Genomic DNA, 57671 nt, shown 5'->3' with positions numbered 1-57671 from the left:
AAGGAGACCGTCCCCGTGCTGGACGAGCGCGGCCACAGCCAGCTGGCCGAAGTGGAACGGGACTGCGAGGTGGACGTGGCGCTGCGCTGGGGCATTGGCTATGAGAGCACGGTCCGCAGTTTCGTCAACATCATCTCCACACCCAAGGGCGGAACCCACCAGTCGGGTTTCGAGCAGGCCCTGGTGAAGACCTTCCGCAAAGCCGTGGAGACCAACGCCCGCAAGCTCAAGGCCGGCAACGACAAAATCGAAAAGGACGACATCTTCGCCGGCCTCACAGCCGTCCTGACCGTCCGCCTCGCGGAGCCCCAGTTCGAGGGCCAGACCAAGGAGATCCTGGGCACCTCCGCGGTACGCGCCATCGTGGCCAGGGTGGTGGAGCGCGAAATCTCGGCAAAGCTCACCTCTTCCAACAAGAACGACAAGGCACAGTCCGCGCTGCTGCTTGAGAAGATCGTCAACGAGATGAAGTCACGCATCTCGGCCCGCGTGCACAAGGAAACGCAGCGGCGCAAGAACGCGCTGGAAACGTCGTCGATGCCCACCAAGCTGGCTGACTGCCGCACGGACGACGTCGACCGTTCCGAACTCTTCATCGTGGAAGGCGACTCGGCGCTGGGAACCGCCAAACTCGCCAGGTCCTCCGACTTCCAGGCGCTGCTGCCCATCCGCGGCAAGATTTTGAACGTCCAGAAAGCCTCGGTGGGGGACATGCTGTCCAACGCGGAGTGCGCTGCACTCATCCAGGTGGTGGGCGCCGGCTCGGGCCGCAGCTTCGACATCAGCGCCGCCCGCTACGGCAAAGTCATCCTCATGACCGACGCCGACGTGGACGGTGCGCACATCCGGACACTCCTGCTGACCCTCTTCTTCCGGTACATGCGGCCGATGATCGACGAAGGCCGGGTTTTTGCCGCGGTGCCTCCGCTGCACCGCGTGGAAGTGATCAACGCGGGCCAGAAGGCCAACGAGATGATCTACACCTACTCCGAGGCCGAGCTGCACGTGCTGCTGGCACGGCTGGTCAAGGAGGGCAAGCGGTACAAGGAGCCCATCCAGCGCTATAAGGGGCTGGGGGAGATGGACGCCGAACAGCTGGCCGAGACCACCATGGACCCGCGGCACCGCACGCTCCGCAAGGTGGGCATCGAAAACGCCAAGCAGGCGGAGGAGATTTTCGACCTGCTCATGGGCTCGGACGTGTCGCCGCGCAAGGACTTCATTATCGCCGGCGCCGCCAGCCTCGACCGGGAGCGCATCGACGCCTGAGGGCAGGACGTACGACGGCGGGAGGTTCAGCCCAGCAGGCCGGGAACCATCAGCAGGGCCGTGGGCAGCGCCAGCAAAAGGATGCAGCAGGCCAGGACCAGGTTGCGGACTGCGCCCGGGAGCTGCGGCTGCGGCGACAGCAGGCGGCTGACGCGGGAAGCCGTGGTGCGGGCCGAGTCGGAGCCGCCCATCCCGGCTTCAAGCCCGGACAGGGCGAGACCGGAAGTGGCCGGTTGGATCTCGGTGCTGCCGGCGGCCGGGGCTGACCCGCTGGCCACAATGGCGATCGCCTTGATGAGGGTGGCTTTGCTCTCGGTCTTGAGCGCGACGTCGTCCGCCAGCATTTCGATCAGCGAGTTGACGGATTCCTGGGCCAGCCGCGTGGTGGGAAGCCACGGCAGCGCCTGCCGCCACGCCGCGAAGGCCCACAGGAGCAGGTGGTGCCGCTGGCTGAGGTGGGCGTTCTCGTGGATCAGGACGGCGCGCAGTTCCGCCGGTTCAAGGGCCGCCATCAGGCCGTCCGATAAGACCGTCACCGAGCGGGCTCCGCCGGGCAGGCAGTAGGCGACGGGGGAGTCGTGGCTGATCACCAGGGTTGCGGCGTCCTGCCCTGACGGCGATGCCAGCAGGGCCAGCAGCTCGCGGTGGCGCCGCCGCTGGCGTTCAATCTTGTAATAGGTCAGCAGCAGGGTGAAGACAAGGTGCGCGGTGAGCAGCGCTGCTGCAGACAACGCGAAGATATGCCAGAACCCCAGGGCCGTGGTGGGGGCGTTGAACAGCACCATGCCAGCCAGCGCGCGGAGGCCGGCGATCAGGTTGTCCCCGATGGGTTCCAGGCCGTACACCAGCATGGCGCCGATCATGGACAGCCCGCCGGCGAGGGCGATGGCCTGCCACAGGAGCATGGCGGTAAACGGCGAGCGCGCGGGCCACTGGGCGCGCGAGAGGAGGATGGGCACTGGCCACGCCAGTATTATCGCCAGGACCGCCAGCAGGTATGAGGCCCAGAACATGGTTTGCTAGAGGTGGCCAAGCAGTTTGCGCAGCGTTTCGGCTTCACCTTCGGAGACCGATCCAATGAAGCGCGCCAGGACGGCTTCACGGTCCGGCGCTGACCCCAGGACTTCATGCATGAGCTCAGCCGTGTGTTCCTCGCGGCTGGACACGGCCTGGTAGCGGTGCGGCCGCATTCCGCGTTCGCGCTCCACGAGCCCCTTCTTTTCCAGCCGGGACAGCACCGTGAGGACGGTGGTGACGGCGAGTTCCTTGCCTTCGTGGCCGGCTGCTCCGCCCTGTCCTGCTGACGTCTGCGCGAGCCGGTCCCGCAAGGTGTTCGCGGTGGCCGCTTCCTGGCCCGCCCAGAGCAGGTCCATCACTGCCCGTTCCAGTTCACCAAGACTAGCCATTGCACTTTTCCTTTGTTTCCCCGCACCGTGCGCCTGGCGGCGTCGGTGACTTCACGCGATTTCAACTACGGAATCAAATTTACCCCGAATCCGCCGTACTTTCTACGTTGGGTAGAACATGGGGCGCGCCGCACCCCCTGCCGGCGTACTGCAAAGGAAAGGTCGGTTTACACCGTCACGGCAGTTGTTCTACACTTTGTAGAAGTTGAAGTTCTACGAAACGTAGAAAACTGCGTTGGCTAACAGTAGGGACTGCCTTGGACGCCTTGGAAATCGCACGCTGGCAATTCGGTATCACCACCGTCTACCACTTCATGATGGTGCCGCTGACCATCGGCCTTGGCCTGGTGGTGGCCCTCATCCAGACCGCCTGGCACCGCACGGGCAAGCCCGAGTACCTCCGCATGACCAAGTTCTGGGGAAAGCTGTTCCTCATCAACTTCATCATGGGCGTGGCCACCGGCATCGTGCAGGAATTCCAGTTCGGCATGGCCTGGAGCGAATACAGCCGCTTCGTCGGTGATGTCTTCGGCGCTCCGCTCGCCCTTGAAGCCCTCCTGGCGTTCTTCGTGGAGTCCACCTTCCTGGGCCTGTGGATCTTCGGCTGGAAGCAGCTCAAGCCCGGCATCCACCTCGCGTGCCTGTGGGTGGCGGTCATCGGCTCGGTCTTCTCTGCCTACTTCATCATCGTGGCCAACAGCTGGATGCAGCACCCCGTGGGCGTGGAGATGGTGGACGGCAGGCCGGTCATGACGGACGCCTGGGCGGTCTTCACGAACAACACCGCGCTGGTTGCCGTGCCGCACACCCTGTTCGGTGCGCTGGCCGTGGCAGGCGGCTTCCTGCTGGGCATCGCCTGGTACCACCTCTGGCGCAGGCGCCGCGACGGCGTGGACACCCTGGGCGCCGACGGCAAGGTGATCCCGGGCGAGTCCGCAACCATTCCCGGCCGTGACAAGGCAGACCACACCGTCTGGATCCGGTCCCTGCGGATCGGCGCGGTGGTGGCCATGATCTCCTTCGCCGGCACCGCCCTCACCGGCGACCTCCAGGGCAAGCTGATGTTCGAGCAGCAGCCCATGAAGATGGCAGCGGCGGAAGCAGCCTGCCATGACGGCACCGGCTTCTCCGTCCTCAGCATCGGCAACCTGGGCTCGCAGAACTGCGATGACATCGTGGCCCTGATTGAAGTCCCCGGCATCCTCTCCTACCTGGCCAAGGGCGATTTCACCACCGAGGTCAAGGGCGTCAACACCCTGCTGCCCGAGTACCAGGAAAAGTACGGGACCAACCTGCCGGACAACCCCATCTACGGCGAACGCGCCGGCCAGGAAATCGACTACCTGCCCGTCATGGAGGTTACCTACTGGGGCTTCCGCATGATGATCGGTTTCGGCGGGCTTGCCGCCCTTGCCGCCCTCGTGGCGCTGTGGCTCACCCGGAGCGGCACCGTTCCCCTGTGGCCGTGGCTCATGCGCCTGGCCGTCCTGGGCATCATGGCCCCGTTCGGTGCCAACGCCGCCGGCTGGATCTTCACCGAGATGGGCCGCCAGCCGTTCGTGGTGGCACCCAACCCGGACCCCAACGGCATCGACCAGGTGTTCATGTTCACCGCAGCCGCCGTCTCCCCGGGGGTCTCGGCCGGGGAACTGCTGGCATCGCTTGTCACCCTGACCGCGGTGTACGCCGTCCTGCTGGTGGTGGAGGTGAAGCTGCTGGTGAAGTACATCCGCGGCGGTGTGGTCTCGGCGATGCCCGAACTCGCCCACGTCCCCGCGGACGAAAACGAGGACGCCACCCCCGGGCCGGGAGGACAGGGCGGCGGAAAGCCCGCCGACGACGTCCTCGCCTTCGCCTACTGATCCGCGCACCGGAAGAGCAAGAGGAAACGAAGAATGGAACTGCTGCCAACCATCTGGTTCATCGCCATTGCGGTGCTGTGGACCGGGTACCTCTTCCTTGAGGGCTTCGACCTGGGCGTCGGAATGCTGATGAAGACCTTTGCCCGCAACAACACCGAACGCCGCGTGCTGCTGAACACCATCGGTCCCGTCTGGGACGGCAACGAAGTGTGGCTCCTCACGGCCGGCGGCGCCACGTTCGCTGCCTTCCCGCTCTGGTACGCCTCGTTGTTCTCCGCGCTCTACCTGCCCCTGCTGGTGGTCCTGGTCGCCCTGATCTTCCGTGCCGTGGCCTTCGAGTACCGCGGCAAGGTGGACACCGACCGCTGGCGCGCCCGCTGGGACTGGGCCATCGCCCTGGGATCATTCTTCGCAGCCTTTGGCATTGGTGCTGCCCTTGCCCTCACCACCACCGGCCTGCCCCTGAATGCCAACGGCGACCGCGAGGGCGGGCCCCTGGCCTGGTTCAGCGGCTACGCAGTGCTGGGCGGGCTCGCCGTCGTGGGGTTCTCGCTGGTCCACGCCCTGGCCTTCCTGGCACTGAAGACCGACGGCGACATCCGGCACCGTGCCCGCCAATGGTTCGTCCGGCTGCTTCCGGTCCTGCTGCTGCCCATCGCCGCCTGGGCGCTCAGCATCCAGTTCATGGAGGGCAAGCCATGGACCTGGGCCGCGGTGGTGCTCGCCGTTGCCGCGGCAGCGGCTGCCTGGGCACAGGCCCGCACCGGCGCCGAAGGCAAAGCGTTCCTGGCGCTCGGCGCCTTCCTGGTGCTCGGCACGGTGTCCATCTTCGGAGCGGTCTACCCCGTGGTGCTGCCGTCCACCCTGGACGGGGCCTTTGACCTCACCATTTCAAACGCTTCCTCCTCGGACTACACTCTGGGCCTTATGAGCATCGTCGCCGCGTTCGGCCTGCCCCTGGTGATCGCCTACCAGGCGTGGACCTACTGGGTGTTCCGCCGCAGGGTGAGCGCCGCCTCCATACCGGAAGCCCACAGCTTCCTGCCCGCAGTCGCCGCCAAGGCGTTCACCACAAAGGGCTGACGTGCGGCCGACGTTCCCCTCCGGTCCGGCAACCCGTTCCGCCCTGTACTGGCTCGGCCTGATGGCGGCGCTCAAGGCGCTGTCGCTGGTCCTCATCGGCCAGGCCGTGGCCTCCGTTTTGGCGGGGCTGGCCGGCGGGGAGCCGGACTTGACCGCAGACATCCTGGCCGGACAGATCGTGCCGGGACTGGCCGGCGTCGTCCTCCGGTCGCTCGCCGTCTGGGGGCAGGCCGTCGCCGCCCGCCGGGCTGCCCTGGGCATCAAGGAGGAGCTGCGCTCGGGGCTCCTGGAACGCGCACTGCGGAACGGCGCCAGGGGAACCGGCCAGGGCGACGGCGGCCTTGCGGTGCTGGCCACCCGGGGCCTGGACGCCCTGGACAGCTACTACACCCAGTTCCTGCCCGCCCTGGTGAACTGCGCCACCATCCCGCTGCTGCTGGGCGCACGGATCCTTTTCGCCGACTGGGTCAGCGCCGTGGTGATCGTCCTGACCGTGCCGCTGGTGCCGCTGTTCATGGTGCTGATCGGCCGGTACACCGAGGACAAGGTGCGCGAGGCACAGGCCTCGCTGGCCCGGCTGTCCGCGCACATGCTGGAACTCGCCAAGGGCCTGCCGGTGCTGGTGGGGCTGGGCCGCGCCACCGCCCAGCGCAAGGCACTGGAAGAGATTTCCGAGGAATACCGCTCCCGCACCATGGGCACCCTCCGCACGGCGTTCATGTCCGCCCTGGCACTGGAACTGATCGCCACCATTTCCGTCGCCGTGGTGGCAGTGTTCATTGGCGTGCGGCTGGTGCATGGCGACATGCCGCTCGAAGCCGGGCTCCTGGCGCTCATCCTCGCCCCGGACTGCTACCTTCCCCTGCGCGAGCTCGGCACCGCCCACCACGCCAGCGACGACGGCCGGGTGGCCCTTGCCGAGGTGACGGCGATGACCGGCGCGCCCGAACCGCAGCCGCTCGCTGCCGTCCCCGCAGGCCGGCCCGGCGCCCCCATCACTGTCACCGGACTCACGGTCACCTACAGCGGAAGGTCCCGGGCCGCCGTCGGCCCCCTCAGCTTTGACGCGCCGCAAAGCAGGATCACCGCCCTTGACGGACCCAGCGGAGCGGGAAAGAGCACCGTCCTGGGCGTCCTGGCCGGCACCATCGGGGACGGTGGCGGAACCACCATCACCGGCTCCGTTAAGGGCCTCGACCGCGGCGCAGTTGCCTGGGTGCCGCAGCACCCGGTGATGGTGGCGGAAACGGTCCTCGACGAGGTGGTGCTCTACCTCTCGGCGAATGCCCGCAACTCCCGCGACCGTGCCCGCACGGAGGCCGCTGCCCGGTCCTGCCTTGTGAAGGCCGCCGCAGGGCACCTGGCCGGCAAACACCCGGCCGAGCTGAGCCCCGGCGAACTGCGGCGGGTGGCCCTCGCCCGGGGGCTCGCCAGGATCGAAGCCGGGGCAAACGTCCTCCTGCTTGATGAACCCACCGCGCACCTGGACGATGTTTCGGCGATGCTGGTGGAAGACGCCATCCGCAGGCTGCGCGGACAGGTCACGGTGATCCTGGTGGCGCACAGCGAACGCACCCGGAACCTCGCCGACCACCTGGTGCCGGTTTCGCCGGCAGACACGGGCGCCGGCCGCGACCCCGGCACGGACCGGCCTGTGCACGCCGCCGCCCTGCCGGTCCCTGCCGCTCCCGCCGCAGCAGCGCAAGCTGGCGGCGCCGTCCCCGGGACCACCACCGCTGTTCCAGACACGGTCGCGGCCGCCGGCGGGGCTTCACAAGCCCGGACTGACCGCCCGGTCCGGCTCCTGGCAGCACTCCTGGCACCCGTGCAGGGCAAGTTCGCCGCCGCCGCCCTCGTGGGCACCCTGGCGGCGGTCTTCGCAGTCGCCCTGTCCGGCCTGTCCGGCTGGCTCATCATCCGCGCCAGCGAACAGCCGCCCATCCTGTACCTGCTGACCGCCATTGTGGGCGTACGCTTCTTTGGCATCGGACGCGCCGTGCTCCGGTATTGGGAACGGCTCCTGCTCCATGACGCCGTCTTCGCCGCCCTTACCCGGCTCCGCGGCCGGCTCTGGGAGTCGCTGAGCCGCCGCGCCCTTGCCCTCCGCCGCCTGCTGCAGGGCGGCAACGTGCTGGGAACGGTGATTGACGACGTCGACACCGTCCGCGACCTCCTGCCCCGCGTGGTCCTGCCGCCCGTCACCGCCGTGGCCGTGTCGGTGCTCGCCGTGGTCACCACGTGGCAGCTGGTGCCGCCCGCGCTGCCCGCCGCCGTCGGCGCCGGCATCGCAAGCCTGGTGCTGGCACCGGCCGTTGCGCTCTGGGGCGACCGGAAATCCGCTACCGCGGAGCAGGTGCTGCGTTCGGGCGTCCTGCGCCAGGTCTCGGCGGCGCTTGACGCGCGCGCCGAACTCCACGCCAACGGTGTGGCGCCCCTGGTCCTTGGCAGGCTGCAGGCCAGGGACCGAAGCGCCACCCGGGCCTCCCAGCGCTCCGCCTGGGCGGACGGGCTGGGCCACGCCATCACCACCGCCTGCTGCGGCGCAGCGGCGCTCGCCGCCGCCTGGCTGGCAGCCCCGGCAGTGCTGGACGGCCGGATTGCCCCCGCCACCGCAGCAGTGGTGGTCCTGCTGCTCCCCGCGCTCGTGGAACCTTACGCAGCCATGACGACGGCGGTGCGCCAGTATCCGGCGCTGCGGACAGTCCTGCAGCGGGTAGGGGAGTCCGGCGCACTGGACGCGGCCGGCACCGCCGGAGACGGCACCAGCGGAAACAGCACCGACGGGCTGCAGCCGGTACCGGCGCGCAGCGGCAACCGGCCCGGCGTCGAACTGGAAAACCTGGCGGCGGCCTGGCCCGGCGGCGTGCCCGTGTTCACCGGCTTGGACGCCGTGGCGGAGCCGGGGCGCTGGCTGGCCGTCACGGGGCCGTCCGGTTCCGGCAAATCGACGCTGCTCTCGGTCCTGCTCGGTTTCCTGCCCGCCGCCGCCGGACAGGCGCGGGTCGCAGGGCAGGCAGCCTGGTGCCCGCAGGAGGCGCACCTTTTCGACTCGACCATCCGTGGCAACCTTTTGCTGGGCAGCCCCGCCGGAAGCGGCGACGGCTCCAGTGACGGAACCCGCGGGGACGCGGACATGGAAGCCGTCGTCGCTGCCGTGGGGCTCACCGGCCTGATGGAGCGGCTGCCCGACGGCCTGGACACCCGGATCGGCCCCGGCGGAGCCTTCCTCAGCGGTGGGGAGCGCCAGCGCCTGGCCGTTGCCCGCACGCTGATGACGGGGGCGGAGGTCATCCTGCTGGACGAGCCCACAGCGCATCTGGACGCAGAATCAGCCCGGGCCATGCTGGCCGACCTGCGGGCCGGGCTGAGCCACCGCACCGTGGTGCTGGTGACGCACAACCCGGCGGACATTGATCCGGAGGATGCCCGGCTGGTCCTGGCCGGCGCGGAATCGAAGGATGAGACGGCAGGGAAAGGCCTGGTGGCCTCCCGGGCGGGGACAACCGTGCGGGACGCTTAGCCGTCCACGTCGTGGAGGTGGTGGACGACGTCGTGCAGGAAGTACTGGGCGAGCGTCAGGACAGTGAACCTGGACCCGTTGCTGCGCAGCCCCGTGCGTTCCCACTGCGCCTCGCGGACGCCGGCGAAGGACTCCGCCGCCTGCTTCCCCTCAGCCGTGAGCTCGGCGCTGACAACCGCGGGGTCGGCGCTGCCGTAGTCCTTGTCGATAGCCGTCTGGTCCTGGTCCCAGTTCTCGAACCGGGCGTCGTCTGAATCCAGCATCAGGTTGAGCCGCTGGTCGAAGAGGCTGAAGACATCGCGCACATGGCAGGCATACTCCAGCGCTGACCAGGTCTGGTCGTCCGGGCGTTCCGCCACATCCGGCCGGCGGAGCACAGCCCGCCACCGGGGAAGCATGTTCTCGATGCTCCCCGGGACGGTGGACGGGGTGACGGTGGAGGCGTCGAACGAGCATTCCGGGCAGGGACGGGACAGGACCCAGGTCCAGTCCTTCTCATCAGGAACGATAGGCATGGAAGCAGTCTAAGCGGGATCCGGCCAGGCCATCGCGGGACCCACCGCCTCCACCGGCTGGGACAGCGGGACGCCAGACCCGTCACGCCGGCCGTGCTCCTGCGGCAGGGACCGTGCAACACCGGCGGCCGAGGATGCCTTGGCCGGGCCATGCCCCGCCCAGGCCAGCAGCAGCGTGTCCTCGCCGCGCAGGAACCGGTGCGCCCGGACTCCTGCGGTGGCGCGTCCCTTGGCGGGGTACTCCGAGAAGGCGGTCACTTTTGCCGTACCGGGGGCGGTGCCGGGAAGGGCGCTGGTGGTGCCGGCTATGGTGACCACGACGGCGGCCTCGTCCTTGGGCTGGACGGCACCGAAGAACAGCACGCGGTCGTCTGCGGCGAGTTTGATGCCGGCCATGCCGCCCGCGGTGCGTCCCTGCGGCCGTACGGCGGCCGCCCCGAACTTGAGCAGCTGCGCCTGGCTGGTGAGGAACACCAGCTCCGCGTCATCCGCTCCTGCCGGCGCAACGCCCACGACGTAATCCTTGTCCTTCAGGGCGATGACTTCCCAGTCTTCGCGGTTCAGCGGATAGTCCGGCTGGACACGCTTCACCACGCCCTGGGCAGTGCCGATGGCCAGCACCTCATCCAGCGGCGCGAACGCCACCAGCGTCTCGCCCTTCAGCAGGGTGATGAATTCCCGGGCCGGGACTCCGCCGGCGAGGTTGGGCAGCCCCGACATCGGCGGGAGGACCGGCATGTCCATGACCTGGAGGCGGAGCATGCGGCCCTGGGAGGTGACCGCGGCGATCTCCCCGCGCGCCGACGTCTTCACCACGGAGGTGAACACGTCGTGCTTGCTGCGGGGGCCGGCCTCGGCCAGCGGCTCCTGGTTGCTGGTGCGGGCCACCTGGCCGGATGCCGTCAGGATCGCCCAGCAGGGGTCATCCGCGATTTCCAGGGCCAGCGGCACGGCTTTGCCCTTCTTGCCCGTCACGGCGGCCATGTCCGCAGCAACGGTGGGGGAGACCGCTTCGGATTCCAGGAGCACTGTCCGGCGCGGGGTGCCGTGCTGCTCCGCGATCTCGCCGAGCTCGTCCGAGACCAGGGTGCGGAGCCGTTCCTCCGAACCCAGGATGGCTTCCAGTTCCGCGATCTCGCGGCGCAGCTCGTCCTGCTCCTTCTCCAGCTCGATGCGGGAGTACTTGGTGAGCTGCCGCAGCCGGAGCTCCAGGATGTAGTTGGCCTGGATCTCCGTGAGGTCGTAGATGGACATCAGGCGGGCACGGGCAGCGGCGGCCTCGTCCGAGGACCGGATGATCTGGATGACCTCGTCGATGTCCACGATGGCGATGAGGAGGCCTTCCACCAGGTGCAGGCGGTCCTTCTTCTTGCCCAGCCGGAAGACGGTGCGGCGGCGCACCACGTCGATCCTGTGGTTCACATAGACGGTCAGGAGCTGCACCAGGCCCAGCGTCTGGGGCTGGCCGTCCACCAGCGTGACGTTGTTGATGCCGAAGGAGTCCTCCATCGGCGAGTAGCGGTACAGCTGCTGGAGCACCGCGTTGGGGTTGAAGCCGTTCTTGAGCTCAATCACCAGGCGCAGGCCGTGCTTGCGGTCCGTCAGGTCAACGATGTCGCTGATGCCGGTCAGTTTCTTGGCGTTGACGGCGTCCTTGATCTTTTCGATCACCTTCTCCGGGCCCACCATGTACGGCAGCTCGGTGACCACCAGGCCGGTGCGGCGGGCGGTCAGCTGCTCCACCTCCACCTTGGCCCGGGTCTTGAAGGAGCCCCGGCCGGTGGCGTACGCGTCACGGATCCCGTCCAGGCCCACGATCCGCCCGCCGCTGGGCAGGTCCGGGCCCGGCACGAAGCGCATGATGTCATCCAGCGTGGCATCGGGGTTGGCGATCAGGTGCCGGGCAGCCGAGATCACCTCCACCAGGTTGTGCGGGGCCATGTTGGTGGCCATGCCGACGGCAATGCCGGTGGCGCCGTTGACCAGGAGGTTGGGGAACGCGGCGGGCAGGACATCCGGCTGGGTCAGCTGGTTGTCGTAGTTGGGGACGAAGTCCACCACGTCTTCGTCGAGGTGGTCGGTGAGCGTGAGGGCCGCGGCGGCCAGCCTGGCCTCCGTGTACCGCGGAGCCGCGGGGCCGTCGTCGAGCGAGCCGAAGTTGCCGTGGCCGTCGATCAGCGGCAGGCGCAGCGAGAAGTCCTGCGCCATGCGCACCATGGCGTCGTAGATGGCGGTGTCGCCGTGCGGGTGCAGCTTGCCCATGACCTCGCCCACCACGCGAGCGCTTTTGACGTGGCCGCGGTCCGGGCGCAGGCCCATGTCGCTCATCATGTACAGGATGCGGCGCTGCACCGGCTTCAGCCCGTCGCGGGCATCCGGAAGCGCCCGTGAGTAGATCACGGAGTAGGCGTACTCCAGGAAGGAGCCCTCCATTTCGGAGGTGACATCGATATCCACGATGTTCTCCGTGTAGGGGGTGTTGTCCACGGGAGGGGCTGAACTTTGGCGGCGGGCCATGGGGCGGGTAAATCCTTCTGGGGGTTACTGTGCAGCGTTCGGGGGTGCTGCGGAAGTTTTTGGCTAGGCTAAGCCTATGGTGGATCAGCCCGGGGACGGCGAATATCCGGAACATTGGGAAGCCGATGTCGTCTTGCGTGACGGCGGGACGGCGCATTTGCGCCCCATCCATCCCTCGGACGCCGACGCGGTCCAGGCCTTCCACATGGGCCAGTCGCAGGATTCAATCTACATGCGGTTCTTCGCCTTCAAGGCCAGGCTGTCCAGCAAGGAGCTCAAGCGCTTCACGGAGGTGGACTACAAGGACCGGGTGGCCTTCGTCATCACCAGCCGGGACGAGATCATCGGGATCGGCCGCTATGACCGGCTGGATGACCCCGCCGAGGCGGAGGTGGCGTTCAACATCGCCGACGCCCACCAGGGGCGGGGCCTCGGGTCCATCCTGCTCGAACACCTGGCCGCTGCGGCGCATGAAAACGGGATCCGCCGGTTCAGCGCCGAGGTGCTGCCGGAGAACCGCAAAATGCTGATGGTGTTTTCCGACGCCGGCTATGACGTGAAGCGCCACTTCGACGACGGCGTCGTCAGCCTTGAGTTCAACATCGACCCCACCGAGAAATCCCGGGCCGTGATGGAATCCCGCGAGCACCGCGCGGAGGCGAGGAGCGTCCGCGACCTGCTGACGCCGTCGTCCGTTGCCGTCATCGGGGCCAGCCGCAAGTGGGGGACGGTCGGCTACCAACTCCTCGAACACATCATCGAAGGCGGGTTCCCCGGTCCGGTCTACGCGATCAATCCCGAGGCGCTGGAACTGGCCGGCATGATGTCCTATGGCAGCCTGTCCGAAGTGCCGGACCCGGTGCAGCTGGCCGTGATCGCCGTTCCCTACGAGGAAGTTCCGCGTGTGGTGGCGGAGTGCGCGGCGGCGGGCGTGAAGGGCCTGGTGGTGGCCTCGGCAGGCTTCGCGGACGACGGCGAACGCGGCCTCCTGCGCCAACGGGACCTGGTGCGGCAGGCCAGGGCGAACGGGATGCGCGTCATCGGCCCTGCCTCGCTGGGCATCGTGAACACGCACCCGGACGTCTCGCTCAACGCTTCAATGGCCCCCACCCTGCCCCTGCGCGGAGGCCTGGGCCTGTTCAGCCAGTCCGCAGCGATCGGCGTCTCGCTGTACGCCGCTTCCAGCCGGCGTCGGCTTGGCCTGTCCACGTTCCTCTCGGCGGGAAACAGGGCGGACGTCTCGGGCAACGACATGATGCAGTACTGGGAGGACGACGCCGACACCGCCGCCGTGGGCCTGTACCTGGAGTCGATCGGCAACCCCCGCAAGTTCTCCCGCCTGGCCCGCCGGCTGGCACGCACCAAGCCGGTGATCGTGGCCAAGTCCGACACGATGGGCCTGCGCCTGCCCCCGGGCCATGCAGTCCGTACCACCCAGGCTCCGGCCGGGGCGCTGGACGCCATGCTGCGCCAGTCCGGCGTGATCCGGGTGGAGACCGTTGAGCAGCTGGTGGACGTGGCGCAGGTTGTCTCCGGCCAGCCGCTTCCGGCCGGGCCCGGCCTGGCGATCTTCAGCAACTCCCAGGCGCTGGGCAAGGTGGTGGCTGACAGCGCCGCCGACCACGGGCTCAGTGTCACAGAGCTGGTGACGGGCGTGGACCTCGACGCCGGCCGCTCGGTCGCCCTGCCGGCCCTGCGCAGCGCAGTCCTCAAGACCCTGGAATCCGACACCGTGCACGCGGCCGTCGCCGCGCTGCTCCCGGCCCGCGGCCTCACCGTGGACAGCATCGCCGAGGTCCTCGCCGAATGCTCCGCGGTGGCCGGAAAGCCGGTGGTGGCGGCGTTCACCGGAATCCTGGATCCCTCGGTCTACGTGGAAGGCATGGTGGGAAGCCTGGAACAGACCGTCCCCTGCTTCTCCAACCCCGGCGCCGCAGTGGCAGCGCTCGCGGCCGTGGTCAGGTATTCGGAGTGGGCATCGCGCGACCAGGGACATTTCGTGGAGCCCGACGGCTGCGACCCGCGGCGCGCTCAGGCCGAGCTCGGGGTCCTGCTCCGGGACGTCAGGGGGGAACAGCTCAAACAGCTTGACCCGGCGGCGGCCGCGTCCCTGCTGGGCCACTACGGCATCACAGTCCTCCCGTCGGTGGGCTTCGACACGCCGGACCAGGCCGTTGAGGCGGCTGAATCCCTGGGCTGGCCGGTGGCGCTGAAGACCACCGATCCCGCCCTCCGGCACCGGCTTGACCTGGGCGGCGTCCGCCTGGATATCCAGGACCCGGAGTCCCTGCGCCAAAACGTCCTGCAGATGCGCCGGGCGCTCGCCGCTTACGGCGACCCGTCCCTGGAAGTGCAGTCCATGGCGCCCGTGGGCCAGGCCTGCACCTTCCGGGCCATCGAGGACCCGCTGCTGGGTCCCGTGATTTCGTTCGGGCTGGCCGGGGACGCCACCAGCCTGCTGGATGACTGGTCCCACAGGGTGCCGCCGTTGTCCGCCGCGGACGTGCACGACTTCATCCGCGCGCCGCGGGCTGCCCGGAAACTGTTCGCCTACCAGGGACTGCCGGCCGTTGATGTGCAGGCACTCGAGGACCTTGCCGGCAGGCTGGCCTGGATGAAGGACAACCACCCGGAGATCGCCCTGGTGGAATTCAACCCGGTGCTGTGCGGAACGGCAGGAGCCACCATCCTGGCCGCGGACGTCCGGATCGGTAACGCCGCCCAGCGGACGGACAGCGCCCGGCGGGCCATGCTGGGCTGAGGCGGTTAGCAAAGTGGCGGGGCCATCTGTGAAAATAGGGTAATGAGCTCACAGCCTCCCGCGTCGGCGCCCGAAACGCCCGGCAATGACAACCAGGCAGTCCGCCACCACAGCTCACACAGCCACAGTTCGCAGGGCCAGAGCCTCGATGGCGCCCTGCAGAAGGCAGGTTTCTACCCCCGCCTCGTGGCCGACGTCGTGGACGATGCCCTGGACGGCCGCGACTGCGTCGCCCACCTGGTGCACCTGGAAACCCACTTTGACCGCGCCGAAGTCCGCCGCCACATCACGGTCCTGGTGCTGACCGCGGACATGCTGGTGATCACGCACGTTGACGACCAGCAGCTGGACGAAGCCGGCGAACAGATCGTCGCGCAGATCTCCACCGAATCCGTGCCTGTCTCCCAGATCCGTTCCGTGGTGCTCAGCTATATGTATGCCCAGCCGCAGGACTACAAGCCCTCCGATCCGGTCCGCGAACTGACGCTGTCCATCGCCTGGTCCGGCGGGCAGCGGCTGGATATGGGTCCGGCCAGCTGCGGTGACCCGCAGTGCGAGGCGGACCACGGCTACACGGGCACCATCGCCCAGGAGGACATCGTCCTGCGCATCAGCGCGGAGGCGGACGGCCTGCAGGCGGTCCAGGACGCCAAGCTGTTTGCCCGCGCGCTCCGGGCGGTGAACACGGGCTCCAGCAGCCCGGTTCCGCACGTGCAGTCACTGCCGCCAAGGCCCCGCGCCGGTGTATTCGGTACGCGCCTGAGCCGCGGCCACCAGCAGCGCTGAGATGCCGGAAGAACGCCACCCCGCCCCCAGCGTCCCCTCCGCCCCGGCCGGCCAGGCTTCCGGCCTCCCACCGGCACCGGCCTACGGCCGGCGGTCTGTCGCCGACGTGCTCACCAGCGCGGCGGCAAGCCTCGGCATCGACGGTTTCGCCAACACGCTGGGACTGCCCGCCGCCTCACGGGTGTGCGTGGTCCTGGCCGATGGCCTTGGCCGGAACCTGCTGAAGCAGAAAACCGCGCACACACCGTTCCTGCGGTCGGTCATCCAGGCCGGGCAGGGTGACATTCCGGTCTGGCTCGACTCGGCGTTCCCTTCCACCACCGCAGCCGCGCTGGCAAGCTTTGGGACGGGCCTGCCGCCCGGGCAGCACGGCATGGTGGGCTACGACGTGCTCGACCCGGAGCAGGACAAGGTGGTCAACCTGCTGGGGAACTGGGATCCGGGTGTGGACCCGGAGCAGTGGCAGCCTTTCCCCACCGTGCTGGAGCGCGCTGCCGGGCAGGTGGACGTCACCACCATCAGCCTGCCCCAGTTCGGCGACTCGCCCATGACCCGGGCCGCGCTCCGCGGCGGCCGGTTCCTGCCTGCCACCACGGCCCACGCCCGGACGGCTGCCGCCGCCGACGCCATGGCCGGTTCCGGCCCGTCACTGATGTATTTCTACCTGAACGACCTGGACAAGGCCGGACACCGCTACGGCTGCCAGTCGGAGCAATGGGAGCACCAGCTTGAGGAGCTCGATGCCACCATGAAGCGGCTTCACGCCTCGCTTCCGGCCGGCACCAGCATCCTGCTCACAGCCGACCACGGAATGCTGGACGTGCCCGAGCAGCACCGGATCGACTTCTCCGCCGACCCCGCCCTGGTAGATGGCGTCCGGCACACTGCCGGCGAGCCCAGGATGGTGCACCTGTACCTGGAGGAGGCCGGCGACCGGGACCGCCTGCTCGCCGCCTGGCGCGCACGGTTCGGCGGACGGGTCTGGGCCTTCACCCGGGAAGAAGCGCTGGCCGCCGGCCTGTTCGGCGACGTCCGTCCCGCCGTCGAAGGCAGGATCGGTGACATCATGATCGCGGCGCGGGACAGCCTTGCCCTGTACGACACCCGGCGCAGCCGTCCAACCGCCATGGAGGTGGTGGGCCAGCACGGCTCGCTGACGAAAGCCGAGCGGGAGGTTCCGCTGCTGTTTTTCCAGGCCGGCGGCAAGGGCCCACGCCGTGGCTGAACTCGTGTTTTTCTCCGGCACCATGGACTGCGGCAAATCGACGCTGGCACTGCAGATGGACCACAACCACCGCGCGCGGGGACGGGGCGGGGTACGGTTCAGCCGGAACGACCGCGCCGGTGAATCCCGGATCTCCAGCCGGCTCGGGCTGGAAAAGGACGCCGTGGAAGTGGGCGACGGTACTGACTTCTGGGAGGAAGTCATGCGGCGGCGCACCCAGGGACAGCGCGTGGACTATCTGATCTGTGACGAAGCCCAGTTCTACTCGCCCGAGCAGGTGGAACAGCTCGCCAAAGTGGTTGACGAGATTGACGTGGACGTTTTCGCCTTCGGCATCACCGCTGATTTCCGCACCCGGCTGTTTCCGGGATCGCAGCGGCTCATCGAATTGGCGGACCGGGTGCAGGTGCTGCAGGTGGAGGCGCTGTGCTGGTGCGGCCGCCGTGCCACGCACAACGCCAGGACGGTCGACGGCGTGATGGTCACCGAGGGCGCGCAGGTGGTGGTGGGCGACGTGGACATGGCACTGGAAACGACCGCTTCCGCCGGTGCCGGCAGTACTCCGGTAGTGGGCTACGAGACGCTGTGCCGCCGCCATTACATGAGGCGCGTCACCGCCCATGGTGCCAATCTCATGGCAGAACAGGACCAGTTGCTGCCCTTCGAGGTGGACGCCTGCCTCTGGCGCGGCGCGGGCGGACCCGGCACGGGACAAGGCGCCCCATAGCTCTTAGCGGCTGCCACAGTAACTGACGGGCCGCTGGTGGCGATGGAACTTCGGTGGCTAGCGGACCGTGCTAGTCGCCCCGGGTGCCGAAGACGATCTCATCCCAGGACGGCACACTGGAACGCTTGGGCCTGGACGGCTGGCGTTCCGGGGCGTCCGTCTCGGGCAACTGGCCTGTCGCAGGAGAGCCCTCGTCGTGGCGTGATGCCCTGCGCCGGACATTTCCACCCAGCAGTTCGTCGAGTCCGGCACCGGAAGACGGGGATGTGCCCGTTGCTGCGCCTGTACCGAGTGCAGGCCCGCCATCTCCCTCAGCGGATGGCGTGGCCACGGATGGACGCGTGGGGGACGCAACGATGGTGATTTCGCGCGTCTCGGTGCTGACGCCGTCGTGCAGCCGCAAGGCCTCTTCGGTTGGATCATGGTGCGGCGGAATGAGGCTGAGCCTGGACAGCATCGAGGGGCGGGTGTCGCGCCGGCGGATGAAGGAATCGCCCTTGGCGGCGGGAGCGTCGTCGTTCTTTTCCTGCGGCTCCGGGTCCTGCTCTTCCGGTTCCGGAATGACTTCCGAGGGCCGCGGATGGGCGGCCGGCACGCCGTGCGTCAGCAGCATTGCGAGGGCGTCGTCGGAATCCTCGTCCACGCCCAGCCGCTGTCCGCGGCGTGACCGGAGCATGTCCAGCAGGCCGTCCGACTCCTTGCCGGGAGACTGGGCGGGCCCGGTGTGGCTGGCGGGGCCAGTGCGTGCGGTGTCCGCATCGGTTTCAAAGTCGAAGGGTCGGTCTGACACGGCCGAGAGGCGCCGGGCGGGGACGGGGCCGTCGAGAGGTTCCAGTTCACTGAGCTGCTGCGCCCAGCGGTTGGCATTGTGCAGGGACCTGCGGGCAGGGCTGAAAGTCCAAAGTGCCGGCGGCTCCTCGCCGATGCCCGCCGTGCCGTCGGTTTTCGGCTCAAAACTGGCCGAAACTGTCCAGGTACCGTCCTGCCGGCGCCAGGAATCCCACTCAACTGTTGAGGGGTCGATGCCATGGGCGGACAGCCGATGGGCCACCATCTCGGCGAGGGTCGCCGGGTTGTCACCGAAGGCTGAGCGGTAGGCGTCGTGGCCGGGGGAGGGCGTGGCAACCTCCACCTTGCGTGCCTGCTGCGCCACGTACTCCCGTTCCGCCAGGACCGGGCCCTCGTAGCGTTCAACCTTTGCGAGCGGCAGGCCGGACAGTTCAGCAACATCGGCTGCCGTGGCACCGGCACGGATCCGTGCCTGGATATCCCGAGGGGACATGGGAATGGCAGGCCGCTCGGCCGACCGCTTTCCCGTTGTCCGGCTCGCCGTCCTCAGCGCTTCGTCGATCGGCAGCTGGAACATCTCGCCGCCGGCACTGCTCAACAGGAGGTGCGTCCCGTCGTCGTGCACGCCTACAAGCCGTAGATCCTGCATACAAATCCTCCACCCTGGCATTACTATCAACCGAAACTCTGCCACCCGCTGCACCTGTTTTGGCTCAAGGGGCAGGGCGCGCCGCGATTTTCCGCAGGATCCGGGTACGTCCGGGGGAGGTAGGGGCAGGTAACGGGGCTGCGAGTCCCGCTGCAAGGGTTGCGAAGGGCCAGGCCCGAAGCCGGGGCCGGGTGCTACCTGCAGGTCAGGGCTGCCGTGAGTTGGTCAGGATTCCTGGTGGAGGTTAGCCAGTACGGGGTCCGGTCCGCCGGGTCGGTGATGTCCACCTTCACGACCGGATCGATCCAGCCCCGGATGCAGAGGTATGCCAGTCCGTTGAGCCGCGTCCCGCGTTCCGCCGTTGCTTCCTCGCCGCGGAACTGCTGGACCGCTCCCACGAACCTGCGCTCGATGGTTGCCCGCCCCACGGTCAGGGCGTCGTCGGTCACCACGATGCTGGGGGTGGACAGAATCAGGAGGACGGCAATGATGGCAAAAAGCACCGCTGCGGCGGTGTAGCCGGCGGCCGCACTGATGGGGGCGAACACCAGGATCCCGGCCCCGGAGACGCCGGCCGCGATGATCCACATCCAGGCATTGGGCCAGAGCTTCTCTTTGTAGATCACCGGCGCTCCCGTGGACGGCTGGTGGGGAACGGGCGCAGGGGAGCTTGATTCGGGCATGCGCCAAGCTTTCCACCTTTGCCTGGCTATTTCATCTTGGCGCCCGGCCGCACAGGACGTCCTGGCAGCGTCCGCAGGAGCGCGTCCTGGAGATGGAGGGCCCGCCCTAGGACGGATACGGGCGCGCGGGTTAGAGTGAGTGACTGTGACTGACCAACCCGCCACACTTGACACTGTTTCCGGCGACGCGCCCGCAGGCCTGGCCGCCGGCGCTCCGGCTCCCACCCTCGAAGTCCAGCTGAAGATGCTGGACCCCGGCCTCGAAGCGCCCTCCTACGCGCATCCGGGCGACGCCGGCGCCGACCTCCGTGCCAGGGAAGACGTTGTCCTGCAGCCGGGGGAGCGCAGGCTTGTCCCTACCGGGGTGGCCATTGCGCTTCCACACGGCTTCGTGGCCCTGATCCACCCCCGGTCCGGCCTGGCCACCAAGCACGGCCTCACCATCGTGAACGCCCCCGGAACAGTGGATGCAGGCTACCGCGGTGAAATTTCCGTCACGCTGCTGAACACTGATGCCAGCCAGGCCATAGAACTCCGGCGCGGCGATAGAATTGCGCAGATGGTCATCCAGCGCGTCGAGCATGCGCAGTTCATCCCCGTCAACGAATTGAGCGACTCCGTGCGCGGCACGGGAGGTTTCGGGTCAACCGGCGGCTTCAACCTGCCCTGAGCCTGATTCATTGCCCCGGCAGCTGACCGGCCGGGGACAGCACAGAACGACGGCGGGGCCGCCTTGGGCCGGACCGGAACTTTCATAATTAAAGGAGACACCCCTCATGGTCTTTGGGCTCGGCAGGAAAGCCAAGAAGGAACAGGCAGCCGAACCGGACGAGCCGCTGACGGCCGCGGACGCCGCAGAGGCCGTTACGGACGGCATCGGACGCCGCACCGGCGGGCCGTTCGATGAATCCGAGATCAGCAGCCGCGACGGCTACGTTGACCTTGGCGCGCTCCTGATCACCCCCAGCGAGGGCCTCCAGCTGCGCCTCGAGGTGGAGGAAGCCACCCAGCGCGTTGTCGCGGTCACCCTGGACCTCAACGGGTCCAGCCTCCAGCTGCAGGCGTTCGCCGCGCCGAAGACGGAGGAGCTGTGGGACGAGATCCGCGGCCAGATCGGGCAATCCGTGGGCGCCCAGGGCGGCCAGGTCGAGGAAATCGAGGGCACGTTCGGAACCGAACTCGTAGCCAAGCTTCCCGCAGGCCTCCCCGACGGCAGCCAGGGCTACCGTGTGGCCCGCTTCATCGGCGTCGACGGTCCCCGCTGGTTCCTCCGCGGTGTCCTCGGCGGTGCAGCGGCCCTGGAACGCCAGGCAGCAGAACCGCTCGAAGCCCTGTTCCGGCAGGTGGTGGTGATCCGCGGCGACAGCCCCATGCCGCCCCGTGACCTGCTCCAGCTGCGGCTGCCCAAGGACGCCACCACCACGCCGCCGCCGGCTGCCCCCAACCTGCAGGAACCAGAGCGTGGGCCGGAAACCACAGCAATTGGCTGATCCTGTGCCAGGGGGAACATCACGCGGCGACGCCGGGATCACCCCCCTCAGCCAGCTGCCGCCCAAGGGCCGCGTGCTCTGCCAGGGACGCATCGAATCCATCACCTACGTCCCGGCCGACCGGACGGCCGCCTTCAGCGCCATCGTTTCCGACGCCGAACCCGAACGGGCGGGAGTTGCGCAGGGCCGGCGTGCCAGGCTCCGCGTGGTGTGGCTCGGACGCAGGCGCGTGCCGGGCATTGAAGCGGGAACCGAACTCCGGCTTGAAGGCATGCTGTCCCGCAGTGAGGGCATGCCCACCATGTTCAACCCCCGCTACGAAATACTGTCCCACCAGGAGAACGAATGACCGCGCCCCAGCCCGACCCGTCCCAGTCCGAGGGCAGCGGCCAGGAAAGGGATCCGCGGACGCCCCAGGAGCCCTCGCCCGTTGCCGGCCTCGCCGCCGACTACGCTGCCAAGGCCGGCCTGCACCGTACCCACGACGGCCGGGTCGATGTCCTGCGCAGCGCCGGTGGAGTCCAGGGCATCGCCGAAAGCATCATGCCGGGCCTGGTCTTCCTGGTGACCTTCACCATCACCCAGGAACTTACGCTGTCCCTCATTGCCGCGCTGGCCGCGGCAGCGGTGTTTACGGTCGTACGGCTGATCCAGCGGCGGCCCCTCACCCAGGCACTTGCCGGTGTTGTCGGCGTCGGAATTTCCGCCTGGCTGGCCAACACCACCGGGAAGGCCGAGGACTTCTACCTCCTCGGCTTCTTCACCAACGCGGGCTACATCCTGGCGATGGCGGTCTCGGTCTTCATCAAGTGGCCCGTGGCCGGCCTGCTCTTTGGCTTCATCCGCAACGAAGGCCTTGACTGGCGCAAGGAACCGGACCGGCTCAGGGCCTACCAGCTGGGGACGTGGATCATCGTGGCTGTCCTGGCACTGCGGCTCATCGTCCAGGTTCCGCTGTACCTGATGGGCCAGGACGGCCTTGCCGCACTTGCCACCACCCGGCTCCTGATGGGCGCTCCGCTGTACATCCTGGGCGTCTGGATCGCCTGGCTGGTCACCCGGCCGGCGCCGGCCGACGACCTTGCAGGCGAGGGGCCGGCAGCGAAAGCCTGACGCCCCTTAGCCGTCGAAGCCGTCGTCCTCGGGCGCCTGCTGCTCGGCGGGCGCGGCAACTGCCGGCTCTTCGGCACCTGGACGCGCCGCACCGGCCGTTTCCGCGGCATCGGCGGAAAGCAGGGCGCGCAGATCGTCCTCCGCCGCGATGGTGGTGACGAAAAACAGCTCGTCGCCCCCGTCGATGACGTCATCACGGCTGGGAGTGATGGGGGCGTGGTCCCGCAGGATTGCCACCAGGGTGGAATCCTCCGGCCAGCGGATCTCTCCCACGGTCTGGCCAATCACGTGCGAATCATGGGGGACGGTAAATTCGACCAGCGCGGAAACGCCGGTCTGGAGGGTCAGGAGCCGGACCAGGTCGCCGATTTCCACGGCTTCCTCCACCAGCGCGGTCATCAGCTGCGGGGTGTTCACGGCGACGTCCACGCCCCAGGAATCGTTGAACATCCAGTCGTTCTTGGGGTTGTTCACGCGGCCCACCGTGCGGCCGACGCCAAACTCGGTCTTCGCCAGCAAGGACACCACCAGGTTGACCTTGTCGTCGCCGGTGGCGGACACCACCACATCCGCTTCCTCCACCTTCGCGCCCTGGAGCGTACTCAATTCGCAGGCATCGCCAACCAGCCAGTGCGCGCCCCGAAGGCCGCTGCGCCCGATTACTTCCGGCTTGAGGTCGATCAGCAGGATCTCATGCTTGTGCGCCAGCAGTTCCCTGGCGATGGACGACCCGACGCTGCCTGCGCCGACGATAACGACTTTCACTGCATCTCCTTGGCGGGGGCTTTGGCCAGGATCTGGGCGACCTGCGAGCTGCGGTCAACCTGCAGCATGGCGTGCACGGTGTCGCCGTCCTGGTAGGCGGTTCCGGCGTCAGGCAGCAGTCCTTCACCGAAGCGGGTGAGGTAGGCCACGCGGACATCGGCCGCCTTCTCGATGCTGGTGATCCGGTGGCCGATCCAGCCGGCGTCGAGGTCAAGTTCGGCCAGGACCAGGCGTCCCGATGGTTCACGGAAGTCACCTGCGAGGTGCTGCTCGGGAAGGATGCGGCGCAGCACCTGGTCTGCGCTCCAGCGCACCGCCGCGACGGTGGGAATGCCAAGTCGCTGGTAGATTTCGGCGCGGCCGGGATCGTAGATCCGGGCGACGACGTGGGGGACGTGGAAGGTTTCGCGGGCCACCCGGGTGGCCAGGATGTTGGAGTTGTCACCGCTGGACACCGCGGCGAAGGCATAGGCCTCATCCACGCCTGCCTGCTTGAGGGTGTCGCGGTCAAAGCCGACGCCGGTGACCTTGCGGCCGGTGAAACCCTGGCGGAGCCGGCGGAAGGCGCGGTCGTCCTGGTCGATGATGGCTACGGAATGCCCGGCATCCTCCAGCGTGTGCGCCAGCGTCGCCCCCACCCGGCCACATCCCATGATCACGAAATGCGCCACCGTATCTCCTCTGTAATTCCGTCCAGGTTGTGCAGCTAGAACTCTACCGGCAGCCCGGCAGGTTCCTGCCGCCCCGATGCCGTCATGACATCACCCGGGAATCCGACTAGCTTTGTGGAGTGCTGACAATATTGAACGCCGTCAAACGCGTGCTGGTAGGCAGGCCGTTCCGGAATGACCGCATGGCCCATACCCTGCTTCCGAAGAAGATTGCACTTCCGGTGTACGCGTCCGACGCCCTTTCATCCGTAGCCTACGCGCCGGATGAAATCCTGCTTACCCTGGCGTTGGCCGGCGTCACTGCCGTGGCGTTTTCACCCTGGGTGGGACTGGCCGTCATCGTTGTGCTCCTGACGGTGGTGGCCTCCTACCGGCAGAACGTCCACGCCTACCCCTCGGGTGGCGGAGACTACGAGATCGCCGGGGAGAACCTCGGCAAGTACGCGGGACTGACGGTGGCGTCGGCCCTGCTGGTGGACTACGTCCTGACCGTTGCCGTGTCCATCTCCTCAGCCGCCGCGTACGTCACCACAGCCATCCCGTCGCTGCACGGGCAGCAGGCAGTCATCGCGACCATCGGCGTCGTCGTCCTTGCCCTCGTGAACCTGCGCGGCGTCAAGGAAGCCGGGAGCGTCTTCGCCGTCCCGACGTACATCTTCATGGCCTCGATCCTCGGCATGACGGCGGTGGGAATCTTCCAGGCGGCCACCGGCCGACTGGGGGAGGCCCCGTCGGCCGCCTTCACCATCGTGCCCGCCCCCGGCTTTGACGAGGGGCTGGTGGGACTGGCCGGCGCCTTCCTCCTGCTGCGGGCCTTCTCCTCGGGTGCCGCCGCACTCACCGGCGTCGAAGCGATCAGCAACGGCGTGCCCAACTTCCGCCCGCCCAAGAGCAAAAACGCCGCCACCACCCTGTTGCTCCTGGGCGTGATCGGCGCCGCGATGCTGGCCGGCATCATCTACCTGGCCAACGCCACCAAGGTCCACATCGTCCTGGACCCCGCCACCGAGTTCCTGCTGAACGGCAGCCCGCTGCCCGAGGGCTACATCCAGAACCCCGCCATCAGCCAGATCGCCCAGACCATCTTCGGGGCCGGGTCCATTCCGTTCTACATCGTGGTGGCTGCCACCGGCGTCATCCTCGTGTTTGCGGCCAACACCGCCTTCAACGGCTTCCCGGTCCTGGGTTCCATCCTGGCCCAGGACGGCTACCTTCCCCGGCAGCTGCGGACCCGCGGCGACCGGCTCGCCTTCAGCAATGGCGTCCTTGCCCTCGCAGCCGGTGCGCTGGTGCTGATCATCGCGTTCAACGCGGACGTGACCAAACTCATCCAGCTCTACATCGTGGGCGTCTTCATCTCCTTCACCGCCAGCCAGCTGGGCATGATCCGGCACTGGGGCCGGGAGCTGAAACTGGCCAAGGACAAAGCGGTGCGGCGCCGCATGCTCAAGTCCCGCACCATCAACAGCATCGGCTTCGGCATGACGGCGCTGGTCCTGGTGATCGTCCTGATCACCAAATTCGAGCAGGGCGCGTGGATCGCGTTGCTCGCCATGTTCGTGCTTTTCCTGATCATGTGGAGCATCCGGGCGCACTACGACAACGTGGCCAAGGAGCTCGCAGTGGACGAGGACTCATCGCCGCGCGCTCTGCCCACCAGGGTCCACGCGGTCCTGCTGGTATCCCACGTCCGCAAGCCCGTTCTGCGGGCCCTGGCCTACGCCCGCGCGTCCCGGCCTTCGCGGCTGGACGCCATCACCGTGGACATCGACACGGAGGAGACAGCCCAGACGGTAGCCGACTGGGACAAGCTTGAAATCCCCGTGCCGCTGACAGTGCTGGCAAGCCCCTACCGGGAAACGGTCAACCCCATCATGGAGTACATCAAGCAGATGCGGCTTGATTCACCGCGCGACCTCATCGTGGTGTACATCCCCGAATATGTCGTGGGCAAGTGGTGGGAGCAGCTGGTGCACAATCAGACCGCGCTGCGCATCAAGACACGGCTGCATTTCGAACCAGGGGTCATGGTGGCCAGTGTCCCGTGGCAGCTCAAATCATCCGAAGAAGCAAAGAACCTCCAGGACGTCCAATGATTGCCAGAACATCCACCACACCAGCCCTGACGCCGGATGCCGGCGGGCACGCCGGCGAAGAAGCGGTCCTCGACCTTGGGCCGATTGCCCACGGCGGCCACACCGTTGCCCGGCATGAGGGACGCGTCATCTTTGTCCGGCACGGCATCCCCGGCGAAAAGGTCCGGGTGCGGCTGACGGACGCGGAGGACAAGGCCAAGTTCTGGCGCGCCGACGTCGTCGAAGTGCTGGACGCCTCACCGGACCGCGTGGAGCACTTCTGGCGCCCGGCCGATGCCCGCCGCGCGTGGGGGCACGGCCATCCGCCCGTGGGCGGTGCGGAATTCGGGCACATTGCCCTGGCGCGGCAGCGGAGCCTGAAGGCCGAGGTGCTGGCCGAGCAGCTCAGCCGGCTGGCCGGCGTCGAGCACCTGCCGCCGGGGCTGGATGCCAACGCGGTGGAGTCCGTGGGGGAAGCGTCCGACGGCGGCAGCGGGCTGGGGTGGCGGACGCGCGCCAGCTTTTCGGTCACCCCGGGCGGCAAACTGGGCATGCACGCCCACCGGTCCGGGCACATCGTTCCCGTGCGGGAGATGCCGCTGGCCACCGATGCGATCAACAACCTGCGGCTGTGGGACATCGACCTGCAGGGCATCGAACGGGTGGAGGTGGCTGCCCCGGGCAACGGTTCCCGGCCGCTGGTGCTGCTCGCCCCGGCCCCCGGGACAAAAGCCAAGCGGCTCAACGCCATCGCGGCCGCTCTGCCGGAGGACGTCTCGGTTGCCTCCTTCGACCCGGCCACGGAAGACGTCCGGCAGGTCCGGGGCCGCATGTGGGTGCAGGAATCGGCGGCGGGGCACGACTACCGGGTCACCGGTGCCGGGTTCTGGCAGATCCACCGCGACGCGCCCGGGGCACTTGTGGGGGCTGTCACAGAATTCCTGCACAGCGGCGGATTCCTGCATGCCGGCGCCGTGGTGGCAGACCTCTATGCCGGTGCCGGCCTTTTCACGGCCGTGCTGGCCGACGCAGTGGGGGAGACGGGCTCCGTGCTGTCCGTGGAAGGTGCTCCCGGAACCAGCCGGGACGCGCGCAAGAACCTGCACGCAGCGCCGCAGGTGGAGATCGTCCAAGGCCGCGTGGAGCGGATCCTCCGCCAAAAACCGCGGAATTTCGACGCCCTGATCCTGGACCCGCCCAGGGCCGGCGCCGGCAAGGCGGTGGTGGGCCAGCTCGTGGCGTCGCAGCCGCGCGCCATTGCCTACGTGTCCTGCGATCCGGCGTCGTTCGCCCGTGATGTAGGTTACTTCCGGCAGTCCGGCTGGGACCTGGCGGGGCTCAGGGCCTTCGACCTCTACCCCCATACCCACCACATGGAGACCGTTGCCCTACTGACTCCCGGCGGATGATGCCACTACTATGGGGCGTAGTAGTCCCACGTCGCGCTCCGTAATCACGGCCGGCCGTGTGCAATTTTCGGGCCCGGAACTAATTAGGGCGTCCTAACTAGCAGGCGGTCAACCGCGCGACAAAGATGAAACTGTTGCGAGAGGAGTCCTGCGATGAGCACTGTGGACAGCTTCGGTTCAAAAGGCAAACTTAATGTAGCCGGAACCGAATACGAAATTTTCCGGTTGAACTCCGTTGAAGGTGCAGAAAACCTTCCGTTCAGCCTCAAGGTATTGCTTGAAAACCTGTTGAGGACCGAGGACGGCGCGAACATCACTGCCGATCACGTTCGCGCCTTGGCCGGCTGGGATCCCAACGCCCAGCCCGATACAGAAATCCAGTTCACGCCGGCACGCGTGATCATGCAGGACTTCACCGGCGTCCCCTGCGTGGTGGACCTGGCGACGATGCGTGAAGCCGTCAAGGAACTGGGCGGCGACCCCAAGCGGGTCAACCCGCTGGCACCTGCCGAGATGGTCATTGACCACTCGGTCCAGATCGATGCATTCGGCAACTCCGGCGCGCTGGAGCGCAACATGGAGATCGAATACCAGCGCAACGGTGAGCGTTACCAGTTCCTGCGCTGGGGCCAGACCGCATTCGATGACTTCAAGGTGGTTCCCCCGGGAACCGGCATCGTGCACCAGGTCAACATCGAATACCTGGCACGCACCGTCATGACCCGCGAGGTTGACGGCACCCTCCGCGCCTACCCGGACACCTGCGTCGGCACCGATTCGCACACCACCATGGTCAACGGCCTGGGCGTGCTCGGCTGGGGCGTCGGCGGCATCGAAGCCGAGGCAGCCATGCTCGGCCAGCCCGTCTCCATGCTCATCCCGCGCGTCGTCGGCTTCAAGCTGAGCGGCAGCATCCCCGCAGGCGCCACCGCCACCGACGTTGTGCTGACCATCACCGAGATGCTCCGCAAGCACGGTGTAGTGGGCAAGTTCGTCGAGTTCTACGGCGAAGGCGTGGCCGCAGTGCCGCTCGCCAACCGCGCCACCATCGGCAACATGAGCCCGGAATTCGGTTCCACCGCCGCCATGTTCCCCATCGACGACGTCACGCTGGACTACCTGCGCCTCACCGGCCGCTCGGACCAGAACGTGGCACTCGTGGAGTCCTACGCCAAGGAACAGGGCCTCTGGCACGATCCGTCCCGCGACATCAAGTTCTCGGAGTACCTGGAACTGGACCTGTCCACGGTTGTGCCGTCCATTGCAGGCCCCAAGCGCCCGCAGGACCGCATCGAGCTGACCGAGGCCAAGGACGAGTTCCGCCACGACCTCAAGAACTATGTCTCCCACGACGCCGACGCCGGAACCCTGGACGAGTCGCTCGAGGAGACCTTCCCGGCCTCGGACTCACCCTCCTTCACCGCCGGAGCCACGCACATCTCCGACACCGACCGCGAACCGCCGAAGTACTCGGCAGCGCACGGCGGCGCCGGACGCATCTCCAGCCCGGTTCCGGTCAAGATGGCCGATGGACGCGAGTTTGAGCTGGACCACGGAGCGGTCACCATCGCCTCCATCACGTCCTGCACCAACACGTCCAACCCGTCAGTCATGCTCGCCGCCGCCGTGCTGGCCCGCAATGCCGTCGAAAAGGGCCTCACCGCCAAGCCATGGGTCAAGACCTCCGTTGCCCCCGGCTCGAAGGTCGTCACGGACTACTACGAAAAGTCCGGCCTGACCCCCTACCTGGAGAAGCTGGGCTTCTACATCGTGGGCTACGGCTGTGCCACCTGCATCGGCAACTCCGGCCCGCTGGAAGCCGAAGTCTCCGAGGCAATCCAGGCCAACGACCTCGCCGTCGCTGCTGTCCTCTCGGGCAACCGCAACTTCGAAGGCCGCATCAACCCGGACGTCAAGATGAACTACCTGGCCTCCCCGCCGCTGGTCATCGCGTACGCCCTGGCCGGTTCCATGGACTTCGACTTCGAAACCGATGCCCTGGGCAAGGACGAGGCCGGCAACGACGTCTTCCTGAAGGACATCTGGCCGAACCCGGTTGAGGTCCAGCAGGTCATCGACTCCTCGATCGACAAAGAGATGTTCGCCAAGGGCTACGAAGGCGTCTTCGACGGCGACGAGCGCTGGAAGGCGCTCGACACCCCCGCCGGTGACACCTTCGCCTGGGACCCGAACTCCACCTACGTCCGGAAGCCCCCGTACTTCGAGGGCATGCAGGCGCAGCCGGAGCCGGTCAAGGACATCACCGGTGCCCGCGTACTCCTCAAGCTGGGCGATTCGGTCACCACCGACCACATCTCCCCGGCCGGTTCGTTCAAGTCCGACACCCCTGCCGGCCAGTACCTGCTGGCCAACGGCGTGGAGCGCAAGGACTTCAACTCCTACGGCTCCCGCCGTGGCAACCACGAGGTCATGATCCGCGGAACGTTCGCGAACATCCGCATCAAGAACCAGATCCTGGACGGCGTCGAAGGTGGCTTCACCCGCGACTTCACCCAGGAAGGCGGCCCGCAGGCTTACGTGTACGACGCCGCGCAGAACTACCAGGCAGCCGGCACCCCGCTGGTGGTCCTGGCCGGCAAGGAGTACGGTTCCGGCTCGTCCCGTGACTGGGCCGCGAAGGGCACGGCCCTGCTGGGCGTCAAGGCCGTCATCGCGGAGAGCTACGAGCGCATCCACCGCTCCAACCTCATCGGCATGGGCGTCCTGCCGCTGCAGTTCCCGGCCGGCGAGTCCGCCGCGACGCTCGGCCTGGCAGGCACGGAGACGTTCTCCGTTGAGGGCGTCACTGCCCTGAACGAGGGCACCACGCCCAAGACCCTCAAGGTCACCGCAACCGCCGAAGACGGATCCACAAAGTCCTTCGACGCGGTCCTGCGCATCGATACCCCGGGTGAAGCGGATTACTACCGCAACGGCGGCATCCTGCAGTACGTGCTGCGCCAGATCTCCGCGAACTAGCGGTAACTGCCCAGCAGGCACCACCATCCCGAAGCCCCGGCCGGTCACCGACCAGCCGGGGCTTCGGCTTTGCATTTGTACCAAGGCGTTAGAGTTAAACGGCACGTCTACCACCCGAAGGAGGGGTCATTGGGAATCTTGGACACCATCCGGAATCCGCAGGACCTGAACGAGTTAACCGAAGAACAGCTCAAGCAGCTGGCTTCGGAGATCAGGGATTTCCTGATCACGAACGTCTCCCAGACGGGCGGACACCTCGGCCCTAACCTTGGCGTGGTGGAACTGACGCTCGCCGTGCACCGCATCTTCGAATCGCCGCGTGACAGCATCGTCTTCGACACGGGCCACCAGTCGTACGTCCACAAGTTGCTGACCGGCCGCCAGGATTTCAGCACCCTCCGCCAGGAAGGCGGCCTCTCGGGTTACCCGTCCCGTTCGGAGTCAGAGCACGACATCGTGGAAAGCTCGCACGCTTCCTCCTCGCTGTCATGGGCCGACGGCATCTCGCGTGCCCGGCAGCTGACCGGCCAGGGCGACCGGCACGTCGTCGCCGTCGTCGGTGATGGCGCCCTGACCGGCGGCATGGCCTGGGAAGCCATCAACAACATTGCGGCCGACAGGCGGCGCCGCGTCGTCATCGTGGTCAACGACAACGGCAGGTCCTACGCGCCCACCGTTGGCGGTTTCGCGGACTACCTCGCCTCGCTGCGCCCCACCATCGACTCGTTCCGCGCGGCCCCGGCGTACGAGGTGGCGCTGGACTGGTGGAAGAAGAAGCTCCAGAACGGCGGCCCGGCGGGCCAGTTCACCTACAAGAGCCTGCATGCCATGAAGAAGGGCATCAAGGACTGGTGGGCTCCCCAGGGCATGTTCGAGGACCTGGGCATGAAGTACATCGGACCGGTTGACGGGCACAACCTCCAGGCCATGGAGCATGCCCTCGCCACGGCCAAGCACTACAACGGGCCCGTCATTGTGCACGCCATGACCGAGAAGGGTCACGGCTACGCCCCCGCCCGTGCCCACGAGGCCGACCAGTTCCACGCCGTGGGCATCATCGATCCGGAAACGGGCGAGCCCACCGGCACCGCGGGTGCCCAGTCCTGGACCTCCGTCTTCGCCAACGAAATCGCGGCCATCGCGGACGAGCGTGACGACGTCGTAGGCATCACCGGCGCCATGCTGATTCCCGTGGGGCTGCACAAGTTCGCTGCCAGGCACCCGGAGCGGGTCATCGACGTCGGCATCGCCGAACAGCATGCCCTCACCGCTGCTGCGGGGATGGCCTTCGGGGGCCTGCACCCGGTGGTGGCGGTCTACGCCACCTTCCTTAACCGCGCCTTCGACCAGCTGCTCATGGACGTTGCCCTGCACAAGGCAGGCGTCACCATCGTCCTGGACCGTGCCGGGGTTACCGGACCCGACGGCGCCAGCCACCACGGCATGTGGGACATGTCCATGGTCCAAATCGTTCCGGGGCTCCACCTGGCCGCGCCCCGCGACGCCACCCGGCTCCGCGAGGAACTTCGGGAGGCCGTTGCCATCAGCGACGCGCCCAGCGTGGTCCGCTTCTCCAAGGGGTCCGTCGGCGCCGAAATTGAAGCGCTGGAACGCCTCAGCGACGGCGTGGACGTCCTGGCCCGCCGTCCCTCCGGGTCCACCGAAAACGATGTCCTGATCATCAGCGTCGGTGCCATGTCAGAGCTTGCCCTGGACGTCGCCAACCGGCTCGGCGCGCAGGGCATCAGCACCACCGTCGTGGACCCGCGCTGGGTGCTTCCGGTCCGCCGTTCCATCATTGCGCTGGCCTCGCACCACCGGCTGGTGATCTGCATCGAGGACGGCGTCCGGGCCGGCGGCGTGGGCTCGCGGATCCGGCAGGAAATGCGCGCGGCAGGCGTGGATACTGCCCTGAACGAGGTGGGCCTGCCGGTTGAGTTCCTGGACCACGGCACCCGCAAGCAGGTCCTGGAACGCGTTGGGCTGACCGCCCAGCAGATAGCGCACGACGTCGTCGCGCAGGTTCTGGGAACAAAGGTTCCGTTCGCGCGTCCCCTGCCTGGGCAGCAGCACCCCACCACCGGCAGCCTTCCCATCCTGTGAGGGGGGAAGTTGAGCTGAAGTATCCGGGGGTCCTGCGGGAGCCGGCGGCGGAGGACCACCCCGCGGGGACCCGTGTTCCGGAAGGCCTGGAGCCCGGACAGCTGGTGGTGGCGCGCAACCGCAAGTGGAACGGCAAAGCCCACTGGGTGGTGCCGGGCCGCTACCTGGGCGAGGACCGGCACGGCTGGTGGATTTTCCAGGGCACCAACGAATTCTGTTCCCGGCCCGGTGCCGCCTTTTACACCAAGTCCGACGCCGTGCTCCTGGTACCCCGCGACGGCGACTGGGTTGCCACCTTCTACGATGACGCCCACCCCGGCGGGGTGCGGATCTACATCGACCTGGCCGTCGCGCACGAGTGGAACACCATCCGCCCGAAAGTCACAGAGTTCCACGTCATCGACATGGACCTGGACGTGGTCCGGACGGCCAGCCGCGGTGTCTTTATTGACGACGAGGACGAATTCGCTGAACACCGGGTGGCGATGGACTACCCCACAGCGCTGGCAGAGTCCCTCCAGGCCTCCGCAGAAAAGCTTTACCAGGCCGTCAAGGCACAGCAGGCACCTTTCGACGGTACCGACGTCGAATGGTTCACAAAGGGACGTGGATGAGCGGAATAGTCAGGGTCTACAAGCGCGACGACGAGGGAACCCTCCACTTCAGGGAGGCCTGGTTCGACGAGGACTACGCCCAGTTCGTGATGAACTTCGGCGTTGTGGGACACCAGAGCACAACGGAAGAGACGGACGTCGCCGACCCTGATGCCGCCGAGGGCCTCCTGGACGCCTTCGCCGTGCAGTGCGCCGAGGACGGCTACGCGGAGATCCCGGAGGGGGAACAGTTCTGGGTGGTGGCCCAGTTCGCCCTGAAGACCAGGGAAGGCACCGACCGGGACCGCTACCTGGAGGAAAAGGCGAAGGACGCCCTCATCAGCCACCTCGCATGGCGGGGGCTCGGTACCGTGGAGCGCTCCGAATTCACCGACTACAAGCTGAACATCTTCTGCCTTTGCCCGGACGTGAACAAGGCCGTCAACGCCATCAAGATCTGCGCCCGCGGCGAGGACCTGGACTTCACCAAGCTCAGCATCGGAGCCGCGCCCTTCAATGAGCCGGCCAACTTCAAACTCAAGCACTCCGCCAAGCCCGCCACCGGCTTCAGCCTCTAGGAGCCGTCCGTGACCACGTACCGCCGCGTTGGAAAATCCGGCCTGACCGTCTCCACGGTGGGCCTGGGCTGCAACAACCTTGGCCGCGCCAACACCGCCACCGAATCCCAGGAGGCCACCGACGCCGTGGTCTCCGCGGCCCTCGATGCCGGGATCACCCTGTTCGACGTCGCCGACACGTACGGCCGCGAACCCGGGCTGAGCGAAACCATGCTGGGAAAGGCCCTGGGCAACAGGCGCGCGGACGTGGTCCTGGCGACCAAATTCGGGATGGACATGAAGGGTGCCAGCGGCCTCGACTTCGGCGCCCGCGGATCACGGCGCTACATCATCCAGGCGGTGGAAGCCTCGCTGCGCCGGCTGGGCACGGACTGGATCGACCTGTACCAGTTCCACACGCCGGACCCGCTGACGCCCATCGAGGAGACCCTCGCCGCGCTCGACGCGCTCGTCAGCAGCGGAAAAGTCCGCTACATCGGCCACTCCAACCGGGCCGGGTGGCAGATCGCCCAGGCTGAGTACGTGGCGCGGCAGCTGGGTGGAGCCCGCTTCATCTCCACCCAAAACCATTACAACCTCCTGGACCGGCGCGCGGAACTCGAGGTGACTCCCGCAGCAGAGGAATTCGGGCTGGGGGTCCTCCCGTACTTCCCGCTGGCCAACGGGCTGCTGACGGGCAAGTACGCGCCCGGCCACGCACCGGAGGGGTCCCGGCTCAGCCATACCCGCACGAACATGGTGCACGACGCCGACTGGGAACAGCTGGGCGCGTTCAGCCGGTTCGCGAAGCAGCGCGGCCTGACCGAAATCGAGGTCGCATTTTCCTGGCTGGCGGCCCAAAAGTCCGTGGCCAGCGTTATTGCCGGTGCCACCAGGCCTGAGCAGGTCCGGCAAAACGCCGCAGCGGCAGACTGGGTGCCGTCGGATGCGGACCTCGCCGAGCTGGACAGCATCTTCCCCGCGGCGCCCAAGATCGCGCTCTTCTAGGCCGCCGTGACCGCCTACCTCCTCGACGTCGACACCGGCATCGACGATGCCCTGGCGCTGGCCTACCTCGCCGCACTTCCGGACACGGAGTTCGTGTCGGTCACGGCAACACCGGGAAACGTCGATGCCGACCAGGTGGCCCGCAACACCCTGGCCCTGCTGGAACTGTGCGGCCGGCCCGGCGTGGAAGTGGCCATCGGCGCCCGCCGTCCGCTGTCCATACCGCTGCTGACAACACCTGAAACGCACGGGCCCCAGGGGATAGGCCACGCCGTCCTGCCGGAACCTTCAGGTCAGGTATCGGAGCGGAACGCGGTGGACCTCTGGATCGAACATGCCCGGTCCCGGCCGGGGGAGCTCACGGCATTGATCACGGCGCCGCTGACCAACTTCGCCCTGGCCCTGCGCAAGGAGCCGGCACTGCCTGACCTGCTGGCCAAAGTCGTGATCATGGGCGGCTGCTTCTATTACCAGGGCAACACCACTCCCACCGCGGAATGGAACACCCACGTGGACCCCCATGCGGCCAAGGAGGTGTACGCCGCCTACCGGGGCCGGCCCTTCGACAAGCTGCCCATCGTTTGTTCGCTGGACACGACGGAGCGGATGGAGATGCACCCGGAGCACGTTCGGCAACTGGCGGAAGCGGCGGGGGCCATGGTCCCCGAGCTCGTGCTCCCGGACCAGCCCGAGGGGCAGCGCAGTGCCTCGGACAATGCGCTGGTTAGGCACCTGTCCGATGCCCTGCGCTTCTATTTCGAGTTCCACCGTCTGTACGACCAGGGCTACCTGGCCCACGTCCACGACTTCTTCGCCGCCGGGGTGGCGGCCGGCACCCTGGAATACAGCGCCCGGCCGGCAACGGTGGACGTCGAAACGGTGTCCCCGCTGCTGGTCGGAACCACCGTGGCCGATTTCCGCGGGCTGTGGGGCGTCCCGCCCAACGCCAGGGTGGTGTCCGGCAACAACCCGGCGCAGGCCTTCAGCGAACTGGTGTCCGCGGTGGGGAGCCTCGCGGCCCGGGTGGGTTGAGGACCCTACAGCGGGGCATCCTCCGGCAGGTCCACATCCAGCGCCAGCAGGGCGTTCTCCACCACTTCCATCAGCGCAGGGTGGATCCAGAAAGGACCCCGCGCCAGCTGGTGCACCGGCACTGACGTGGCCATCGCCTGAACCAGCGGCTGGATGAGCAGCGACGCTTCGTGGCCCAGGATGTGCGCTCCGAGGAGGCGGCCCGTACCGCGCTCCGCGATGAGCTTGACCACGCCTTCTTCGTCCTCCATTGCCCAGCCGTACGCCGTGGACGCGTACTCCTGGATCGCGGTGACGATCTCCGTCCCCGGTGCAGCCTGCGCCCTGGCCTCATCCTCTGTCAGGCCGACTGAGGCCACCTGGGGATTGGAGAAAACAGCAGCCGGCACTGCGGCGTAGTCCATGGGCCGGAGCCGGCCCGGGTGCTCCAGGTTGTGGGCCACCACCCGGGCTTCCCGGTTGGCCACATGCTTGAGCTGGTAGGAATTCGCGACGTCGCCCAGCGCGTACACGCCCGCCAGCGGCTGCCCGCCCGAAAGAATCCGGAGGTTTTCATCGACGGCCAGCGTGCCGTCGTCGTCCAGGTCGAACCCTGCGGCCTCCACGTCCAGCCGGTCCGTGTTGGGCACCCGGCCGGTGGCCATCAGGACAATGTCCGCCGCCACGCTCAGGCTGTGGCCGGCGTCGTCCAAAAACACTGCGGAGGCCCGGCCGTCGCCGCTGTCCTCCACCGACTGCAGGTGGTAGCCAAGCTCCAGCTTCCAGCGCCTTGCCGCCGCCGCGGCGAAGCGACGCGAAATTTCGGGGTCGTTGCCGCGCAACAGGCGCCCGGACCGGTTCACCTGGGTGACGTCCGCGCCAAAACCATGGAAAACGGCAGCGAACTCCGCGGCGATGTATCCGCCGCCAACCACCACCACCTTCTCCGGCGCACCCTCGAGCCGCATGACGGTATCCGACGTGTGGACCTGGGGAAGGTTGGCTCCCGGCACGTCCGGAAGAACCGCCCGCGAGCCCGCCGCCACCACTACCTGATCCGCCGTGATGTCCACACCGGAGGCGGTGCGGAGCGCGCGGGGTCCCGTAAAGCGGACGTACTCCTCGTACAGGTCCACGTGGTCCAGCTCGTCCGCCCGGTACCGACGGCCGGCTGCGGATATCGGATCTATCCGGCCAAAAATCCTGTCCCGGATGCCGTTCCAGTGCACCTTGTCCAGGGTCAGGTCAACGCCCAGGCGGCCGGCCTCGGCGGGCACTGCCGCCAGCGCCGACGGGTACACGAACATCTTCGTTGGGATGCAGCCCACGTTCAGGCACGTGCCGCCGAACACCCCGCCGTCGATCAACGCCACGCGCTTGCCGTCCCAGAACGGGGTGATCAGCGAATTGCCGGAGCCGGAGCCGATGATGGCAAGGTCGTAGTGGGGCATAAGGGGGAGTCTAGGGCACCGTCCGCCCGGCAGCAGCCATGCCGCACAACGTCCCGGTAGAATGGTCCGCGGCCCGCCGGTTGCAGTATGTCGCTGCAGAATCCGGCGGCTGCCACCGAGGTGACATAGGTGGCGTTCCGTTCCGCCCGGGATCTCCGGGCTCCCATGCCAGCACCCAGAAGGAACCCCATGTCATCGCCCTCCCTGACGTTGCCGTCCCCGGCGCCCGCTGCTGCCCGCAGGCGCCGGCTGCTGCAAATCCTTGGCGCCCTGGCCATTGCCGGGACCTACATCTACCTGGTGCTGAACCAGCCCGCGGACATCACCGGCGGACCCGGCAGCGCCTCGGCCCTGATCGCCCTTTCAGGTTTCCTGGTGGGGGCAATCCTGCTCATCGTGGCGGTCCTGCCCACGCTCCCTGCCTCCACCCTCGTGCTGATCCCGGTGGCTCTTGTCCTGAACATCGTGCTCGGCCAGTTCGTGGGCAGCACCCTGGTCCCGTTCTACCTTGACGCGATCGGCACGGTGCTGATCGCCGTGCTGGCAGGACCCGCAGCGGGTGCGGCCACCGGGGCACTCAGCAGCATCGTCTGGTCCTTCTTCAATCCCACCGTGCTGCCGTTCGCCGCCGGGGCCGCCCTGATCGGCTGCCTCGCCGGCCTGGCCGCGCGCTACGGCCTGTTCCGCCGTTTCTATCTCGCCCCTGTAGCCGGGTTCGCCACGGGCATCATTGGCGGTGTGGTGTCCGCCCCGGTGGCAGCCTTCGTCTTCGGCGGCACGTCCGGTGTGGCCACCGGTGCGATCGTCAGCGCCTTCCGCTCCATGGGCGACACCCTCCTGGCAGCCATCACCAAGCAGGCGCTCATTTCCGACCCCATGGACAAGGCCATCGTCTTCACCGTGGTGGCCGTCCTGGTCTACGCGCTGCCGCGGCGGACCCGGCTGCAGTTCCCGTTTGTCCGCAGGCACCGCGTCCTGGCCCGAACCACGAACGAACCGGCAGCAGCGCAGGGCGCCACACAGACTTCCTGAACAGACCTCCTGAACAGGAACCACCAGCCCATGCGCCTCCACCCGCTGACCTCCCTGGCCTTTGCCGGCAGCACGGCGGTTATCACGACGGCGGCAGCGAGTTGGCCCGTTTCCCTCGCCGTGGGTGCGGGTGCACTGGCCCTGTCAGCTGCCGGTGGCACCGCCCGGCGGCTGGTGCCTGCGGCCGCGGCCGTGCTGGTGCCGCTGGGCCTGTCCCTGCTGATCGTGCACGGGCTGTCCTTTCCCGAGGGCCGGACTGTCCTGGCCCAGTTGGGCCCGGCCCGGGTAACCGCCGAAGGCCTGGCCTTTGCCGGGGAACGGGCGGCCCAACTCTCAGCCGCCGTCCTGGCCCTGCTGGTGTTTTCCTTCAGCGTCAACGTTCCGGACCTGGTGGCCGCGTTGCCGTCGCGCGGCGTCCACGGCAGGTTCGGCTTTGTGCTGGCTTCCACCCTGACCCTGCTGCCCGCCATTACTGCGCAGGCGGGACGGATCCGGCAGGCCCAGGAGTCCCGTGGGCTGGTCATCCGGCGCGGTCTGCTGCATAAAGTGGCGGCGTTCCGGCTGCAGGCCATCCCGCTGGTCCTCTCCCTGGTGGAGGACGCCGGAACCCGCGCCGCGGCCCTGGAAGCCCGCGGTTTCAGCAGACCAGGGCCGCGCACCAGCTACCGGGAGGTCCCCGACTCCGTTATCCAGCGCCTCCTGCGCATGCTCCTGGTCGGGGCGGCTGCGGTTGCCGTTGCCTGGCGGTTATGGCCGGCCGGGGCCGGAGGCTAGGCATGCCGTATTCCGCAGAGCCGGCTATGGCGGCCGGCATCCGGGAGTTCACCTTCCACGACGGCGGCGGGCCGGTCCTTCAGCGGGTGGACGTCGCCGTCGTCCCCGGGACCCTAACGGCCGTCCTGGGCACCTCCGGCAGCGGCAAAACAACCTTGGGAAGGCTCCTTGCCGGTTGGCTGCCCCCGGGACCCGGCGGGAACCTCACCGGGTTCCTGGAGCTCACCGGCACCCGGCTTCAGTTCAACGGCGACGCCGGGGACCCCCGGATTGACCCCGCGCAGTGGGGCCGGCAGGTGGGCTTTGTTCCCCAGGATGCTGGTGCCGTCCTGTCCACGGTCCGGGCCACCGTGGCGGAGGAACTCGCGTTCGGCCTCGAAAGCTCCGCGATGGACCGTACCGCCATGGTGGCAGCCGTTGAGCAGACGGCGGGCCTGCTGGGACTTCGCAACCTGCTGGGTCGCCATCCGGCCCGGCTCTCGGGCGGCCAGCTTCAACGCCTTGCCATCGGCTGCGCCATCATTACCCGCCCGCCGGTGCTCATCATGGATGAGCCCTTCGCCTCCCTTGACGCTGCGGGCGCCCTCGAACTGGGTGACCTGGTGCGGGGCCTCGTGAAGGCCGGCACCGCCGTCGTCATCCTTAGCCAAATGGTGGACGGGCTGGTCCGCGAAGCCGATCACTGGATCGTCCTGGCGGACGGCACGGTCAAGGCAAGCGGAACGCCCGCCGCGCTGGAGGCAGGGCCACCGGCGGTGTTGGCGGGTATCCGGCGCATCCACGACGGGCCCTGGGCGGGCGGCGCCGCGCCGGTTCCCCGCCAGGCCGGACATTCCGTCCCGGCTCTGGAGCTCCGCGGGGTTTCTTTCGGGTACCGGCAGGACGGCCGTCCCGCCAGGCAGGGCTTCGCGTGGCAACGCCGTCGGGGCTCCCGTACCCCTGACATCCGTTCCACGGTGCTGCAGGGGATCGACCTTGCCGTCCCTCCCGGCGAGATCGTGGCCGTCACCGGGCCCAATGGTGCGGGAAAATCAACGCTTCTCCGGCACTTCAACGGCCTGCTGAGGCCCACCACCGGAACCGTCCTGGTGCAGGGGGAGGACATTGCCGGAAGACCGGTCGGTTCCACGGCAGCCGCGGTGGGCCTGCTGTTCCAGCACCCGCGCGAGCAGCTGTTCGAACGCACCGTCCTGCGGGAGGTCCGGTTCGGCCTGGACCGGTTGTTTGGGCAGGATGAGGCAGGGGAACGGGCCGCGGCGGCACTGGCGGCCGTCGGTCTCTCAGCGGCAGCCCGCGAACACCCCGCGGAACTGCCCGCGTCCCGCCAGCGGCTGCTGGCCCTGGCAACAGTTCTGGCCCGCAAACCCGCCGTCCTCGCGCTGGATGAGCCGACCGTCGCCCTCGACGGCGATGGGCTTGCCGTCCTGGACGCGGCAGTCCGGTCCGCGGCGGCGGAGGGCGCCGCCGTCGTGCTGGTCACCCATGACCTGGGCTACGCACGATCGGCGGCGCACCGCACCATTGCGCTCGACGCCGGCCGGCTTGTAGAAGCCTGAACCGGTCCGGTTATCCCGCGGCCGGGCGGGACGCCCTGCCCGGCGGCAGGAAGGGCTTGCCGTTGACGCGTTCCGAGGCCCCCACCCGGTCCAGGTACGGGGTGATGCCGCCGAGGAACATGGGCCAGCCCGCGCCGAGGATCATGCAGAGGTCGATGTCTTCGGGGCCTGCCACCACGCCTTCGTCCAGCATCAGTCCGATCTCCTGGGCCAGGGCGTCCTGGGTACGGCGCAGGACGTCTTCGCCGGTGGAGGGGCTGGTGCCGAAGGACATCAGCGACAGCGTGGACTGCGGGATTTCCTGCGTGCCGTCCGGGGCGGTTTCCCAGAGGGCCTTCACTCCGTTGTCGATGAGTTTTTGCAGGTTGGCGGACACCGGGAACCGGTCGCCGAACGCGGCGTTGAGTGATTCCTGGACGTGCTGGGCCACCGGCAGCCCCACCATGGCCAGCAGCGTGAAGGGGGTCATCGGCAGGCCCATGGGCCGCAGGGCATTGTCCGCCACGTCTGCCGGAGTGCCTTCGTCGAAGGCGGCGGTGACTTCGCCCATCAGGCGCAGCAGGATGCGGTTGACCACGAACGCGGGGGCGTCCTTGACCAGTACCCCGGTCTTCTTGAGCGCCTTGGCCAGTTCAAAGGCGGTGGCGAGGACGGCGTCATCGGTCCGCGGGGCCCTGACGATCTCCAGCAGCGGCATCACGGCCACGGGGTTGAAGAAGTGGAAGCCCACCAGCCGTTCCGGGTGCTGCAGGTCCTCGGCCATGGCGGTCACGGACAGTGACGAGGTGTTGGTGGCCAGGATGCAGTCAGGGGTGACAATGGCTTCGAGCTCGGCGAACACCTGCTTCTTGACGTTCAGTTCTTCGAAGACGGCTTCGATGACGAAGTCGGCGTCGGCGAACACGTCCTTGGACACGGATCCCGTCACCAGCGCTTTGGTGCGATTGGCGGCGTCCTGGCTGATCCGCTGTTTGCCCAGGAGCTTGTCCACTTCGGCGTGGACGTAGCCCACTCCCTTGTCCACGCGGGCCTGGTCGATGTCCGTCATCACCACGGGGACCTTGAGCTGGCGGGCGAAGAGCAGCGCCAGCTGGCTGGCCATCAGACCGGCACCCACCACGCCTACCTTGGTGACCGGACGGGCCAGGTTGCGGTCGGGTGCACCGGCGGGACGCTTGGAGCGTTTCTGGACCAGGTCAAGGAAGGCGTACACCGTGGCGCGGAACTCGTCGGTCTGCATGAGTTCTGCAAGTGTTTCGCATTCCAGCTCTGCAGACTCCGCCTGGGTCATGGCGCGGTTGGCCTCCAGGACGTCAAGGACCTTTCCCGGGGCGGGTGCGGCATGTGAGGTCTTTGCCTCCACGAACCGGCGTCCTGCTGCCACTGCGGCAGCCCACCTGGCTGCGGTATCCGGCGCGGCGGGGTCGACGGCGTTGGCACGTTCCGGCATCAGACCGCCGGAGATGACTTCCGCGGCCCATGCCAGGGACTGCTCCAGGAAATCCGCCGGCTCAAAGAGGGCATCGGCGATGCCGAGTTCGAAGGCCTGGGGTCCGGTCAGTGTCCGGTTGTTGCTGAGCGGGTTTTCGATCATTGCCTTGACCGCGTTTTCCGGGCCGATCAGGCGCGGCAGGATGTAGACCCCGCCCCAGCCGGGTACCAGGCCAAGGAAGGCTTCCGGCAGTGCCAGGGCTCCGGCACCCGTGGACACGGTGCGGTAGGTGGACTGCAGGGCGATTTCCAGCCCGCCGCCCAGGGCTGCACCGTTGATGAACGCGAAGCTGGGAACCCCCAGGTTGGCGAGCGTGCGGTAGACGTCGTGCCCCAGCTGCGCCATCCACAGCCCGTGTTCCCGCTTCTCAAGTGCCTTCACCGCTGAAAGGTCTGCGCCCGCCACCAGGTAGTAGGGCTTCCCCGTCACGCCGACGCCGGCGATCTCGCCCCGGGCGGCCCGCTCCCGCAGGCCTTCCAGCACTTTGCCGAGTTCCACAAGTGTCCTGGGTCCCAGCGTGGTGGGCTTGGAGTGGTCCAGGCCGTTGTCGAGGGTGATGAGGGCGAAGGTTCCCGGGCTTGGCTTGCCGGCGGCGGCCGGCAGTTCGATGTCCCGGACGAGCGCGTGGGTGACGGTTTCGTCGGGGAACAGGGCGGCGAACTCGATGAAATCTGCGGCGCTCATGCCGTGGCTCCTTCAGTTGCCGACGCTGCGGATGTGGTTCCGGTGTAGTCGGGATGGTGGGGGTTTTCCCAGATTACGGTGCCGCCCATGCCCAGGCCCACACACATGGCCGTGATGCCGTAGCGGACGGAGGGATCCTCCTCGAACTGGCGGGCGAGCTGGGTCATCAACCGGACGCCTGAGGAAGCAAGGGGATGCCCGACGGCGATCGCGCCGCCGTAGCGGTTGACGCGGGGGTCGTCGTCGGGAATCCCGAAATGGTCCAGGAAGCTGAGGACCTGCACGGCGAAGGCTTCGTTGATTTCGAACAGGCCGATGTCCCCGATGGTGAGCCCGGCATTGTCCAGTGCCTTCTCGGTGGCCGGAACGGGGCCGATGCCCATCACCTCGGGCTCCACCCCGGCGTAGGCATAGCTGACCAGGCGCATCTTCACCGGCAGGCCGAGCTCCGCGGCGGCCTCTGCGGAGGCCAACACCGCAGCGGTGGCGCCGTCATTCAGGCCGGCGGAGTTTCCGGCGGTGACCCGGCCGTGCGGCCGGAAGGGTGTCCGCAGGGCGTCCAGGTCCGCCATGGTGGTGCCGGGCCGCGGCGGTTCGTCAACGCTGTGGACAGTCCACCCCTCACCCGGCTTCCGGGCAGCCACCGGAACCAGGTCCGGCTGGATCAGGCCCATTCCGTAGGCGGCGGCAAGTTTGGCTTGGGACGCGACGGCGTAGGTATCGGCACGTTGCTTGGTGATGGCCGGGAAGCGGTCGTGCAGGTTTTCGGCGGTGTTGCCCATGTTCAGTGCCGCCGGGTCAACCAGTCGCTCCGACATGAAGCGGGGGTTGGGATCGGCGCCGGAGCCCATCGGGTGGTTGCCCATGTGCTCCACCCCGCCGGCAATGACTACGTCGTAGGCGCCGAAGCCAATGCCTCCGGCGGTGGACGTCACGGCGGTCATGGCACCCGCGCACATACGGTCGACGGCGAACCCGGGGACGGTACGCGGCAGGCCGGCCAGCAGGGCTGCAGTCCTGCCAAGGGTGAGGCCCTGGTCACCGGTCTGGGTGGTGGCTGCGATGGCCACTTCATCCACGCGCTCCGGCGGCAGGGACGGGTTGCGGCGAAGCAGTTCGCGGATGCATTTCACGATCAGGTCGTCGGCGCGGGTTCCGGCGTAGATGCCTTTCTCGCCGGCACGGCCGAATGGTGTGCGGACGCCGTCAACAAAGACGATGTCGCGGACAGTGCGCTGGGATGCGCCGCTACCGTGGTGGCTCACGTTTAACTCCTCATCGAGACGTAGGCGCCTGAATGCATGCCGGACTGCGGCAGCATCATGACGGCAGTGAACCCGATGTTACTCGCCAGTAACTTAGCCTGCAAGAGGAGAGCCCGTGCCTTCCGGCGGGGGCGGCCGGTGCGGAGCCGAACTACCGGGAGGGGCTACTGTTCCGCCGGTACGGCGGCAGCCGGCTTGGGCTCCTTGGGCGGCAGGGGCTGTGGATTGAGGAAAGCGTGGGTGATCAGGGGTGCCGCCAGTCCGACCTGCCACTCGCGTGCACCCAGGGTGCGCAGTTCAGCGGCCACCGATGCTTCGCTGATTTCAGCTGGAGGACGCCATGCCACGCGCCGCAGGTAATCCGGAGTCAGCAGGTTTTCCAGCGGCAGGTTCAGCTGGTCGGCTTTCTCCTGCAGCAGGGGCCGGGCAGTGGCCAGCCGTGCGGCCGCTTCGGGGTCGCGGTCTGCCCAGACGCGCGGCGGCGGCGGGGCGTTGGTGGCCAGGTGCAGCGGCGGAAGTTCTTCCAGGTCGCGTGCGGTGGCGATGCAGCGCAGCCAGCGCGGGGCTTCCCGCTGGGCCGCCCGGCCGTGGAATCCCTTGGTGCCCAGCAGTTGCGGCACCGTGGCGGGCATGGCCTTGGCCGCTGCCACCAGGGCGGAATCCGGGATCAGCCGGCCCGGTGCCACATCCCTTTTCTGCGCCAGCGAATCGCGCTCCAGCCACAGTTCCCGGACGGCGGCAAGCTGCCGGCGGTCCCTGATCTGGTGCAGGCCGGAGGTCTTCCGCCAGGGGTCGACCCGGGGCGGGGCCACGCCCGCTGCGAGGATGGCGGCGAATTCCTGCTCGGCGTAGTCGAGTTTTCCGTCCGCCTCGAGAAGTTCCACGAGTTCTTCGCGCAGTTCGGTAAGGACCTCGACGTCGAGGGCGGCGTAGCGCAGCCACGGCTCGGGCAGGGGCCGGGTGGACCAGTCGGCGGCCGAGTGCTCCTTGGCGAGGCCGAACCCCAGCAGCTGTTCGATCACCGCGGCCAGGCCCACCCGGGGCAGTCCGGCCAGGCGGGCGGCCAGTTCGGTGTCGAAGAGTTTGTCCGGCCACATGCCGAGCTCTGAGAGGCAGGGCAGGTCCTGGCTGGCAGCGTGCAGGATCCATTCGACGCCGCGGAGGGCATCGTTGATGATGTCCAGGTTCTCGAAGGGTTCGGGGTCGATGAGCCAGGTCCCGGCCCCTTCGCGGCGGATCTGGACCAGGAAAGCCCGCTGCCCGTACCGGAATCCGGAAGCGCGTTCGGCGTCGACTCCTGCCGGGCCTGTTCCGGCGGCGATGGCGGCGGCGCAGCGCTCCAGGCCGGCCTGCGTCTCGATGACCAGCGGTACGCCGTCCCGGGGCGCGGCAAGTTCGATGATTTCGGGGATGGGGCTGTCGAAGCCTTCCACCGTGATGTGGGGTGCGGTATCAGCAGCCGGAACGCCGACCGTGGTGTTTTCCGGAATATTAGGGGTCATGATGCCCCCAGTTTACCGGCCGGCAGGCCGCGGACGGGTGGTGGCGGGGCCATGCCTAGTTCCGCCGCCGGTGCGGCAGGGGTGTCACGCCGTCCGGAAGCGGAGGCAGGCCGGCGAAAGTGCAGACCATGTCAGACCAGGCCTCGAGGTGTGCCGTGACGTCCGGGGATGCCGGCGTCCACGAGGCGCGGAGCTCGATGTCGATGGAGCCGGGCCGTTCCGCAAGGGTGCCGAAGCTCTCGGAGAGGACCCGGGTGGCAGTTCCGCCGGCTGCCCGGTACTGCGCCTTGTGGTTCTCCAGCGCCTCCACCAGCCAGGTCCAGGCGACTGTTCCGAGCATCTCGTCGTTGCCCATGTCCGGTTCCAGTTCGGCCCGGATGTACGTGACAATGCGGAACTCGCCGTCCCAGACTGCCGAGCCGTCGGGGTCATGGAGCAGGATGAAACGGCCGGTAGCCAGCTCCGTTTCGTCGTCGTCCCCGGTCCCCGCCGCGGAGGCGAGGGCCATTGCGGCGGGGCCGTGCAGGGGAGTGGCGGTTCCGGTGCCCGGTGCCATGACTTCCGCACCCAGCGCGACGGCGAAAGGTGCCAGGCGTGCCGGCGCGGGGATCTCCGCGAGGCGGAGTTCCCTGCGGCACTGGGCTTTCCTGAGGGTTCCCAACGCGTGGAGAAAGTCCGGGGGAACCTGGTCAAGTGCGTTCACCTTCGCAGGTTACGCAACGGGAAGGGGCAGGACGGGAAGGCTCGCCGCCGGCGGCTTAGCCGGACTGCCCGTTCCGGTGATCGCGGAGTTCATGGCGGATCGCTGCGGCGAAGGCATCGATATCCTCCTTGGTGGTGTCGAAGGAACACATCCAGCGCACTTCGCCGGCTGCCTCATTCCAGTCGTAGAAGCGGAAGGAGGTGCGCAGCTTGTCTGCCACGCCCGGGGGCAGGATGGCGAAGACGCCGTTGGATTCGGTTTTCTGCGTTGGCTGGACGCCGTCGATGGTGTCGACGGCAGCGCGGAGCCGGGCCGCCATGGCGTTGGCATGCGACGCGGACCGCAGCCAGAGGTCGCCCTCGAGCAGGGCAATGAACTGGGCCGACATGAACCGCATCTTCGAGGCCAGCTGCATGTTCATTTTCCGCAGGTAGACCAGGCCGTGCGCGGCCTCGGGATTGAGTGCCACCACCACTTCACCGAACAGCAGGCCGTTCTTGGTGCCGCCGAAGGAAAGGATGTCTACGCCGGCGTCGCGCGTGAAGGCACGCAGCGGTACCTGGAGGTGGGCTGCGGCGTTGGCCAGCCGTGCGCCGTCCATGTGCAGCTTCATGCCCCTGGCGTGGGCGTGGTCGGCGATGGCCCGCACTTCCTCCGGCGTATAGCAGGTGCCAAGCTCGGTGGTCTGCGTAATGGACACGGCCAGCGGCTGGGCGCGGTGCTCGTCGCCCCAGCCCCAGGCCTCCCGGTCGATCAGCTCGGGCGTGAGCTTGCCGTCCGGCGTGGGGACGTGCAGCAGCTTGATGCCGCCGATGCGTTCCGGGGCGCCGTTCTCATCCATGTTGATGTGGGCGGTGGAGGCGCACACCACGGCACCCCAGCGGGGGAGCAGCGACTGAAGGGACAGCACGTTGGCGCCGGTCCCGTTGAATACGGGGAAGCACTCGATGCCCGGCCCGAAATGCTCCACCATCAGCTCGTGCAGCCGCGCGGTGTAGTCGTCCTCCCCGTAGGAGACCTGGTGGCCGTCGTTGGCTGCCGCCAGTGCGGCCAGGACTTCGGGGTGGACGCCGGAGTAGTTGTCCGACGCGAAGCCCCGCACGGTGGGGTCGTGCAGCCGCATGGCCGCGCCTGTTTCTGCTGTTGTTGTCATGCCTTTGCTCACGCTTTCAGTCTATGTATCTTCACTGCACCGTACAGTCGTGCACCGAATAGTCAGGCACCGTGCTGTCTTGGTCCATACGGTGCTGGTCCGCCTACGGCGCCAGCCGGAGGCGGGTGCCGTTTACGTCGTCTGCCGGGGAACTGAAGAGTCCCACGACGGCGGTGGCCAGGTCCTTGACGTCCGTCGCGCCGGGGAAGGACCTTTCCGGGTGGCTGCGGCGCAGTCCATCGTCCACCAGGGCCTTCACCACCAGCACGACGGCGGCAGCCTGCCCGCCGCCGTCGGCCGCTTCTGCCTTGCGGAACCCGTCCGCCATGGCCATGGTCCACGCTTCGGCGGCCGCCTTGGCGGCGACGTAGCTGGCCACTGCCGCCCCTGGCTTGTCGAGGGCGGTGGAAGACACCATGGCGAACCTGCCGTGGCGGGAGGCAGCGAGGTCGTCGAAGAAGACCCGGGAGACGTTGCGCAGCGTGGTGACGGCGGCCTGGTGAAGGAAGTCCCAGTCCTCGTCCGACTGGTCCGGGATGCCCTTCGCTCCCCGCCAGCCACCCACCAGGTGGATGACGCCGTCCACGGGCCCGGCAACGGCGGAGGCTTCGTTCCGCAGCTGCCGGACGTCGTCGAGCCTGGCGAGGTCGCACACGAGGGGTGTGACGCCCTCGCCCGCCTGGCGTGCAGCAGCCTCAATCCGCGCCTGGTCGGACCCCGCGGTGACCACCCGGTGCCCGGCGTCCCGCAGCGCACGGGCTACTGCCACCCCGGAGGCTCCGCTGCCGCCCGTGACCAGGACGGTGAGTTTCAGCGGTTCCGCGCCGTGCGGCCCGCTCATAGGGCGGAACTGCCCGTGATTCCGGCGGTTGATTCGATGACCGGGCGCATTTTCTTCTCCAATGCCTCGTAGAACATGGACAGCGGGAATTCATCATCCAGCACCTGGTCGGTCAGGCCGCGTGGGGCGCCGGACAGGGGAAGGGCAGCCGGACCCTTCGCCCAGACGGACGCCGGGTGGGGGGTGACAGTTTCCGAAACCAGTTCGTACGCGGCGAGCCAGTGCGCGGTCTTGGGCCGGTCGATGGAACGCCAGTACAGGTCGTCGATCTTTGCCCCCAGTGCAATGACGGCGTCGGCCACTTCGTCCCAGTCGATGGTGAGCCGGGTGTCGGTCCAGTGCAGGACATGCTGCTGGTGGAGCCAGGCAAAGAGGAGCTGTCCGCCCAGGCCGTCGTAGTTCCGGACACGGCTTCCGGTGATGGCGAAGCGGAAGATCCGGTCGAAGATGATGGCGTACTGCACCAGCTTGGCGTGCCGGCGTGCCTCCGGGTCGGCGTCGTCGTCCTTCTCGATGCGGACGGACTCGCGGAAGGCGGTGAGGTCGCAGCGCAGTTCCTCGAGGGAGTACAGGAAGAACGGCATGCGCTGCTTGATCATAAAGGGATCAAACGGCAGGTCGCCGCGCATGTGGGTGCGGTCGTGGATGAGGTCCCACATCACGAAGGCGGCTTCCGTGAGGTCCTGGTCGGCCAGCATTTCGGCAGCGCCCTCCGGCAGTTCCAGGCACGTGGTTTCGGCGGCGGCCTTGAGCACGCGGCGGAAGCGGGCTGCCTCGCGGTCGGCGAAGATGGCACCCCACGTGAACGTGGGGGTTTCGCGCACGGCGACGGTCTCGGGGAAGAGCACCGCCGAGTTGGTGTCATAACCGGCGGTGAAGTCCAGGAAGCGGATGGGGACGAACAGCTTGTTGGAGTAGTCGCCGCCTTCCAGGCCGGCAATGAACTCGGGCCAGATGACCTCGATCAGGACAGCCTCCACCAGGCGGCTGCTGCTGCCGTTTTGGGTGTACATGGGAAAAACCACCAGGTGCTGCAGTCCGTCCCGGCGCTGCTCCTGCGGCTGGAAAGCGAGCAGCGAGGAGAGGAAGTCGGGAACACCGAATCCACCGGCTGCCCAGGCGGAAAAGTCTGCGCAGACGGCGTCCAGGTACGCGGAGTCGTGCGGGAAGGCAGGGGAGAGTGCACTGACGGCGTCAATGATCACCTTGGTCTGGGCGGAGGCTTCACTGTGCGCGGCCGTGTCCGGGATGGACCCGTCCTGGACCTGGAGGGCCTGGAGGGCGGTGGCTGCTGCCTTAAGCCGGAGCCAGTCCTGGTTGTTTGCGGAAATCCCGGTGACGGCGGCGGTCAGGGTTTCAGTCATCGTCGGCTGCCTTTCTGGTTGCTTGCTAACTATTGCCGAGCGTAGCAAGCAACCAGCAGAACTAATCTGAAAAGCAGCCTAGCCTAAGAAATGCTGTGGCTAGAGGACGGGATCACCTGGGCGAGACATGACCGCCGCTGGGGAATCAGTTTCCCGGGTTACCATCGCTGACCTGCGGCTTTTCGTTCGAAACCAGTTTCAGGGACACGGAGTTGATGCAGTAGCGCTGGTCGGTGGGGGTGCCGTAGCCCTCGCCTTCAAAGACATGGCCCAGGTGGGAATCACAGGTGGCGCAGCGGACCTCCACGCGCTCCATGCCCAGCGTGCGGTCATGGATGTACCGGACGGTGCCTTCAGCCAGGGGAGCCCAGAACGACGGCCAGCCGCAATGCGAATCGAATTTCTCGTTGCTGGTGAACAGTTCCGCCCCGCACGCCCGGCACTGGTAGACCCCCGCGGTGTGGGTATCCCAGTACTCTCCCGTGTAGGGGCGCTCGGTACCGGCCTGGCGCAGGACGTGGTACTCCTCGGGCGTGAGTTCTTCCCGCCACTCGGCGTCGCTTTTCTGGACCGTGGCGTTCCCTGCGTCGGGCTCACCCGGTCCTGCCGTTGGATCTGCCACCGCGTCGGTGGCCTTGTTGCCGAAAATGCTGTTTCCGAAGATGCTCATAGGAATGCCAACGCTTAGGAGTCGCCGATAAATCCCGAGCCCGCGTACAGGTGCAGTACGGGAAGGCCCAGCTGGTCCTGGGCCTTGTTGGCCCAGTCGGTATGGAAGGTATCGGCCACAGCGTGCGGCCGGGTAATCACCACTGCCTGTGAGGCACCCGTTTCGCGGACCCTGGATACCAGCCCGTTGACCGCGCCGCCGTCCACAACTTCACCGGTGACGCCGCTGCCCAGTCCTTCCAGCGCAGCCAGCGACACGGCAAGGGTTTCCGATGCCTGCGCCCGCTCGGTGGTGGGGTCCGGGGTGTGGGACGTGAGCTCGCGGAAGGCTTTGGCGATGTCCAGCATGGACAGGTTCTCCAGGAAGTCCACCAGCAGGTGCCGCTCGGTGTTTGCCGGCACCAGCACCAGCAGGCTGGAATCCGATCCGTCCACGAGCCGTTCTATGTTCAGGCGGTCGTCCGCCCCCAGGGGTTCTTCGGTCAGGATGACGATGGGATCACTCATGGCCTTAGCCTAGCCCTGTGCATGGGGCGCCGCACTCAATCTTCGGCTCCGCCCGCGGCCGCCACCGCGGTGCGGAATGTGGGCTTCCGTTTCGAGGCGGTAAGAATAGTGCCATGGCTCTTTTCCAGCGCACCAGCCCTGCCCCTGTTGTCCGCACCCCCGAGGACGGCGGAATGTCCCTGGGGACCAAGTGGGCCATCGGCGGGGCCATCGGTGGGATTTCCCTGGCCGGACTCCTCGCCACGGGTTCGTCTGCGCTCGCCGTCTACTTTGCGCGCCGGGTCATCACGCCGTCCCGGCAGAGGACGGCCGACCAGGAAGTGCTGGCGGTCATCCGGGACGGCCGGCAGCAGCAGGTGATCCTGGCAGCCACTGACGACACCACGATGGAGGGGGTGTACGGATTCTTTTTCGACGGCGGCAAGGGGCATGCGCGCATCGGCCGCATCGTCTCCTATTCGCCGGCTGAAAGGACGGTCCTGCGCGAGGTGGAGGCCGTGTATTCCGGTGACCTCTCCACGGCGCGCTGGGGCTGGTGGAGCGGTGCCACCTACCCGGACCCGGCCGCCGTCGGAATTCCTGCGGAGGACGTGATGATCCCGGTGGACCGCGGCGAAGCGCCGGCCTGGCTGGTACGCGCCGGAGGTACCGCCCGGACCTGGGCGGTGATGGTGCACGGGCGCGGCGCCACCCGGCAGGAGGCGCTGCGCGCGGTGGGGCCGGCCCTGGAGCTTGGACTCACCAGCCTGGTGGTGTCCTACCGGAACGACGGGCTGGCGCCGTCGGCGGACGACGGCCGGTATGGCCTGGGTTCCACCGAGTGGCGGGATGTCGAGGCTGCCATCGAGTATGCGCTGGGCAAGGGAGCCGAGGAGATCGTGCTGTTCGGCTGGTCGATGGGCGGCGCCATCTGTCTCCAGGCCGCCGATCTGTCCCGCTACCGCCACCTGATCCGCGCCATGGTGCTCGATGCGCCGGTGATCGACTGGGTGAACGTCCTGGCCCACCACGCACAGCTGAACCGCATCCCGTCGCTGGTGGGCCGCTACGGGCAGCTGATGCTGGGGCACCCGCTCGGCCGCCGGCTCACCGGCCTCGCTGCCCCGGTTGACCTCAAAGCGATGGACTGGGTGTCGCGCGCCGTGGAGCTGCGGACTCCCACGCTGATCCTGCACAGCGTGGACGACGAGTACGTGCCGTACAAACCGTCAGCCCTGCTGGCCGAACGTAACCCGGAGATGGTCACGTTTGAGACCTTCAGCCGTGCACGGCACACGAAAGAGTGGAACGTTGATCCGGAGCGCTGGGAGAGGCTGGTGAAGGCGTGGCTGCGGCAACAGCTGGCCCCGCGGCTGAACCCCGGTGCTGCGACTGCGGCCGGATCCCCGCGCCCTGGCCAGTAGGGGCCACCGTCAGCTGAGGAGCGCGCTCCGCCACACGTCGATGTGCCGTGCGACGTACTCCGCCGAGGCTTTCCAGTGTTCCCCGTGGCCGTCGTCGTACATGCGCGCCCATGGCTGGCGCCCCGAATCCTTTGCTTCCTGCAAGAGGCCGTACATTGCCTGTACGCGGTGGACGAGCGTCTGCGGAAGCGCCCGCCGCTGCCCTTCATCCGCGCGGTAGCCGTCCGTGAATGCGCGAAGGCGGACGCCTGCCTCATGGGGGTCCGCACCTTCCCATAAACCGGCGAATGACTGTGCAGCGTAGGCAAGATCCCAGAGCCGTGAACTGGGGCCGGCGCCATCCCAGTCAATGAACACCCAGCGGTCACCCGTCACGAGGTTCCACGGGGCGAGGTCGTTGTGGCAGATCAGCTCGGCTTCCGGTGCGGGGATGAGCACCTTCCATCGGCTGACGTCCTCCGGGGTGCACAAAGGGCTGTTGTCGTGGATGGCCCGGATCATGCCGCCCACCTTGTGGAGATCGGCCGTTTCCAGCTGCCCCCGGTCGATGGCCAGGGTTCCTTCGACGTACTCGATTACCTGGCGGCCCTCGTTGTCCTGTCCCGCGGCCCGCGGAACATCCAGCCCCGCAGCCGCCAGGACGGAAAGAAAGTGATGCACATCCGGGGTGGAGGTTTCCCAGGGCTTCCGCACGGTATTGCCGACCAGCACAACAAAATCCGAAGCGTTGCCGCCGGACAGGGCCTGCTCTTCGCTCACTCGTGCCCGTGGCCCTGTGCCAGCGAGCTGATGGGCGCTGTCACGGCGTCGGTCAGGCGTACCAGGTCGGCGGGCGCGAGCTCGATGTCCAGGCCGCGTCTGCCTCCCGAAACCAGCAGGGTATCCAGCGCCAGCGCACTCGAGTCCAGCACGGTAGGGGAGGGGAGCCGCTGGCCCAACGGAGAGATGCCGCCGAGGACATAGCCGGTGCGCCGCTGGGCAGCTGCGGGATCCGCCATGGCAGCCTTCTTGAAACCCAGGGCGGCGGCGAAGGCCTTGAGGTCAAGCGTTCCGCTGACGGGCACGATGCCGACCGCCAGCTTGCCCTCGACCTCCACCATCAGGGTCTTGAAGACCCGGGCCGGGTCGATGCCGAGGACTTCCGCAGCCTCCGCGCCGTAACTGGCCGCTGAAGGATCATGAGTATAGGGGTGCAGCACAAAGGGAACCCCGGCTGCGGTCAGTGCCGCTGTGGCCGGAGTTCCCTGCGCGGTGCTTTTGCGTGCCATACGCTCTAGGCGCGGACGCCGGACGTGGCGGCCACCTTGCGTTTGATCCGCCCGAGCATTGCCGTCATGCCCCGCATCCGGAGCGGCGTGATGGCCCGGGTGAGGCCGAGCAGTTCGGGCATGTCGTCCGGCACCGACAGGATCTCACCGGCTGTCAGCCCGTCCAGGCCCTCATGCAGCACACCGGCGAAACCGCGCGTGGTGGGAGCCTCGGCCGGGGCCTTGAAGAACAGCCGCACGGCGGCAGCTGCCGGGCCGTCGTCGTTCTTCTCCGTCTCGATGGTGAGGAACAGCGGGGACTGGCATTCCACAACCTGCTCCAGCAGCTCAGGGTGGTCCTTGAGCCGGTCCGGAAGCTCGGGCAGTCCCTCCGAGAATTCCAGCAGCAGCTGGAGCCTCTCGGGTTCGGTCAGGGCCTGGAAGTCGTCCACGATCGCCGCCAGGGCGGAAGGCAGGGCTTGAGTAGTCATCAGTCCAATTCTACGCGGGAGGAACTCCCGTCAGACTCCTGCCGGGACGGGAAAGGAACCGCGCTCGGCGCCCTTGACGATGGGGACGCGGACGGCGTTGCCCCACTCGGTCCAGGAACCGTCGTAGTTCCGGACGGACTCGAAGCCCAGGAGGTACTTAAGGGCGAACCAGGTGTGGCTGGAACGCTCGCCGATGCGGCAGTAGGCCACGACGTCGTCACCTTCAGCCAGGCCTGCTTCGCCAAGGTACAGGGCCTCAAGTTCCTCACGGCTGCGGTAGGTGCCGTCAGCGGCGGCGGCGCGTGCCCAGGGGATGGAAGCGGCGGTGGGGATGTGGCCGCCGCGCAGCGCGCCCTCCTCCGGGTAGGCAGGCATGTGGGTGCGCTGGCCGGTGTATTCCTCGGGGGAGCGGACGTCGATGAGGGGCTTGCCCAGGTGCGCCAGGACATCCTCCTTGAACGCGCGGATGGGAGCGTCATTGCGCTCGACCTCCGGGTAGCTGCCGCGTGCGGGGGCCGGCTTCTCCTTGGTCAGCTCACGGCCTTCGGCAATCCACTTGTCACGCCCGCCGTCCAGCAGGCGGACGTCCTGGTGGCCGAAAAGGGTGAAGACCCACAGGGCGTAGGCGGCCCACCAGTTGGACTTGTCACCGTAGATGACCACGGTGCTGTCCCGGGATATGCCTTTTGACGCCGCAAGCTCGGCAAAGGCGGCGCCGTCCACGTAGTCCCGGGTCACCTCGTCGTTCAGGTCGGTATGCCAGTCGATCTTCACGGCACCCGGAATGTGGCCGGTTTCGTAAAGGAGGACGTCCTCATCGGATTCGACGACAACCAGTTCACCGTTGGCTACCGCGCCGCTTTCAATGGCCGCGGCAAGCCATTCGGTGGAGACCAGCCGCTCGGGGTGGGCGTAGGCAGCGAATTTCTCGTTCTGTTCAACGGGGTAGGGCATAGCGTTGGCCTTTCATTGAGAACACGGGAGGACAGCTGAATGTGGAAGGGCGCCGGTGTTGGGACCTGGTCCCACACTAGCCAGCGCCCCACGCGATGTCCGTATTCCGTTAACAGGACGAAATGTTGCCTTCATCACGCATCCGGCTGCCGGGGCGAATGAAGCCCGGGGCTGCAGCCTGTTGCCGGTATCCTTTCTGGGGACCTCCTACCAGCAGAACGGACCACCTTGGTACAGATCGAACAGCTTGCCGCCCGCACTCCGGCAGTTTCGGTGGATGAACTCCTCAAGGGATTCTTTCCATCGCCGCGATTCGGCCAGGTCTCCTTTGCCAGCTACCGTCCGGATCCCAAACAGCCCAGCCAGGCCGCAGCAGTCCGCGCCCTTCAGGGCTTTGCCGAGGGCGTGGGATCGGGCGACGGCGGCGGCCTGTTCAAGAAGCTGTTCGGCAAGAAGGACACCTCCCGTGCCGGAATCTACTTGGATGGCGGCTTCGGCGTGGGCAAGACCCACCTGCTTGCGTCCCTCTGGCATGCGGCGCCGGGCCCCAAGGCCTTCGGCACTTTCGTGGAATACACCAACCTGGTGGGTGCCCTGTCCTTCCGCAAAACCGTGGATGCCCTGAGCAGCTACAAACTTGTCTGCATCGACGAATTTGAACTCGACGATCCGGGCGACACCGTCCTGATGTCGCGTCTCATGCGCGAGCTGGCCGACGCCGGTGTCAAGCTTGCCGCCACATCCAACACCCTCCCGGGCTCCCTGGGCGACGGCCGGTTCGCCGCCGTGGACTTCCAGCGCGAAATCCAGGTCCTGGCCGACCAGTTCGACGTGATCCGGATCGACGGCGAGGACTTCCGCCACCGCGGACTGCCCGCCGCCCCGGCACCGCTGAAGAACAGCGAACTCTCGTCCCACATGAAGGCGGAGTTCGACGGCAAGACTGTGGCCCAGGACGAGTTCGCCACGCTGATCCACCACCTCGCGGGCGTGCACCCCAGCCGCTACCGCCAGCTGATCGACGGCATCGACGGCGTGGTGTGGCGCAACGTGGAAACCATCACCGAGCAGGCAGTGGCGCTGCGGTTCGTGGTTCTCGCCGACCGCCTCTATGACAAGGATGTTCCCATCCTTGCCAGCGGCGTCCCGTTCGACAAGCTCTTCACCGAGGAGATGATGACGGGCGGCTACATGAAGAAGTACTTCCGCGCCGTCTCCCGCCTCACCGCACTGGCCCGCGAGGGCCAGAACCACGAACCGTCCTGACGGGCTTCTCGTCCGCCGGGGACCGGTCACCGCGCTGAACGAGCAGTGACCGCACCGCCAGGCCGGCAAGAAGGGCCCAAAAGGCCGAGCCGATCCCCGCGAAGGCGAGCCCGGAAGCCGCCATCAGGAAAGTGACGGACGGGGCGATCCGGTCCTCTGCGTCCGCCAGCGCGGACGAGACCGCCGCGGCCAGGGTTCCCAGCAGCGCCAGTCCCGCCACCGCCTCCAGCATCCCGGCGGGTGCGGCGTTAACCACAGTTACCAGGGCGGCGGAGAAGGCAGCCAGTACCAGGTAGGCCAACCCCGAGGTGAAACCGGCCACCCAGCGCCTGCTCCGGTCGCTGCCGGCCTCTTCGCCGGCGGCAAGGGCCGCGCTGAGGGCAGCAAGATTTATTGCGTGCCCGCCGAATGGTGCACCGAGGAGGGTGCCGGCGCCCGTCACCAGCATGGACGGGCGCCACGGGGTTTCGTATCCGAAGGACCGGAGGACAGCCACGCCGGGGACGTTCTGCGAGGCCATGGTCACCACGAACAGCGGAAGGGCAATCCCCGCCATGGCCTGCAGGCTGAACGTGGGCGTGGTCCAGACGGGAGCCGGCAGGAAGTTTCCGGCGCCCAGCCCGCTCCCGCCGGCCGCAATCGATATGCCAATGACGCCAAGCGCCACCAGCAGGGCGGCCGGAACCGCCCAGCGCGGCGCGAATTTCATCATCAGCAGCCAGCAGATGATCACCGGGGCCACAAACAGCGGGACGCTTCCCAGGGCTTTGAACGGGGCCAGGCAGAGCTGCAGGAGGACTCCGGCAAGCATGGCCTGCGCCAGGGTGGTGGGAATCCTGGACATCAGCCGGCCAAGTGAAGGAACCAGGCCCGTCAGGGCTATCAGGATGCCGGTAGCGATGAAGGCCCCGACGGCGGCTGGCCACCCGCCGTCGGCTGTTCCGGATGCGGCAAGGAGCGCTGCGCCGGGCGTGGACCAGGCAAGTGTCACGGGGACTTTGGAGCGCCAGGCCAGCAGGAGCACGCCGACGCCGACAGCCAGGGTCAGGGCCAGCAGGCCGGACGCCGCCTGGGCCGGGTCGGCGCCCACCGCCTTGAGGCCGGCCAGCACCACGGCGAAGGATGAGGTGAAGCCCACCAGGGCGGTGACGATGCCTGCAACAACGGGCCGGGAATCGAATCCGGAGGGCTGGCCGGCCTGGTGGGAGTTGAGTGGGGAGGACTTCGCCATACCCGCAGGTTACCGGCGCCCCCGCTCGGACAGGCAATCGGAAGCGGCACCTGCTGTTTTAGAACGCCAAAGGCGCGGGTGCCGCCTCCCGGCGGGACCCGCGCCCCCTTGACGTGCTAGGGCAAGGCCCTGGCCAAATCCTTTACGGAGTCCTGTCAGCCGGCGGAACCGGGTTGACGGGAGTAACCGGGGGAACCTGCTCGGCGGCAGGTGCCTGGCCCGGGGTTCCGTTCTTGTCAATGAGCTTGGAAGCGCCATTCTGGATCTTGTCGACGTGGCCGGAGTACTTGCCTCCGGTCTTGGTGTCGACGAAATCGCCGGCCTTGCTGATGCCGTTCTTGATGGCCTGCTCGTTGCCATGGATGAGACCCTGAGCCTTGCCCTTTAGATCGTCAATTAGTCCCACGAGCACCTCCCTTCAATCGCGGAGCCAGGTCGCTCCTCGCGCCTTCGATCCTAGCCCCGCCAGGGAAGGCTGCCAAGGAAATTGGGAGCTTTCGGTGTTCGCCCGGAGCGGATG

General features: G+C 67.7%; 49 protein-coding genes (1 of these 49 running past the window's edge). 25 read left to right on the top strand and 24 right to left on the bottom strand.

Going from position 1 to position 57671, the window contains the following annotated elements; translation table 11 throughout:
- Positions 1–1269: the 3' portion of a DNA topoisomerase IV subunit B gene (locus P2Q66_RS05740; RefSeq protein ID WP_275726265.1), read on the top strand. It extends 840 nt beyond the left edge of the window; only the last 1269 of its 2109 coding nucleotides appear in the window; its start codon lies beyond the left edge, outside the window; the stop codon is at positions 1267–1269.
- 26 nt (positions 1270–1295) lie between these two features.
- On the opposite strand, the gene P2Q66_RS05735 is transcribed toward P2Q66_RS05740, so the two are convergent.
- Positions 1296–2282 carry a M56 family metallopeptidase gene (locus P2Q66_RS05735; RefSeq protein ID WP_275726264.1) on the bottom strand — a complete coding sequence of 329 codons (987 nt, stop codon included), beginning with the start codon at positions 2280–2282 and terminating at the stop codon, positions 1296–1298.
- 6 nt (positions 2283–2288) lie between these two features.
- Entirely contained in the window at positions 2289–2675 is a 387-nt protein-coding gene (locus P2Q66_RS05730; protein WP_079597125.1) for a BlaI/MecI/CopY family transcriptional regulator, read from the bottom strand.
- A 257-nt stretch (positions 2676–2932) separates the two neighbouring features.
- Between P2Q66_RS05730 and P2Q66_RS05725 the strand changes: the two genes are divergently transcribed.
- The 3 genes from P2Q66_RS05725 to cydD are packed head-to-tail and all read left to right on the top strand — an operon-like array spanning position 2933 to position 9140.
- The gene (locus P2Q66_RS05725) at positions 2933–4537 is read left to right on the top strand and encodes a cytochrome ubiquinol oxidase subunit I (RefSeq protein WP_275726263.1); all 1605 of its coding nucleotides are present in this window, start codon (positions 2933–2935) and stop codon (positions 4535–4537) included.
- Between the two features lie 33 nt (positions 4538–4570).
- The gene (gene cydB, locus P2Q66_RS05720; RefSeq protein ID WP_275726261.1) at positions 4571–5620 is read left to right on the top strand and encodes a cytochrome d ubiquinol oxidase subunit II; all 1050 of its coding nucleotides are present in this window, start codon (positions 4571–4573) and stop codon (positions 5618–5620) included.
- A gap of 1 nt (position 5621) precedes the next feature.
- Positions 5622–9140 (top strand): thiol reductant ABC exporter subunit CydD, encoded by a 3519-nt coding sequence (gene cydD, locus P2Q66_RS05715; RefSeq protein WP_275726259.1) that lies wholly within the window; start codon positions 5622–5624, stop codon positions 9138–9140.
- Here the strand turns inward: cydD and P2Q66_RS05710 are convergent.
- On the bottom strand, positions 9137–9655 hold the full coding sequence (locus P2Q66_RS05710; protein ID WP_275726258.1) for a DinB family protein: 519 nt from the start codon (positions 9653–9655) through the stop codon (positions 9137–9139). The genes cydD and P2Q66_RS05710 overlap by 4 nt on opposite strands.
- A gap of 9 nt (positions 9656–9664) precedes the next feature.
- Positions 9665–12172, bottom strand: coding sequence for a DNA topoisomerase IV subunit A (locus P2Q66_RS05705; RefSeq protein WP_079597120.1), 2508 nt, complete (start codon positions 12170–12172; stop codon positions 9665–9667).
- A gap of 76 nt (positions 12173–12248) precedes the next feature.
- On the opposite strand from P2Q66_RS05705, the gene P2Q66_RS05700 reads away from it, so the two are divergent.
- The 4 genes from P2Q66_RS05700 to P2Q66_RS05685 are packed head-to-tail and all read left to right on the top strand — an operon-like array spanning position 12249 to position 17671.
- On the top strand, positions 12249–14933 hold the full coding sequence (locus P2Q66_RS05700) for a GNAT family N-acetyltransferase (protein ID WP_275726255.1): 2685 nt from the start codon (positions 12249–12251) through the stop codon (positions 14931–14933).
- 42 nt (positions 14934–14975) lie between these two features.
- Entirely contained in the window at positions 14976–15719 is a 744-nt protein-coding gene (locus tag P2Q66_RS05695) for a DUF5998 family protein (RefSeq protein WP_079597118.1), read from the top strand.
- Position 15720: 1 nt separating this feature from the next.
- Positions 15721–16944 (top strand): nucleotide pyrophosphatase/phosphodiesterase family protein, encoded by a 1224-nt coding sequence (locus P2Q66_RS05690; RefSeq protein WP_275726253.1) that lies wholly within the window; start codon positions 15721–15723, stop codon positions 16942–16944.
- A complete protein-coding gene (locus P2Q66_RS05685) occupies positions 16937–17671 on the top strand; it encodes a thymidine kinase (protein ID WP_275726252.1) in 735 nt (244 codons plus the stop codon). The genes P2Q66_RS05690 and P2Q66_RS05685 overlap by 8 nt, the downstream gene beginning before the upstream one ends.
- A 70-nt stretch (positions 17672–17741) precedes the next feature.
- Here the strand turns inward: P2Q66_RS05685 and sepH are convergent, their stop codons facing one another.
- Both sepH and P2Q66_RS05675 read right to left on the bottom strand, forming a co-directional pair.
- A complete protein-coding gene (gene sepH, locus P2Q66_RS05680; protein WP_275726251.1) occupies positions 17742–19109 on the bottom strand; it encodes a septation protein SepH in 1368 nt (455 codons plus the stop codon).
- Positions 19110–19303: 194 nt separating this feature from the next.
- Entirely contained in the window at positions 19304–19792 is a 489-nt protein-coding gene (locus P2Q66_RS05675; protein WP_275726249.1) for a DUF3093 domain-containing protein, read from the bottom strand.
- A 145-nt stretch (positions 19793–19937) separates the two neighbouring features.
- Here P2Q66_RS05675 and dut point away from each other — a divergent pair, with 145 nt between their 5' ends.
- The 4 genes from dut to P2Q66_RS05655 all read left to right on the top strand — a co-directional run bounded on the left by dut (position 19938) and on the right by P2Q66_RS05655 (position 22395).
- Positions 19938–20462, top strand: coding sequence for a dUTP diphosphatase (dut, locus tag P2Q66_RS05670; protein ID WP_079597113.1), 525 nt, complete (start codon positions 19938–19940; stop codon positions 20460–20462).
- Between the two features lie 106 nt (positions 20463–20568).
- Positions 20569–21282 (top strand): DUF3710 domain-containing protein, encoded by a 714-nt coding sequence (locus P2Q66_RS05665; RefSeq protein ID WP_275726247.1) that lies wholly within the window; start codon positions 20569–20571, stop codon positions 21280–21282.
- Positions 21275–21631, top strand: a complete 357-nt coding sequence (locus P2Q66_RS05660; protein ID WP_079597111.1) for an OB-fold nucleic acid binding domain-containing protein — start codon at positions 21275–21277, stop codon at positions 21629–21631. The genes P2Q66_RS05665 and P2Q66_RS05660 overlap by 8 nt, the downstream gene beginning before the upstream one ends.
- Positions 21628–22395, top strand: coding sequence for a DUF3159 domain-containing protein (locus P2Q66_RS05655; protein WP_275726246.1), 768 nt, complete (start codon positions 21628–21630; stop codon positions 22393–22395). Before P2Q66_RS05660 ends, P2Q66_RS05655 begins: the two co-directional genes overlap by 4 nt.
- A 6-nt stretch (positions 22396–22401) precedes the next feature.
- Here P2Q66_RS05655 and P2Q66_RS05650 read toward each other — a convergent pair whose 3' ends face one another.
- Positions 22402–23160, bottom strand: coding sequence for a TrkA family potassium uptake protein (locus P2Q66_RS05650; protein WP_115524612.1), 759 nt, complete (start codon positions 23158–23160; stop codon positions 22402–22404).
- Complete coding sequence (locus tag P2Q66_RS05645) at positions 23157–23831, bottom strand: TrkA family potassium uptake protein (RefSeq protein ID WP_079597108.1); 675 nt, start codon at positions 23829–23831, stop codon at positions 23157–23159. Before P2Q66_RS05645 ends, P2Q66_RS05650 begins: the two co-directional genes overlap by 4 nt.
- Before the next feature lie 119 nt (positions 23832–23950).
- On the opposite strand from P2Q66_RS05645, the gene P2Q66_RS05640 reads away from it, so the two are divergent.
- The 8 genes from P2Q66_RS05640 to P2Q66_RS05605 all read left to right on the top strand — a co-directional run bounded on the left by P2Q66_RS05640 (position 23951) and on the right by P2Q66_RS05605 (position 35587).
- Positions 23951–25927 (top strand): APC family permease, encoded by a 1977-nt coding sequence (locus P2Q66_RS05640; protein WP_275726243.1) that lies wholly within the window; start codon positions 23951–23953, stop codon positions 25925–25927.
- Positions 25924–27315 carry a TRAM domain-containing protein gene (locus P2Q66_RS05635; protein ID WP_275726241.1) on the top strand — a complete coding sequence of 464 codons (1392 nt, stop codon included), beginning with the start codon at positions 25924–25926 and terminating at the stop codon, positions 27313–27315. The genes P2Q66_RS05640 and P2Q66_RS05635 overlap by 4 nt, the downstream gene beginning before the upstream one ends.
- 153 nt (positions 27316–27468) lie before the next feature.
- On the top strand, positions 27469–30294 hold the full coding sequence (locus tag P2Q66_RS05630; protein ID WP_275726240.1) for an aconitate hydratase: 2826 nt from the start codon (positions 27469–27471) through the stop codon (positions 30292–30294).
- Positions 30295–30423: 129 nt separating this feature from the next.
- Positions 30424–32397, top strand: a complete 1974-nt coding sequence (gene dxs / locus P2Q66_RS05625; RefSeq protein WP_275726239.1) for a 1-deoxy-D-xylulose-5-phosphate synthase — start codon at positions 30424–30426, stop codon at positions 32395–32397.
- Positions 32398–32429: 32 nt separating this feature from the next.
- Positions 32430–33011, top strand: a complete 582-nt coding sequence (locus tag P2Q66_RS05620) for a DUF402 domain-containing protein (RefSeq protein WP_275726295.1) — start codon at positions 32430–32432, stop codon at positions 33009–33011.
- Positions 33008–33568 carry a hypothetical protein gene (locus P2Q66_RS05615; protein WP_079597102.1) on the top strand — a complete coding sequence of 187 codons (561 nt, stop codon included), beginning with the start codon at positions 33008–33010 and terminating at the stop codon, positions 33566–33568. The genes P2Q66_RS05620 and P2Q66_RS05615 overlap by 4 nt, the downstream gene beginning before the upstream one ends.
- Positions 33569–33577: 9 nt before the next feature.
- Positions 33578–34555 (top strand): aldo/keto reductase, encoded by a 978-nt coding sequence (locus P2Q66_RS05610; RefSeq protein ID WP_275726237.1) that lies wholly within the window; start codon positions 33578–33580, stop codon positions 34553–34555.
- Between the two features lie 6 nt (positions 34556–34561).
- Complete coding sequence (locus P2Q66_RS05605) at positions 34562–35587, top strand: nucleoside hydrolase (protein ID WP_275726236.1); 1026 nt, start codon at positions 34562–34564, stop codon at positions 35585–35587.
- Positions 35588–35592: 5 nt separating this feature from the next.
- Here the strand turns inward: P2Q66_RS05605 and P2Q66_RS05600 are convergent, their stop codons facing one another.
- Positions 35593–37017 (bottom strand): mycothione reductase, encoded by a 1425-nt coding sequence (locus tag P2Q66_RS05600; protein ID WP_275726234.1) that lies wholly within the window; start codon positions 37015–37017, stop codon positions 35593–35595.
- Between the two features lie 189 nt (positions 37018–37206).
- On the opposite strand from P2Q66_RS05600, the gene P2Q66_RS05595 reads away from it, so the two are divergent.
- Genes P2Q66_RS05595 through P2Q66_RS05585 form a run of 3 tightly spaced genes read left to right on the top strand, consistent with a single transcriptional unit; the run spans position 37207 to position 40379 of the window.
- Positions 37207–38049, top strand: a complete 843-nt coding sequence (locus tag P2Q66_RS05595; protein WP_275726232.1) for an ECF transporter S component — start codon at positions 37207–37209, stop codon at positions 38047–38049.
- Between the two features lie 30 nt (positions 38050–38079).
- The gene (locus P2Q66_RS05590) at positions 38080–38823 is read left to right on the top strand and encodes an energy-coupling factor transporter transmembrane component T (protein WP_275726231.1); all 744 of its coding nucleotides are present in this window, start codon (positions 38080–38082) and stop codon (positions 38821–38823) included.
- 2 nt (positions 38824–38825) lie between these two features.
- Positions 38826–40379 (top strand): ATP-binding cassette domain-containing protein, encoded by a 1554-nt coding sequence (locus P2Q66_RS05585; RefSeq protein ID WP_275726230.1) that lies wholly within the window; start codon positions 38826–38828, stop codon positions 40377–40379.
- Positions 40380–40389: 10 nt separating this feature from the next.
- On the opposite strand, the gene P2Q66_RS05580 is transcribed toward P2Q66_RS05585, so the two are convergent.
- The 9 genes from P2Q66_RS05580 to P2Q66_RS05540 all read right to left on the bottom strand — a co-directional run bounded on the left by P2Q66_RS05580 (position 40390) and on the right by P2Q66_RS05540 (position 50559).
- Positions 40390–42555, bottom strand: a complete 2166-nt coding sequence (locus P2Q66_RS05580) for a 3-hydroxyacyl-CoA dehydrogenase NAD-binding domain-containing protein (protein ID WP_275726229.1) — start codon at positions 42553–42555, stop codon at positions 40390–40392.
- Positions 42552–43820 carry an acetyl-CoA C-acyltransferase gene (locus P2Q66_RS05575; RefSeq protein ID WP_275726227.1) on the bottom strand — a complete coding sequence of 423 codons (1269 nt, stop codon included), beginning with the start codon at positions 43818–43820 and terminating at the stop codon, positions 42552–42554. Before P2Q66_RS05575 ends, P2Q66_RS05580 begins: the two co-directional genes overlap by 4 nt.
- Before the next feature lie 164 nt (positions 43821–43984).
- Complete coding sequence (locus tag P2Q66_RS05570; RefSeq protein WP_275726225.1) at positions 43985–45322, bottom strand: HRDC domain-containing protein; 1338 nt, start codon at positions 45320–45322, stop codon at positions 43985–43987.
- Positions 45323–45377: 55 nt separating this feature from the next.
- A complete protein-coding gene (locus P2Q66_RS05565; protein WP_275726223.1) occupies positions 45378–46025 on the bottom strand; it encodes a DUF3000 domain-containing protein in 648 nt (215 codons plus the stop codon).
- Positions 46026–46080: 55 nt separating this feature from the next.
- On the bottom strand, positions 46081–47178 hold the full coding sequence (locus P2Q66_RS05560; RefSeq protein WP_275726294.1) for a low specificity L-threonine aldolase: 1098 nt from the start codon (positions 47176–47178) through the stop codon (positions 46081–46083).
- Between the two features lie 103 nt (positions 47179–47281).
- Complete coding sequence (locus tag P2Q66_RS05555) at positions 47282–48019, bottom strand: SDR family NAD(P)-dependent oxidoreductase (protein ID WP_275726222.1); 738 nt, start codon at positions 48017–48019, stop codon at positions 47282–47284.
- Positions 48016–49383, bottom strand: coding sequence for a DUF6421 family protein (locus P2Q66_RS05550; protein WP_275726221.1), 1368 nt, complete (start codon positions 49381–49383; stop codon positions 48016–48018). Before P2Q66_RS05550 ends, P2Q66_RS05555 begins: the two co-directional genes overlap by 4 nt.
- 145 nt (positions 49384–49528) lie before the next feature.
- Positions 49529–50053, bottom strand: a complete 525-nt coding sequence (msrB, locus tag P2Q66_RS05545) for a peptide-methionine (R)-S-oxide reductase MsrB (protein ID WP_275726219.1) — start codon at positions 50051–50053, stop codon at positions 49529–49531.
- Positions 50054–50067: 14 nt separating this feature from the next.
- Positions 50068–50559 carry a hypothetical protein gene (locus P2Q66_RS05540; RefSeq protein WP_079597089.1) on the bottom strand — a complete coding sequence of 164 codons (492 nt, stop codon included), beginning with the start codon at positions 50557–50559 and terminating at the stop codon, positions 50068–50070.
- Positions 50560–50672: 113 nt separating this feature from the next.
- On the opposite strand from P2Q66_RS05540, the gene P2Q66_RS05535 reads away from it, so the two are divergent.
- Positions 50673–51962, top strand: coding sequence for an alpha/beta fold hydrolase (locus tag P2Q66_RS05535; protein ID WP_275726217.1), 1290 nt, complete (start codon positions 50673–50675; stop codon positions 51960–51962).
- Positions 51963–51971: 9 nt separating this feature from the next.
- Here the strand turns inward: P2Q66_RS05535 and P2Q66_RS05530 are convergent, their stop codons facing one another.
- From P2Q66_RS05530 to P2Q66_RS05515, 4 genes are read right to left on the bottom strand one after another with little or no spacing between them, the layout of a single operon-like run.
- On the bottom strand, positions 51972–52721 hold the full coding sequence (locus P2Q66_RS05530; protein WP_275726215.1) for a phosphotransferase: 750 nt from the start codon (positions 52719–52721) through the stop codon (positions 51972–51974).
- Positions 52718–53230: a Cys-tRNA(Pro) deacylase gene (gene ybaK, locus P2Q66_RS05525; protein WP_275726214.1), complete on the bottom strand. Its 513-nt coding sequence runs from the start codon at positions 53228–53230 to the stop codon at positions 52718–52720. Before ybaK ends, P2Q66_RS05530 begins: the two co-directional genes overlap by 4 nt.
- Before the next feature lie 5 nt (positions 53231–53235).
- A complete protein-coding gene (locus tag P2Q66_RS05520; protein ID WP_079597085.1) occupies positions 53236–53700 on the bottom strand; it encodes a SufE family protein in 465 nt (154 codons plus the stop codon).
- 30 nt (positions 53701–53730) lie between these two features.
- Positions 53731–54654, bottom strand: coding sequence for a sulfurtransferase (locus tag P2Q66_RS05515; RefSeq protein ID WP_079597084.1), 924 nt, complete (start codon positions 54652–54654; stop codon positions 53731–53733).
- A 228-nt stretch (positions 54655–54882) separates the two neighbouring features.
- Here P2Q66_RS05515 and zapE point away from each other — a divergent pair, with 228 nt between their 5' ends.
- Positions 54883–55920, top strand: a complete 1038-nt coding sequence (gene zapE / locus P2Q66_RS05510) for a cell division protein ZapE (protein WP_079597083.1) — start codon at positions 54883–54885, stop codon at positions 55918–55920.
- On the opposite strand, the gene P2Q66_RS05505 is transcribed toward zapE, so the two are convergent.
- Positions 55877–57151, bottom strand: coding sequence for a benzoate/H(+) symporter BenE family transporter (locus P2Q66_RS05505; RefSeq protein WP_275726211.1), 1275 nt, complete (start codon positions 57149–57151; stop codon positions 55877–55879). The genes zapE and P2Q66_RS05505 overlap by 44 nt on opposite strands.
- A 142-nt stretch (positions 57152–57293) precedes the next feature.
- A complete protein-coding gene (locus P2Q66_RS05500) occupies positions 57294–57557 on the bottom strand; it encodes an antitoxin (protein WP_079597232.1) in 264 nt (87 codons plus the stop codon).
- Positions 57558–57671: the final 114 nt, after the last annotated feature.

This window comes from Arthrobacter sp. Cr_A7, assembly GCF_029222765.1.
In the GTDB taxonomy this organism is placed as follows: Bacteria; Actinomycetota; Actinomycetes; order Actinomycetales; family Micrococcaceae; genus Arthrobacter.
This window is presented reverse-complemented; position numbering and strand designations above follow the sequence as displayed.

Coding starts and splice junctions, on each gene's coding strand:
- sepH (WP_275726251.1), bottom strand. CDS start 19,109: ATGCAGGATCTACGGCTTGTAGGCGTGCACGACGACGGGACGCACCTC.
- P2Q66_RS05515 (WP_079597084.1), bottom strand. CDS start 54,654: ATGCCCTACCCCGTTGAACAGAACGAGAAATTCGCTGCCTACGCCCAC.
- P2Q66_RS05520 (WP_079597085.1), bottom strand. CDS start 53,700: ATGACTACTCAAGCCCTGCCTTCCGCCCTGGCGGCGATCGTGGACGAC.
- P2Q66_RS05570 (WP_275726225.1), bottom strand. CDS start 45,322: ATGACCCCTAATATTCCGGAAAACACCACGGTCGGCGTTCCGGCTGCT.
- P2Q66_RS05730 (WP_079597125.1), bottom strand. CDS start 2,675: ATGGCTAGTCTTGGTGAACTGGAACGGGCAGTGATGGACCTGCTCTGG.
- msrB (WP_275726219.1), bottom strand. CDS start 50,053: ATGAGCATCTTCGGAAACAGCATTTTCGGCAACAAGGCCACCGACGCG.
- P2Q66_RS05710 (WP_275726258.1), bottom strand. CDS start 9,655: ATGCCTATCGTTCCTGATGAGAAGGACTGGACCTGGGTCCTGTCCCGT.
- P2Q66_RS05560 (WP_275726294.1), bottom strand. CDS start 47,178: ATGACAACAACAGCAGAAACAGGCGCGGCCATGCGGCTGCACGACCCC.
- P2Q66_RS05600 (WP_275726234.1), bottom strand. CDS start 37,017: ATGCCCCACTACGACCTTGCCATCATCGGCTCCGGCTCCGGCAATTCG.
- P2Q66_RS05585 (WP_275726230.1), top strand. CDS start 38,826: ATGCCGTATTCCGCAGAGCCGGCTATGGCGGCCGGCATCCGGGAGTTC.
- P2Q66_RS05595 (WP_275726232.1), top strand. CDS start 37,207: ATGTCATCGCCCTCCCTGACGTTGCCGTCCCCGGCGCCCGCTGCTGCC.
- P2Q66_RS05690 (WP_275726253.1), top strand. CDS start 15,721: ATGCCGGAAGAACGCCACCCCGCCCCCAGCGTCCCCTCCGCCCCGGCC.
- P2Q66_RS05700 (WP_275726255.1), top strand. CDS start 12,249: ATGGTGGATCAGCCCGGGGACGGCGAATATCCGGAACATTGGGAAGCC.
- P2Q66_RS05590 (WP_275726231.1), top strand. CDS start 38,080: ATGCGCCTCCACCCGCTGACCTCCCTGGCCTTTGCCGGCAGCACGGCG.
- P2Q66_RS05555 (WP_275726222.1), bottom strand. CDS start 48,019: ATGAGCGGGCCGCACGGCGCGGAACCGCTGAAACTCACCGTCCTGGTC.
- P2Q66_RS05580 (WP_275726229.1), bottom strand. CDS start 42,555: ATGAGCGCCGCAGATTTCATCGAGTTCGCCGCCCTGTTCCCCGACGAA.
- P2Q66_RS05630 (WP_275726240.1), top strand. CDS start 27,469: ATGAGCACTGTGGACAGCTTCGGTTCAAAAGGCAAACTTAATGTAGCC.
- P2Q66_RS05655 (WP_275726246.1), top strand. CDS start 21,628: ATGACCGCGCCCCAGCCCGACCCGTCCCAGTCCGAGGGCAGCGGCCAG.
- P2Q66_RS05615 (WP_079597102.1), top strand. CDS start 33,008: ATGAGCGGAATAGTCAGGGTCTACAAGCGCGACGACGAGGGAACCCTC.
- P2Q66_RS05675 (WP_275726249.1), bottom strand. CDS start 19,792: ATGCCCGAATCAAGCTCCCCTGCGCCCGTTCCCCACCAGCCGTCCACG.
- P2Q66_RS05505 (WP_275726211.1), bottom strand. CDS start 57,151: ATGGCGAAGTCCTCCCCACTCAACTCCCACCAGGCCGGCCAGCCCTCC.
- P2Q66_RS05665 (WP_275726247.1), top strand. CDS start 20,569: ATGGTCTTTGGGCTCGGCAGGAAAGCCAAGAAGGAACAGGCAGCCGAA.
- ybaK (WP_275726214.1), bottom strand. CDS start 53,230: ATGGCACGCAAAAGCACCGCGCAGGGAACTCCGGCCACAGCGGCACTG.
- P2Q66_RS05705 (WP_079597120.1), bottom strand. CDS start 12,172: ATGGCCCGCCGCCAAAGTTCAGCCCCTCCCGTGGACAACACCCCCTAC.
- cydB (WP_275726261.1), top strand. CDS start 4,571: ATGGAACTGCTGCCAACCATCTGGTTCATCGCCATTGCGGTGCTGTGG.
- P2Q66_RS05535 (WP_275726217.1), top strand. CDS start 50,673: ATGGCTCTTTTCCAGCGCACCAGCCCTGCCCCTGTTGTCCGCACCCCC.
- P2Q66_RS05540 (WP_079597089.1), bottom strand. CDS start 50,559: ATGAGTGATCCCATCGTCATCCTGACCGAAGAACCCCTGGGGGCGGAC.
- P2Q66_RS05735 (WP_275726264.1), bottom strand. CDS start 2,282: ATGTTCTGGGCCTCATACCTGCTGGCGGTCCTGGCGATAATACTGGCG.
- P2Q66_RS05695 (WP_079597118.1), top strand. CDS start 14,976: ATGAGCTCACAGCCTCCCGCGTCGGCGCCCGAAACGCCCGGCAATGAC.
- P2Q66_RS05550 (WP_275726221.1), bottom strand. CDS start 49,383: ATGACTGAAACCCTGACCGCCGCCGTCACCGGGATTTCCGCAAACAAC.
- P2Q66_RS05635 (WP_275726241.1), top strand. CDS start 25,924: ATGATTGCCAGAACATCCACCACACCAGCCCTGACGCCGGATGCCGGC.